At 66.6% G+C, this 53619-nt stretch carries 50 protein-coding genes and 1 pseudogene (1 of these 51 running past the window's edge); 29 read left to right on the forward strand and 22 right to left on the reverse strand.

Features of this window, described 5'->3' with window-relative positions; genetic code table 11:
* On the reverse strand, positions 1 to 773 hold the 5' portion of the coding sequence (locus tag AC1DN2_RS08485) for a LacI family DNA-binding transcriptional regulator (protein ID WP_243178260.1). 277 nt of this gene lie to the left of the window's left edge; only the first 773 of its 1050 coding nucleotides appear in the window; the start codon lies at positions 771 to 773; its stop codon lies off the left edge, out of view.
* Between the two features lie 166 nt (positions 774 to 939).
* On the opposite strand from AC1DN2_RS08485, the gene uriH reads away from it, so the two are divergent.
* The 4 genes from uriH to AC1DN2_RS08505 all read left to right on the forward strand — a co-directional run bounded on the left by uriH (position 940) and on the right by AC1DN2_RS08505 (position 5789).
* Positions 940 to 1953: a uridine-preferring nucleoside hydrolase UriH gene (gene uriH / locus AC1DN2_RS08490; RefSeq protein ID WP_243178259.1), complete on the forward strand. Its 1014-nt coding sequence runs from the start codon at positions 940 to 942 to the stop codon at positions 1951 to 1953.
* Positions 1950 to 3374, forward strand: a complete 1425-nt coding sequence (uriT, locus tag AC1DN2_RS08495; RefSeq protein WP_243178258.1) for a uridine transporter UriT — start codon at positions 1950 to 1952, stop codon at positions 3372 to 3374. The genes uriH and uriT overlap by 4 nt, the downstream gene beginning before the upstream one ends.
* The gene (locus AC1DN2_RS08500; RefSeq protein WP_476849966.1) at positions 3371 to 4327 is read left to right on the forward strand and encodes a ribokinase; all 957 of its coding nucleotides are present in this window, start codon (positions 3371 to 3373) and stop codon (positions 4325 to 4327) included. Before uriT ends, AC1DN2_RS08500 begins: the two co-directional genes overlap by 4 nt.
* A gap of 301 nt (positions 4328 to 4628) precedes the next feature.
* Positions 4629 to 5789 carry a M20/M25/M40 family metallo-hydrolase gene (locus AC1DN2_RS08505; RefSeq protein WP_476849967.1) on the forward strand — a complete coding sequence of 387 codons (1161 nt, stop codon included), beginning with the start codon at positions 4629 to 4631 and terminating at the stop codon, positions 5787 to 5789.
* A 113-nt stretch (positions 5790 to 5902) separates the two neighbouring features.
* Here the strand turns inward: AC1DN2_RS08505 and AC1DN2_RS08510 are convergent, their stop codons facing one another.
* A complete protein-coding gene (locus AC1DN2_RS08510) occupies positions 5903 to 6874 on the reverse strand; it encodes a polysaccharide deacetylase family protein (protein ID WP_476849968.1) in 972 nt (323 codons plus the stop codon).
* 15 nt (positions 6875 to 6889) lie between these two features.
* Complete coding sequence (locus tag AC1DN2_RS08515) at positions 6890 to 8419, reverse strand: purine-cytosine permease family protein (protein WP_476849969.1); 1530 nt, start codon at positions 8417 to 8419, stop codon at positions 6890 to 6892.
* Positions 8420 to 8526: 107 nt separating this feature from the next.
* On the opposite strand from AC1DN2_RS08515, the gene AC1DN2_RS08520 reads away from it, so the two are divergent.
* A complete protein-coding gene (locus tag AC1DN2_RS08520; protein WP_476849970.1) occupies positions 8527 to 10071 on the forward strand; it encodes a PucR family transcriptional regulator in 1545 nt (514 codons plus the stop codon).
* Positions 10072 to 10107: 36 nt separating this feature from the next.
* Here AC1DN2_RS08520 and AC1DN2_RS08525 read toward each other — a convergent pair whose 3' ends face one another.
* From AC1DN2_RS08525 to AC1DN2_RS08535, 3 genes are all read right to left on the reverse strand, one after another.
* A complete protein-coding gene (locus tag AC1DN2_RS08525; protein ID WP_476849971.1) occupies positions 10108 to 10917 on the reverse strand; it encodes an IclR family transcriptional regulator in 810 nt (269 codons plus the stop codon).
* 94 nt (positions 10918 to 11011) lie between these two features.
* Entirely contained in the window at positions 11012 to 12268 is a 1257-nt protein-coding gene (locus AC1DN2_RS08530) for an aminopeptidase P family protein (protein WP_476849972.1), read from the reverse strand.
* A 63-nt stretch (positions 12269 to 12331) separates the two neighbouring features.
* Entirely contained in the window at positions 12332 to 13741 is a 1410-nt protein-coding gene (locus tag AC1DN2_RS08535) for an MFS transporter (RefSeq protein ID WP_476849973.1), read from the reverse strand.
* A 342-nt stretch (positions 13742 to 14083) separates the two neighbouring features.
* Between AC1DN2_RS08535 and AC1DN2_RS08540 the strand changes: the two genes are divergently transcribed.
* Entirely contained in the window at positions 14084 to 14221 is a 138-nt protein-coding gene (locus AC1DN2_RS08540; protein ID WP_223914766.1) for a hypothetical protein, read from the forward strand.
* Positions 14222 to 14331: 110 nt separating this feature from the next.
* Here AC1DN2_RS08540 and AC1DN2_RS08545 read toward each other — a convergent pair.
* Positions 14332 to 14724: pseudogene (locus AC1DN2_RS08545) on the reverse strand (FCD domain-containing protein); the annotation flags it as partial.
* Between the two features lie 240 nt (positions 14725 to 14964).
* Entirely contained in the window at positions 14965 to 15636 is a 672-nt protein-coding gene (locus tag AC1DN2_RS08550) for a GntR family transcriptional regulator (RefSeq protein ID WP_223914767.1), read from the reverse strand.
* A gap of 143 nt (positions 15637 to 15779) precedes the next feature.
* Between AC1DN2_RS08550 and glyA the strand changes: the two genes are divergently transcribed.
* The 9 genes from glyA to AC1DN2_RS08595 all read left to right on the forward strand — a co-directional run bounded on the left by glyA (position 15780) and on the right by AC1DN2_RS08595 (position 26538).
* Positions 15780 to 17120, forward strand: coding sequence for a serine hydroxymethyltransferase (gene glyA / locus AC1DN2_RS08555; RefSeq protein WP_476849974.1), 1341 nt, complete (start codon positions 15780 to 15782; stop codon positions 17118 to 17120).
* Complete coding sequence (locus AC1DN2_RS08560; protein ID WP_026539064.1) at positions 17117 to 18337, forward strand: sarcosine oxidase subunit beta family protein; 1221 nt, start codon at positions 17117 to 17119, stop codon at positions 18335 to 18337. Before glyA ends, AC1DN2_RS08560 begins: the two co-directional genes overlap by 4 nt.
* A 14-nt stretch (positions 18338 to 18351) precedes the next feature.
* Positions 18352 to 18696, forward strand: a complete 345-nt coding sequence (locus AC1DN2_RS08565) for a sarcosine oxidase subunit delta (protein ID WP_223914768.1) — start codon at positions 18352 to 18354, stop codon at positions 18694 to 18696.
* The gene (locus tag AC1DN2_RS08570) at positions 18693 to 21647 is read left to right on the forward strand and encodes a sarcosine oxidase subunit alpha family protein (protein ID WP_476849975.1); all 2955 of its coding nucleotides are present in this window, start codon (positions 18693 to 18695) and stop codon (positions 21645 to 21647) included. Before AC1DN2_RS08565 ends, AC1DN2_RS08570 begins: the two co-directional genes overlap by 4 nt.
* Positions 21640 to 22275: a sarcosine oxidase subunit gamma gene (locus AC1DN2_RS08575; RefSeq protein WP_476849976.1), complete on the forward strand. Its 636-nt coding sequence runs from the start codon at positions 21640 to 21642 to the stop codon at positions 22273 to 22275. The genes AC1DN2_RS08570 and AC1DN2_RS08575 overlap by 8 nt, the downstream gene beginning before the upstream one ends.
* Positions 22275 to 23690 carry an L-serine ammonia-lyase gene (locus tag AC1DN2_RS08580; RefSeq protein ID WP_476849977.1) on the forward strand — a complete coding sequence of 472 codons (1416 nt, stop codon included), beginning with the start codon at positions 22275 to 22277 and terminating at the stop codon, positions 23688 to 23690. Before AC1DN2_RS08575 ends, AC1DN2_RS08580 begins: the two co-directional genes overlap by 1 nt.
* 2 nt (positions 23691 to 23692) lie before the next feature.
* Complete coding sequence (gene purU, locus AC1DN2_RS08585; protein ID WP_476850006.1) at positions 23693 to 24568, forward strand: formyltetrahydrofolate deformylase; 876 nt, start codon at positions 23693 to 23695, stop codon at positions 24566 to 24568.
* 10 nt (positions 24569 to 24578) lie between these two features.
* The gene (locus AC1DN2_RS08590) at positions 24579 to 25844 is read left to right on the forward strand and encodes an N-acetylglucosamine-6-phosphate deacetylase (protein ID WP_476849978.1); all 1266 of its coding nucleotides are present in this window, start codon (positions 24579 to 24581) and stop codon (positions 25842 to 25844) included.
* A 100-nt stretch (positions 25845 to 25944) separates the two neighbouring features.
* Entirely contained in the window at positions 25945 to 26538 is a 594-nt protein-coding gene (locus AC1DN2_RS08595; protein WP_476849979.1) for an NADPH-dependent FMN reductase, read from the forward strand.
* A 56-nt stretch (positions 26539 to 26594) separates the two neighbouring features.
* Here the strand turns inward: AC1DN2_RS08595 and AC1DN2_RS08600 are convergent, their stop codons facing one another.
* Positions 26595 to 27413 (reverse strand): GAF domain-containing protein, encoded by an 819-nt coding sequence (locus AC1DN2_RS08600; RefSeq protein WP_476849980.1) that lies wholly within the window; start codon positions 27411 to 27413, stop codon positions 26595 to 26597.
* Between the two features lie 501 nt (positions 27414 to 27914).
* Here AC1DN2_RS08600 and AC1DN2_RS08605 point away from each other — a divergent pair.
* On the forward strand, positions 27915 to 28376 hold the full coding sequence (locus AC1DN2_RS08605; RefSeq protein ID WP_476849981.1) for a hypothetical protein: 462 nt from the start codon (positions 27915 to 27917) through the stop codon (positions 28374 to 28376).
* A gap of 41 nt (positions 28377 to 28417) precedes the next feature.
* Here AC1DN2_RS08605 and AC1DN2_RS08610 read toward each other — a convergent pair whose 3' ends face one another.
* Positions 28418 to 29218: a glycoside hydrolase family 25 domain-containing protein gene (locus AC1DN2_RS08610; protein WP_476849982.1), complete on the reverse strand. Its 801-nt coding sequence runs from the start codon at positions 29216 to 29218 to the stop codon at positions 28418 to 28420.
* A 147-nt stretch (positions 29219 to 29365) separates the two neighbouring features.
* On the opposite strand from AC1DN2_RS08610, the gene AC1DN2_RS08615 reads away from it, so the two are divergent.
* Complete coding sequence (locus tag AC1DN2_RS08615; RefSeq protein ID WP_476849983.1) at positions 29366 to 30241, forward strand: PhzF family phenazine biosynthesis protein; 876 nt, start codon at positions 29366 to 29368, stop codon at positions 30239 to 30241.
* On the opposite strand, the gene AC1DN2_RS08620 is transcribed toward AC1DN2_RS08615, so the two are convergent.
* From AC1DN2_RS08620 to AC1DN2_RS08640, 5 genes are all read right to left on the reverse strand, one after another.
* A complete protein-coding gene (locus tag AC1DN2_RS08620) occupies positions 30242 to 31855 on the reverse strand; it encodes a glycoside hydrolase family 32 protein (RefSeq protein WP_476849984.1) in 1614 nt (537 codons plus the stop codon).
* Positions 31856 to 31994: 139 nt separating this feature from the next.
* Positions 31995 to 33593 (reverse strand): glycoside hydrolase family 68 protein, encoded by a 1599-nt coding sequence (locus AC1DN2_RS08625; RefSeq protein ID WP_476849985.1) that lies wholly within the window; start codon positions 33591 to 33593, stop codon positions 31995 to 31997.
* A 517-nt stretch (positions 33594 to 34110) separates the two neighbouring features.
* Positions 34111 to 34359, reverse strand: a complete 249-nt coding sequence (locus tag AC1DN2_RS08630; protein ID WP_476849986.1) for a CDGSH iron-sulfur domain-containing protein — start codon at positions 34357 to 34359, stop codon at positions 34111 to 34113.
* Positions 34360 to 34389: 30 nt separating this feature from the next.
* On the reverse strand, positions 34390 to 35454 hold the full coding sequence (locus AC1DN2_RS08635; RefSeq protein WP_476849987.1) for an iron-containing redox enzyme family protein: 1065 nt from the start codon (positions 35452 to 35454) through the stop codon (positions 34390 to 34392).
* 744 nt (positions 35455 to 36198) lie between these two features.
* Complete coding sequence (locus AC1DN2_RS08640) at positions 36199 to 36456, reverse strand: hypothetical protein (protein ID WP_230010808.1); 258 nt, start codon at positions 36454 to 36456, stop codon at positions 36199 to 36201.
* Positions 36457 to 36730: 274 nt separating this feature from the next.
* On the opposite strand from AC1DN2_RS08640, the gene AC1DN2_RS08645 reads away from it, so the two are divergent.
* A complete protein-coding gene (locus AC1DN2_RS08645; protein ID WP_476849988.1) occupies positions 36731 to 37444 on the forward strand; it encodes a TetR/AcrR family transcriptional regulator C-terminal domain-containing protein in 714 nt (237 codons plus the stop codon).
* A gap of 21 nt (positions 37445 to 37465) precedes the next feature.
* Here the strand turns inward: AC1DN2_RS08645 and AC1DN2_RS08650 are convergent, their stop codons facing one another.
* Positions 37466 to 37942 carry a DUF4188 domain-containing protein gene (locus tag AC1DN2_RS08650; RefSeq protein WP_476849989.1) on the reverse strand — a complete coding sequence of 159 codons (477 nt, stop codon included), beginning with the start codon at positions 37940 to 37942 and terminating at the stop codon, positions 37466 to 37468.
* A gap of 71 nt (positions 37943 to 38013) precedes the next feature.
* Between AC1DN2_RS08650 and AC1DN2_RS08655 the strand changes: the two genes are divergently transcribed.
* Positions 38014 to 38631, forward strand: a complete 618-nt coding sequence (locus AC1DN2_RS08655; protein ID WP_476849990.1) for a MerR family transcriptional regulator — start codon at positions 38014 to 38016, stop codon at positions 38629 to 38631.
* Here AC1DN2_RS08655 and AC1DN2_RS08660 read toward each other — a convergent pair.
* The 3 genes from AC1DN2_RS08660 to AC1DN2_RS08670 all read right to left on the reverse strand — a co-directional run bounded on the left by AC1DN2_RS08660 (position 38628) and on the right by AC1DN2_RS08670 (position 40355).
* Complete coding sequence (locus AC1DN2_RS08660; RefSeq protein WP_476849991.1) at positions 38628 to 39113, reverse strand: N-acetyltransferase family protein; 486 nt, start codon at positions 39111 to 39113, stop codon at positions 38628 to 38630. The genes AC1DN2_RS08655 and AC1DN2_RS08660 overlap by 4 nt on opposite strands.
* A 32-nt stretch (positions 39114 to 39145) precedes the next feature.
* The gene (locus AC1DN2_RS08665) at positions 39146 to 39496 is read right to left on the reverse strand and encodes an ArsR/SmtB family transcription factor (RefSeq protein WP_459383543.1); all 351 of its coding nucleotides are present in this window, start codon (positions 39494 to 39496) and stop codon (positions 39146 to 39148) included.
* Between the two features lie 118 nt (positions 39497 to 39614).
* Complete coding sequence (locus tag AC1DN2_RS08670) at positions 39615 to 40355, reverse strand: aquaporin (RefSeq protein ID WP_476849992.1); 741 nt, start codon at positions 40353 to 40355, stop codon at positions 39615 to 39617.
* Positions 40356 to 40400: 45 nt separating this feature from the next.
* On the opposite strand from AC1DN2_RS08670, the gene AC1DN2_RS08675 reads away from it, so the two are divergent.
* From AC1DN2_RS08675 to AC1DN2_RS08720, 10 genes are all read left to right on the forward strand, one after another.
* The gene (locus tag AC1DN2_RS08675; RefSeq protein ID WP_476849993.1) at positions 40401 to 41075 is read left to right on the forward strand and encodes an arsenate reductase/protein-tyrosine-phosphatase family protein; all 675 of its coding nucleotides are present in this window, start codon (positions 40401 to 40403) and stop codon (positions 41073 to 41075) included.
* Between the two features lie 163 nt (positions 41076 to 41238).
* Complete coding sequence (locus AC1DN2_RS08680) at positions 41239 to 41661, forward strand: arsenate reductase ArsC (RefSeq protein ID WP_476849994.1); 423 nt, start codon at positions 41239 to 41241, stop codon at positions 41659 to 41661.
* Between the two features lie 195 nt (positions 41662 to 41856).
* Positions 41857 to 43287 (forward strand): FAD-dependent oxidoreductase, encoded by a 1431-nt coding sequence (locus AC1DN2_RS08685; protein WP_476849995.1) that lies wholly within the window; start codon positions 41857 to 41859, stop codon positions 43285 to 43287.
* Positions 43284 to 43706, forward strand: a complete 423-nt coding sequence (locus tag AC1DN2_RS08690) for an arsenate-mycothiol transferase ArsC (protein ID WP_476849996.1) — start codon at positions 43284 to 43286, stop codon at positions 43704 to 43706. The genes AC1DN2_RS08685 and AC1DN2_RS08690 overlap by 4 nt, the downstream gene beginning before the upstream one ends.
* A 28-nt stretch (positions 43707 to 43734) precedes the next feature.
* Positions 43735 to 44277 (forward strand): DinB family protein, encoded by a 543-nt coding sequence (locus tag AC1DN2_RS08695; protein ID WP_476850007.1) that lies wholly within the window; start codon positions 43735 to 43737, stop codon positions 44275 to 44277.
* A gap of 69 nt (positions 44278 to 44346) precedes the next feature.
* Complete coding sequence (locus AC1DN2_RS08700) at positions 44347 to 44724, forward strand: ArsR/SmtB family transcription factor (protein ID WP_223914797.1); 378 nt, start codon at positions 44347 to 44349, stop codon at positions 44722 to 44724.
* Positions 44721 to 45797, forward strand: coding sequence for a cation diffusion facilitator family transporter (locus AC1DN2_RS08705; RefSeq protein ID WP_476849997.1), 1077 nt, complete (start codon positions 44721 to 44723; stop codon positions 45795 to 45797). Before AC1DN2_RS08700 ends, AC1DN2_RS08705 begins: the two co-directional genes overlap by 4 nt.
* A 114-nt stretch (positions 45798 to 45911) precedes the next feature.
* Positions 45912 to 46826 (forward strand): alpha/beta fold hydrolase, encoded by a 915-nt coding sequence (locus AC1DN2_RS08710; RefSeq protein WP_476849998.1) that lies wholly within the window; start codon positions 45912 to 45914, stop codon positions 46824 to 46826.
* A gap of 152 nt (positions 46827 to 46978) precedes the next feature.
* Complete coding sequence (locus AC1DN2_RS08715; protein WP_476849999.1) at positions 46979 to 47584, forward strand: PadR family transcriptional regulator; 606 nt, start codon at positions 46979 to 46981, stop codon at positions 47582 to 47584.
* Positions 47585 to 47821: 237 nt separating this feature from the next.
* The gene (locus tag AC1DN2_RS08720; RefSeq protein ID WP_223914801.1) at positions 47822 to 47998 is read left to right on the forward strand and encodes a CsbD family protein; all 177 of its coding nucleotides are present in this window, start codon (positions 47822 to 47824) and stop codon (positions 47996 to 47998) included.
* A gap of 80 nt (positions 47999 to 48078) precedes the next feature.
* On the opposite strand, the gene AC1DN2_RS08725 is transcribed toward AC1DN2_RS08720, so the two are convergent.
* From AC1DN2_RS08725 to AC1DN2_RS08735, 3 genes are all read right to left on the reverse strand, one after another.
* Positions 48079 to 49017, reverse strand: a complete 939-nt coding sequence (locus tag AC1DN2_RS08725) for a 5'-3' exonuclease (protein ID WP_230008465.1) — start codon at positions 49015 to 49017, stop codon at positions 48079 to 48081.
* A 172-nt stretch (positions 49018 to 49189) separates the two neighbouring features.
* Complete coding sequence (locus tag AC1DN2_RS08730) at positions 49190 to 50698, reverse strand: CYTH and CHAD domain-containing protein (RefSeq protein WP_476850000.1); 1509 nt, start codon at positions 50696 to 50698, stop codon at positions 49190 to 49192.
* 249 nt (positions 50699 to 50947) lie between these two features.
* Positions 50948 to 53619, reverse strand: a 2672-nt coding sequence (locus tag AC1DN2_RS08735; protein ID WP_476850001.1) for an RCC1 domain-containing protein, incomplete at its 5' end; no start/stop codon positions are given.

Consider the following 53619-nt stretch of genomic DNA (forward strand, 5'->3'; position numbering starts at 1 on the left):
CAGACGACGGCGGTGACACCGTCCCGCTGCCAATCCGGCCACGCCGCGGCGAACGCGCCGGCGGCGGCGCCGACGTCAATGGTGGTGCCGATGACATGGTCCGTGGCCACGGTGATGCCCAGCGCCGCGGACTCCTCTAGGAATGCCGCCCGCCGGATATCGAAGGTCGCCGTGCCGGTCACACTGTCCATGTACGCCGCTTGTTTGTGTCCGGCGTCCGCCAGGTGCCGGGCCAGCAGGCGGGCGCCGTGTCCGACGTCGAGATTCACCGAGGGGGCGAAGGACTCCAAGCCGGGGGCGTCCAGCAGAACGAGAGGCCCAGCGACGGAAAGATCCTCCAGGAACTCCGCGCTGGGCGCATCTACGAGCAGCCCGGCCGGCCGCAAAGCCAGGAGCCTGCGGACGTCGTCGACGCGCGGGAACTCCCCGGCGTCCGTGACGGAGAGCAGCAGCTGGTATTCGGCGCCGAGCGCGCCGCGGACACCTGCAATGACGTTGGCGAAGAAAGGGTTGGAGATGTCCGGCGCCACGAGAATGACGATCGAACTGATGCCCTTGGCTAGCGAACTGCCAATACTGTCCACCACATAGCCGAGTTCCGCAATGGCTTCCCGGACCCGCGAAATGTTGTCCTCCGAGACCCGCCCCTGGGTCTTTCCGTTGGCCACAAGGGAGACCGTTGCGGTGGAGACCCCGGCCCGCGCAGCCACCATCGCCGCAGTGACGCGCGGGGTGCGCCCCCGAAGCTCGTGTACTTGTTCGCCGGATTCCATACCTCGATCGTAGCCGGGAGTGACGCATCGCACCTGCCGCAAGACATCAAGCGCTTGACGTCACTTACGTTAAGCGCTTGACGCTTGACGCTTGACAGTGCCAAACTCACTCTGAACGCTTTATCGCACCGCCCCGGCGGACCCCCAACGACGTGGAGATATTTACGTGGATCCCATCACCCTGAAACCGGAACGCAGGAAGATCATCCTGGACTGCGACCCAGGCCATGACGACGCCGTGGCCATGCTGCTGGCTCACGGCAATCCGTACATTGAGCTGCTCGCGGTCACAACGGTCGTCGGCAACCAGACCCTCGAAAGGGTCACCCGCAACGCCCTGTCGGTGGGCACGATTGCCGGCATCACCGGCGTCCCCTTCGCCGCCGGCTGCGATCGGCCCTTGGTCCGCAGCATCGAAACCGCCCCCGACATCCACGGTGAGAGCGGCATGGACGGCCCCGCCCAGCCCGAATCCAGCATCGAACTGGACCCGCGCCACGCCGTCGACCTCATCATCGACACTGTTATGGCGCACGAGCCTGGCACTGTGACGCTGGTGCCCACGGCAGGACTGACCAACATTGCCATGGCGGCCCGCAAGGAGCCGCGCATCGTGGAGCGCGTGAAAGAAGTTGTGCTCATGGGCGGCGGGTACCACGTAGGCAACTGGAGCGCCGTTTCCGAATTCAACATCATCATCGACCCCGAGGCCGCACATATTGTGTTCAACGAGCCGTGGCCGGTGGTCATGGTGGGCTTGGACCTCACGCACCAGGCCCTCGCGACCCCCGAAGTCGTGGAAAAAATCGCCGCCGTGGGTACCAAGCCCGCCCAGTTCGTGCTGGAGCTGATGGAGTTCTTCACCAAGACGTACAAGGACGCCCAGGGCTTCGATTACCCGCCCGTCCACGACCCCTGCGCGGTGGCCTACGTCATCGATCCCACGGTGATGACCACCCGCAAAGTCCCCGTGAACATCGAACTGCAGGGCCAACTGACGCTCGGCATGACCGTCGCCGATTTCCGCGCCCCGGCACCGGAGGACTGCCACACGTCTGTTGCTGTGGACCTCGATCACGCGAAGTTCTGGAACCTCGTCACAGACGCCCTGGTGCGCATCGGCGACGTGGACCCGTCCGCCGCCGTCAGCATCGGCGCAGGAAACGGAGCCAACTCATGAGCACTCTGACTTACGAATCCAAGACAACGGGACGAAGCGTCGCTGCACTCACGGCGGCCCTGTTGACGGCCTGCATTGCCTTCCAGCTCAACGCATCGATGCTCAGCCCCGCCCTGGTCACGATGGGCAACGAACTCCACACCGATCAGGCCGTGATCGGCCTGTCCCAGACCTGGTTCTTCACCGCGGCAGCACTGTTTTCCCTCTTCCTGCCGCGCCTGAGCGACATTGTGGGGCGCAAGAAGATCCTGCTGGGCATGATGTTGATGATGGCTGTCGGCTCGGTGATCGCGGCCATGGCTCCCGATATCACCTGGCTCTTCGTCGGACGCATCATCCAGGGCGTCAGCGGCCCCACGGTCCCGCTGTGCCTGATCATGCTGCGCTCCGCCGTCAGTGACCCGCGGAAGTACGGTGCCCTCATGGGCCTCATCACCGCCGTCAACGGCGGGGTTGCCGGCGTCGACTCCTTTGTCGGCGGTTACTTCGCCGAGCATTACGGATTCCGCAGCATCTTCTGGCTCATGGTGGTGCTGGCCGTCGTGGCGGCGGGCCTGGTCGCCGTTCTGGCCGGTGAGAGCAAGCCGGCGGTGGGCACCAAGATGGACTGGCCCGGCGTCTTCTTCATCGTGATCGCGGTCGGCGCCCTGCTCACAGCCCTCAACGAGGCCTCCAAACTGGTCAGCGGATTCTCCCCCGGCACCCTCGCACTGGCGACTGCCCTCATCGCCGTTGCAGTGATCGCCTTCTTCGGGTTCTGGACGGTGGAAAAGCGCTCCCGGCAGCCCATGGTGGAGACCGCCCACCTGCGCCAGCGCTCCACTTGGGCGCCGTTGCTGACCACAATCCTGACCATGACCGGCGTCTTCGCGGTCATCAACGGGATCGTTCCCGCCTACGTGCAGGCCACGGCTCCCGGCTTCGGCGTGGGACCGACCGAAATGTCACTCATCATCCTGACTCCCTACGCCCTCCTGGGCTGGGTTGTCGGACCCATCAGCGGCCGTTTGGCCCCGGTTTTCGGCTACACCAAAGTTTTGCGGATCGGCATGGCCGGCAGCGTCGTGGCCCTGGCGATCATCGCCTTCTTCGGCCTCAGCAGCCTGCCCATGATGATTGCCGGAACAGCGTTGCTGGGCATCATGTACGCGGGTACGGTCAACATCATGCTGAACGGCCTTGGCGTTGTCCTCTCCCCAGCTGGCAACCCCGGCTTTCTCCCCGGCATGAACGCCGGCGCGTTCAACCTGGGCGCCGGCCTGAGCTTCCTGGTCCTGCCGGCAGCGCTGGTGGCCTCTTCTGCACTGGGCGATGCCCAGGCATCCTACTTGACCGCGATCACGGTGGGCCTGATCATCACCGTGGCGGCTTTCGCCGCCTCACTCCTGATTCCCAAGCCCTTGGAAGCTGAGGCGAAATGACCCGCCCGGACTCTGGCCGGATCGTCGTCGTCGGTTCACTGAATGCGGACCTGACCATCTACTGCGACAGGCTCCCCCTCCCCGGCGAAACGGTGCACGGGAATGGCTTTGCGGTCAATCCCGGCGGCAAGAGCGCCAACCAGGCGGTCGCGGCGGCCAAACTCGGAAGCCGGGTCGCGCTGATCGGTGCGGTGGGCGACGACACCAACGGGACCATGCTTCTGGCCTCCACCGCCGGGGCCGGGGTGGACATTTCCCGCGTCCGCCGCACGCCTGATGCTGCGACCGGCGTCGCCGTCATTTCCGTCGACGCCCACGGTGAGAACAACATCATCATCTCGGCCGGAGCCAACGGCACACTGGCGCCCGGGGATGTTGCCGCTTCCGCCGAATTGTTCGAGGGCGCGTCCGTGATGTGCCTGTGCCTCGAGGTCGGTCTGGACACCGTTGAGGCCGCGGCCCGCTTGGGCCACGACGCCGGGGCGACAGTTCTGCTCAACCTGTCGCCCTACGCCGAGATCCCGGCGAGCTTGGCCGCACTCTGCGACATCCTGCTGGTGAACGCGCATGAGGCGTCGCTGTTCCTGGGCGGCGCCGCCGTGCCCGACGCCGGGGCTGACACCGCGGCGTGGGCGCCGGTCCGGGACAAGTTCGCCGATCGCGGACTGCACCGCGTTGTGGTCACTTTGGGGGCGAACGGCTCCGTCGTCCTGGACTCCGGAGCCGGCGCCGAGGGCCGCATCACCCGCATTGAACCCACCAGGGTCGACGCCAAGGACACCACCGGTGCAGGCGATGCATTCACCGGGGCCGTGGCTGCGCGCCTTGCCGCCGGCGATTCACTTCCGGCCGCTGCCGCCTTCGCGTCCGTTGCCGCGGCCTTGGCAGCGACCAGGAAGGGGACGCAAACGGCGTACCCGAAAGCGGCGGATGTGGAGGGACTGCTCGCTTAACGGCCACCCCCGCCAGTTAGGGCCGCCACGGGAGGGGGCGCCGCAGAGCCTGTCTGCGGCGCCCCCTCCCGGTTAAGCGCCGGACCGGTCTGGTGGTCCTTGGTTGATGCAACCCAATTGCACAGCAGATTCACAGCGAGGCGCTATTGAAGTTACAGCCGCGGGGCCGACAATGGTTCGACCTGATAGGAGTATTTGCCGGGCGATGGTGGCCGCGACTTACTGGAGCGTCAGTGGCGAGCGTCCTGACCAATCGAGCCGGAGCAAGCGAACTTGTACCGACTAGTGATGGGCTCCCGGCATGATCACTCTCCGCAAGCACGTACTTCCCTCGCTCCTCGCCCTGGTCCTGCTCTCGACGTCGGCCTGTACCTCCGGTGTCGCGGCTGGCATCCCGTCGGCCGGCGTTCCGTCCGGTGGCACACCATCTGGCACACCCTCAGGTGGCACACCGAGCAAATCCGGCGGCGGGACGAGCCAATCCGCCGCACCCGCCGAGTCCGCCAGCCCGAGTGCTGCGGTCCCGCAGCTAACCCCGGCGAGCACGGTGGATGCGCGCACGGTGCTGGCGGCGTTCAAGTCCCGGGACATGGTGGGGCACCTGCAGGCGCTGCAGCGGGTGGCCGATGCCAACGGCGGGAACCGGGCCTCGGGCACCTCGGGGTATGAGGAGTCGGCCCGCTACGTCGAGGAACAGCTGCGCGCCGCCGGGTATGAACCGGTGCGGCAGAGCTTCACGTTCAAAGAGGACGGCCGCCGCGGCAAGACGGTGGAGTCCTTCAACATCCTCGCCGACACCGGGGGCAGTGCCGGGCACACCGTGGTGGTGGGCGCGCACCTGGACTCCGTGCAGGAGGGACCGGGCATTGATGACAACGGCAGCGGGGTCGCGGCCGTCCTGGAGACCGCGCGGTGGATGAAGGAGGCCGGGATCACCCCGGCCAACCGGGTCCGGTTCGCGTTCTGGGGCGGCGAGGAGGACGGGCTGTACGGGTCCCAGCACTACGTCGACGAACTGAGTGCGGCCGAGATCGGCCAGACCGCGGCGAACCTGAACGTGGACATGGTGGCCTCGCCCAACGGGGTCCGCTCGGTCCATGACGGGGACGGCACGGACTTTGGCCACGCCGGCCCGGCCGGGTCCAAGGCGATCGAGGACGTCTTCTTCCGCTACTTCCAGGAGAACGCGCTGCCGGCCGAGACCACGCCCTTTGACGGGGGCTCGGACTACGACGCCTTCCTCTCGGCCGGCATTCCCGGCGGCGGGCTGTTCACCGGGGATGAGAAGAGGAAGACCCAGGCCCAGGCGCAGGCCTATGGCGGGGTGGCGGGCAAGGACCTCGATCCCTGCTACCACGAGGCCTGCGACACGATCGCCAACACAAACCCGGAACTGCTCACCGAAATGTCCGGCGCCCTGGCCTACGGCACCGTGGCCTACGCGATGGCCAAGACCGGCTAAACACCAGCTTCGCCGCCGGCTCCGGGCCGCCCCGCAGGAAGGTCCCCGGCCCAGCCACCTTCTGACGAGGGGCCGTGCCGGGGACCTGTGCTTGCCAGGGCCGAATTTGTGCCCTAGATTCCGGCCCCGCGCCGCGCCGTGGCTCCTTGGGGCTGCCGCACGCCGGCCGGTGTGAACTGTGCGCCGGTGTCCGGGAATCCGGGCACGGCAATGCGCGCGTGGGTGTGGATCTCCTCGATGGAGTCGCGCGTGTGCTGCGCGATCTTCTCCATGGTGGTGACCCACATGCCGTCCATCGTCTTGACCCGGTCCATCAGCTGTTCCAGGGCCACGGCCTTGGACGGCCGGCCGGAAATGAAGGGGTGGTTGGTCAGGACGAAGCAGCTCCCGGCAGCGTGGTGGGCCTCGGCCTCCAGCGTCCACATTTCGAGGACCTTGGCCGGGCTTTCGATGACGCCGCTTCCGGTGACGCCCGGGTAGAAGGCATACTGCTCCCAGTCGTCCAAAGCCCAGTCGACAGGGATTTCCACGAGATCGCGGGGGTCTGCCTCGGCAACGCTGAAGCGGTACGGCGCGTCGCCGTCGAGCAGGCTTGAGTCATACAGGAACCCGCGGTCGGCAAGGAGGGCCGGGGAATGCCAGTTGAGCTCCCACCACGGTGCCCTGTAGCCGGTCGGCCGGACGCCGGCGGCCTTGGCCAGGGCATCCAGGCCCCGGTCCAGGTACCGCGCCTCCGTGGCGGCGTCGATGCCTTGCATGGGTTCGTGCAGGTACCCGTGGTGTGCAATCTCGTGGCCGCCGTCGGCTATCCGGCGGACCACGTCCGGGTAGCATTCGGCGGTGAAACCCGGGACGAAGAACGTCGCCTGGATCTGCTGGCGCTCGAGGATCTGCAGAATCCGCGGGACGGCGACCTTGGGCCCGTAGGACTGGTGCGTCATGAGGGACATGCGCCTGGTGCTCTGCGGGTCATGGGCGATGGTGCAGGATTCGGCGTCGACGTCGAAGGTGAAGGACGCCGCGGCACGATGACCTTCGGGCCAGGTAATGGGATGGGCGGTGTCGGCGAAAGCGGGGAAGTTCACGGGGTTGATCTCCTGCTAGAGGGCGGCGGGCGTGGTTGATGTGACCGCAAGGCCGGTAGCGTCAGGTGAATCTGCGGTCTGTTCGCTGGGGGTGGGGACATCCAGGAACTTCCTGTGGAACCGCGGACCGAGGACGGCGTAAGCCGCGGCACTGGCCAGTCCCCCGGCGAGCCAGGACAGGTCCCATCCGCCCAGGGCGACGGCGATGGGCCCCTGCATGGCCGGCACCAGTCCGTACATGAACAGCCAGGTGGCGAAGATGCCGATGAGCAGGGAAGCGACACCGGCCGGATTCACGCCCGGCAGGCGTTTGGTGCCGACGGCGTCAAAGAGCCGGGACGGGTCGCCGGGCCAGCGCTTCTCGATCCAGAAGTAATGGACCAGCATGACTCCGCCCCAGGCAGCCACCCAGGCGACCAGCCCAATCAGCCAGGCATCCAGCACGGAGGCGAAATCCTCCTGGAAGATGAAGAAGATCACGGCCGCGAGGGAGAAGACGCCGACGAACAGGTTCAACTTGCGCCGGCTGATGGAGATGTCCAGGGCCTGCGTGGCGACGGAAAAGGTGTAAATGTTCAAGATGTTGGTCGCGATCGGGCCGTGCAGGACCATGAGCAGCACCGGGAGGGCCAGCGCGCCGAAGTTCTGGACGATGAGTTTGCCGGGATCAATTTCACCCGTGTTGGTCGCCAGGCTGGCCCCCAGGATGCCCAGCCAGACGACCGGGATGAACTGGCCCAGCACCGAGGCGAGGTAGACCTTGCGCTTGGGCACCGAGGTGCTGACAAAGCGGGAGTAATCCGCGGCGTAGGTGAACCAGGTGATGCCCCAGCCGATGCCGATGGCCGTCATGACTGCGCTCATCGCGGCGATGCGTTCCGAGCCTTCCAGGATGTGCCCCGCCGGGCCGGCGTAGGTCCAGTTGATCTTCATGCCGAACCAGGCCACTGCCGACATCACGGTCAAGATGATGATGGTGGGCGGCACGGTCCACTTCTCGAAGGCGGCGATGGCTTTATAGCCGAACCAGGCGATGGCTACCTGTACAGCCATGATGAAGGTGGCGATGCCAATCTTCCAGGCGTAGTTCTTGGCCTCCGGGTCAACCCAGCCGAGCGTTCCGAACAAGGCCATGACCAGATCCAGGATGATCCAGGTGTTGACCGCACACCAGCCGATCACCAGGAGAGCCTGGATGCCGGCGGGCAGGTAGTTGCCGCGCCGGCCGAAGGCGGCGCGGGCCAGCACCATGCCGGTCGCTCCGGTCTTTTGGCCCAGCAGGACGAAGCAGCCGAAGAGCAGCATCCCGATCAGGTTTCCGAGGACAAGAACCGTGACGGTGTCCGCGAATCCCAGGCCAAGCTGGATGCCGAGCGCTCCGAGCACCCAGTTGATCGGGGCGAGATTGGCGCCGGCCCAGATCCAGAACTGGCCGGAGACCTTGCGGGTCCGTTGTGATTCGGGGATGGGCTGGAGCCACGCTTCGTGGTCTACGCTCGCTTCCGGCGCGGTGCCGGCAGGGGCCGCTGGGGATTTTTGACGCATGTGGAGCCTCCGAGGATGTGTGGGATTCCTCAAGATTATGTGTCGTGGGCCACATACGACTATATACAATGTGTCTAAATATACCCAGAGCAACGCGACGGAGTGTAATGTCCATCCTTCTTCAAGACGTCCTGAACCATCCGACCATGGCGGCCGCCGACCCCATTGTCCGCGCCGCGGCCAGGGCCGCCGCCCGGGCGCAGCTGCGGTGGATCCACTCCAGTGAAATCATTGATATCGCGCCCCTGCTGGCTGGCGGGGAACTTCTGCTGACGGGCGGAGAAGCCCTGGCCCTCGCCTCGGAGGAGCGGCAGGTCAACTACATCCGCCAACTGGCGGAGCGGGGCGTTGCCGCCGTAGCTATCGAAACCGGGGCTGCCCTTCCGTCCCTGCCATCGTCTATGGTGGCAGCCGCCGAGGCTGCCGGACTGCCCCTGATTGAACTTCGCGGGGTGGTGCCGTTCGTCGGAATCACGCAGGCCATCAATTCGATGCTGGTCAGCGACTCGGTGTCCCAATTGCGGCGGGCCGATGAGGCCAGTCACGCGATGGCTGTCGAACTGGCGCACGGCGGTGGCCTGGACCGGATCCTCGCCGTGCTGGCCGGCATCATCAATGCCGAGGTGACGCTGACGTCCATAGCCGGCGCGACCCTGGCCAGCGCAAGCCCGGGGCGGGCCGAGGCCGCCGACCCCGATGCCTCCACCGTTGGGCCGCAGGAGCAGGCACGCCTGATTCACATCGACGTGCCGATCCGCGGCATCCTTGCGGCTCAGCTGTTGCTACGGGTCCCGGCGGACGAGGACCAGAACCTGGCCCGGACGGCCGGAAATCGTTCTGTCGACATCCTGGCCCTGGCGTTGCTGCAGCGAATGTCCCCCGGGCTCAAGGAAGTCGCCGGGGCGGCCCTGCTTCGCGCGATTGATTCCGGCAGCCAGGCCTGGCGGCTCCAGCAATTGGCTTCCGCGGCCGGGATTCCGCCGGGTGCCACAATCGTGGCCATCATGGTCCGCTCCGGCATGCTCCAACACCTCCGCGCTTCTGTGGAGCAGCTCTTGGCCCGGCGGGCGCAGCCCAGCGCAACCTATGTCGATAATGCCGAGCTGCTGGCGGTGGTGGTCCTCCCGGGCGATAGTCCGCTGGACAGCAGGGACGCACTTCTGGTTGGCCTGCGGGCGCTACCGGCCCCATCAGACACGCTGGTTGCCGTCGGCCCCGTGGCCGTCGGGATTTCGGAAGCCCCCTGGTCCTTGTCGGAGGCCAGGCTGACCCTGGAATTGGCGGGCGCGCTGGGACGGTCACCGGCGGGGGCAACCGGACCGCACGGTCCCGTGATCGATTGCGAGGCATTCGCCGTCGAACGCCTCGCTGTTGGAAGCCTGGATACCGGGCAGCGGCGGAACTTCGTGCGCCAGCAGCTGGGGGCCCTCCTGGATTATGATGCGCAACGCAATTCCCGGCTGCTTGACACCCTGGCCATGTGGCTGGATTCCGGCTGCAACACGGCCCAGGCGGCGAGGGAACTGCACGTGGAGCGGCAATCGATGCATCAACGGCTGCAGCGGATCTTCGAGCTGTGCGGCGGCGACCCCCGGCGGACGGGCCGGCTCGCAGCGTTGCATTTGGCCGCGCGGCTGGCCCGGCTCAGCTGACGTGCGCTCGGCGCCTTAGTCCGGGCGCGCGCCGCGTCAGCCGTTGCTGGACGCGCGCCCGCCCAGCCGGCTGGTGATTTTATCGGCCGCAGCGGCGCACGCTTCGCCCAGGTTCTGCAGAGCCTCGCGTGAGACGCGGAACCGGGGCGCCGAGATCAGGACGGCCGCCACGATGTCGCCGCGGTGGTCGTGGACGGGAGCGGCGACGCCCACTTCATCGATGGAGGATTCGCCGTAGTTGATGGCCCAGCCCCGGGCCGTCACGTCCTTGAGCTTGATCTGGTAGCCATCCAGGCCCGCATCATCGAGTCCCGGGTAGCTGATCGCCCCGCTGCGCAGGAGCACACGGACGCGTTCGACGGGCGCTGCGGCCAGGAAGACCTGCACGGAGGCGCTCATGGCGTCGGTGTACCGGGCTCCCAGCGGGGTGGTGTGCTTGATCTGGTGGTGGCTGGCGATCTGCTCCACGCACGTTGACTCTGCGCCGTTCCACACCATGAGGGCGCTGGTTTCGCCGGTCTGTTCGGTGAGTTCACGCAGGACGGGATACGCCACCCGCCGTTCTTCCAGTTCGGCCAGCAACGGCCCGGCGACGGCGATCAGTCCCAGCCCCAGCCGGAAGCGGCGGGTTTCCGGATCGCGTTCCACCAGGTGTTCCTGCTCGAACGTGGCTAGGATCCGCGAAACCGTGCTCTTGTGCAGGCCCACCCGGTTGGCGATCTCGGTGACTCCGAGCAACGGTTCGTCCGCCGTGAAGGTTCGCAGCACGGCGATGGCGTTGACGATGACGGAGGTGCCCTTGGTGTCGCCGTTTCCGGTGGTCCCGGGAGATTCTGCTGGGGTCATGGTGTCTACCATCATTCCGCATGAGGGCCCAAAAGCGGCGCCACGGTGGACGTGGCGCCGCTTCTGGGTCCTGCCTTCAGGGGGTCTGGGCGCCTCAGGCTCCGATGATGTTGTATTCGGGGCCGAACGGGAACTTCGTGATGTTCTCGGCTCCGTCTTCGCCGACCACCAGGATGTCGTGCTCGCGGTAGCCGCCTGCGCCGGGCTGGCCGTCCAGGACGGTGATCATGGGTTCCATGGAGACCACCATGCCGGGCTCGAGCACCGTGTCGATGTCCTCGCGGAGTTCCAGTCCGGCTTCGCGGCCGTAGTAGTGGCTCAGGACGCCGAACGAGTGTCCGTAGCCGAAGGTCCGGTTGGCAAGCAGTCCGTGGCCCACGTAGATCTCGTTCAGCTCGGCGGCGATGTCCTTGCAGACAGCTCCGGGCTTGATGAGCTCGAGGCCGCGCTTGTGGACCTCGACGTTGATGTTCCACAGCTCCAGGGAGCGGGCGTCGGGTTCGCCGTAGAACAGAGTGCGCTCCAGCGCGGTGTAGTAGCCGGAGGTCATGGGGAAGCAGTTCAGGGACAGGATGTCGTGTTCCTGGATCTTGCGCGTGGTGGCCCAGTTGTGGGCGCCGTCGGTGTTGATGCCGGACTGGAACCACACCCAGGTGTCACGGATCTCCGAATCCGGGAACGTCCGCGCGATTTCGTGGACCATGGCTTCGGTGCCGATCAGGGCGACCTCGTATTCGGTGATACCGCCGGTGATGGCGTTGCGGATGGCTTCGCCGCCCAGGTCGCCAATGCGGGCCCCGTGCTTGATCACCTCGATCTCTTCGGCCGACTTGATCATCCGCTGGCGCATCGCCGCCTGTGCGACGTCCACCAGGGTGGCTCCTGCAAACGCCGCCTGGATCTTGTTCCGGTTATCCAGCGGGAGCGAATCGTCTTCGACGCCGAGCCGGCGGGGGTTGATGCCGCGGGTGCGCAGCGCCTCCTGGATGGCGAAGATGTAGTTGTCCCGGCGCCAGTCCGTGTACACCACATTGTCGCCGTAGCTGCGCCGCCACGGCATGCCGGCGTCGATGTTGGCCGTGACGGTCACGGTGTCGTCCTTGGTGACCACCATGGCGTAGGACCGGCCGAAGTAGGTGAAGAGGAAGTCGGAGTAGTACTTGATGGAGTGGTAGCTGGTCAGGACGACGGCGTCCAGGTCCTTCTCTGCCATGATGCGGCGCAGCCCGCCGAGCCGGCGCTCAAATTCGGCGTTGGAAAAGGTCAACTTTTCCTTCTGCCCGTTGTGCAGGACTTTCAGTCGCTCCAGTTCGGCGATGGACGAAGCGTTGTTGGACGTTGCGATGGTCATGATGGTGGTGCCTTTCTGCGGTGCTGTTCTTTGGAGGGGAAATTTGGGGGCGCCGGCGCGGGACTACTCGTGGCGCAGCGGTTCTTTGCTGGTTTCCCGGGAGAGCGCTACGGCGATCAGGGAGATGGCCGCGGCGCCGGCCAGGTACCAGGCAGGCGCCAGGTTATTGGCCGTCGTGGCGATCAGGAGGGTCGCCACGAACGGCGCCGTGCCGCCGAAGAGCGCGTTGGAGAGATTGAAGCTGACGGCGAAGCCGCTGTAGCGGACGCGGGTGGGGAACATCTCCGCCAGGAAGCTCGGGAGCGTGCCGTCGTTGAGCGTCAGCATGCCGCCCAGCAGGATCTGGACCAGGACGATCACCAGGAAGTTCCCGGTGCCCAGGAGGGCGAAGGCCGGCACGGTCAGCACGATGAAGCTCAAGGAGGCGGCGATCAGAACCTTTTTGCGGCCGTAGCGGTCCGAGAGCATACCGGTCAGGAAGATGAACCCGATGTACGTCACCAGGGCGATGGTGGTGGCCAGGAAGGATTCGGCCGCGCCGAGACCGAGCTCCGAGGACAGGTAGGTCGGCATGTAGCTCAGGATCACGTAGAACCCGACGGCGTTGAGCAGCACTGCTCCGACGGCCTTCAGCAGCAACCGCCAGTGGTTCCGGAAGAGGCTGGATACCGGGGCCTTGACGGCCTGGTCCTCCTCCGCCAGTTCGCGGAACACCGGGGTGTCTTCGAGCTTGGTGCGGATGTAGCGTCCGATCAGGCCCATCGGGGCGGCGAGCAGGAACGGCAGGCGCCACCCCCAGCTCTGCATCGCCTCGGCAGTGAGCAGGATGGTCAGCAGGCCCGCAAGCAGCGAGCCGAGCAGCAGGCCCGCCGCCGTGCTGGCCGGAACCACCGCCGCGTACAGGCCGCGCTTGTTGGCCGGGGCGTATTCCACCAGGAAGGCGGACGCGCCGGCGTATTCGCCCGAGGCGGAGAAGCCCTGGACGACGCGCACCGCCAGGAGCAGGATCGGCGCCCAGATGCCGATGGAGTTGTACCCCGGGATCAGGGCGATGCAGAAGGTCGCTCCGGACATGATCAGGATAGACAGGGAAAGGGCGGTCCGGCGCCCCACCCGGTCACCGATGTGCCCCCAGACGAAGCCGCCAAGCGGCCGCACCAGGAACGAGATGGCGAAGAGGGCGAAAGTCAGCAGAAGCGCGGTCTGGGGATTGGACTCGGGGAAGAAGACCGCGGCGATGGTTGCGGCCAGGTAGCCGTAGACGGCGTAGTCGAACCATTCGACGAAGTTTCCGATGAAGCTGGCGGCCACGACCCGCCGTCGGGTTTCCTTACTGACTGCGGGATCGTGGCCGCCAGGGGCCGCATGGCCGCTCAACGTGGTTTGTCCCGAGGACGTACTGCCATGCCCGCTATTCGACTCCGGGCTGGTCTGCCCCGCAAGAGTGGCGGGGGAGGAAGTTTCGTTACTCATGTGTCCACCAAAGTGTTTTGGAGTTGCAATCAGTGCAACGCTGTTGCACCAGAGTAGGCGTGACGCGTGACACAGTCAATGGCTTTTCGTTTCAGGCTTGTGGATTAAGTCGATGAAGATGCCCGGGCGCGCCAGCCCTGGGAGCGGCCCAGCTTGGAACTCAAGGTTGCATTCAACGAGACTGGGTTGCGACAAATGCGCCTCTGACCTGCTGCCTTGTGAAAAGCTTGGGCCGGGCAGCGGCGCGGTTCCCTCCGGGGCGCCGCGGTGCGAGACTTGGTGAACTATCGAGCGACTGGGGGGGCCAGGTCAGGAGATCGTCTTGGGCATTCTGGTACGCACGTGCACTTCCGGCCGCCGGACGGCGGGCGAGCCATGATGGCCGGGTGGGCCTATCTCATGGCCGGAATCATGACCGTCGACTCGCTCCTGCTGGGGCTGCTTCTGATGAACGTGAAGTGGCCGAAGCGCTGGAAGTGAACCGGCCAAACCGGACGCGCATTCCGTTCAGCGACGCGGGAAATACCTGCCGCGGCCCGCAATCGGGTGTCGCTGGTATTTCCCGCATGCCGGGCACAAAATGCGTCGGGTTAGCCCTCGGCCTGCGCGGCAAGCCGCGCCCTGATTCGGTCAGAGGCGTCCAGAAGTGATGCCGCATTGATTGAAGCGGCCGCGTCGGCGTCATTGCCCCGGGCGGCCGTGATCAGGTCCTGCTGATACCGCCACAGGGAGTCGTCCCCTGCAGTGTCCAACGAACCCTGGGCGCCGCCGATCTTGTACGCCCGGCAGTGCTGCCAGAGCGTGCGGATCGTTTGGACGAGAACGGGGTTCCCCGCAGCTTCGTAGAGGATCGTCAGCAGAGCCTCGTCATGATCCAGCAGCGCGATGACTTTGCGCTCGTCAATAGCTGCGCGCATCAGCTCATACTCCGCCTGCATCTTGTCGCAGTCCTGAGCCGTGACCCGCCGGCTTCCCAGCCGCGCCGCCTCGGTCTCTCAAAGCCGGCCGACGTCGTAGACATGGATCAGTTCCTCCAGCGTGAGGCTCTTTACGACGGCGCCCTTGTGCGGTTCCCGCTCGGCCAGCCCCGCTTCTTCAAGACGCCGGATCGCCTCGCGAAGGACGACTGCGGGAGCCTCCCGCCGTCGCCCACGTCGCCGGGAACGTGCGGGTTCGCCGGAAGCTTAAGGCGAGCCCGCACGCTTCCCGCGATTTCGCCGCGGCTAGAGGACCTTGCGGATGGTCTCCTCGAAGCTGGTGACGTGGTGCAGGGCAAGTTCGCCGGCCCTGTCCGCGTCGCCCTCGGCCACCGCCTTGAGCAGCTCCACGTGCTCGCTAATGTGGCCGCTGACCGAGGGGACCTTGTCCAGGACCAGGCACCAGATGCGCGTGGCCAGGTTGTCGTAGCGGATCAGCGTGTCTTCCAGATGCGGGTTGGCCGCGGCCCGGTAGATCAGGCGGTGCACCGTCAGGTCGTAGCGCATCAGCTCCCGGGACTCTGCTGGGCTCGGGGCCAGTTCCGCAATGGTCTTGGCGACATCCAGCAGCTCGCGGCGCATGGCGGCGTTGGCCCGCGTTGCCGCCCGCCGCGCCGCCAGGGGTTCCAGCAGTTCCCGGATTTCCGAGACGTCGGCCAGCTCCGTGAAGTCCACGGTGGTGGCAAAGGTTCCCCTTCGCGGGTAGGAAACCACCAGGTGGTCCACTTCCAGCCGCTTGATCGCCTCGCGCACGGGAGTACGGCCGAACCCGAGCTCGGCGGCGAGCTGCCCGTCATTGATGGGTTCGCCCGGCCGGATTTCGAGCATGATCAGCTTGTCGCGCAACTGCCTGTACGCGGCCTCCGCCTGGGAGATGGCTTCGTCCTCTGCGGGCGGCAGGACGGTGAGTGCATTCACAGCTCGGCTCCGTTTCTGGATTTCAACCCGAAGCCTGGTTCCACTTGGCTTCCGGCTATTGACTCTGGTGTGATCTCAATCATACCATTGTTCTCACACTGATATATCAGTCATAGCAATAGTGGTATTTCAAAGGAGCAACCGTGGTTGAGCAGTTGAACGAGCGACTTTCCGTAGTCGATCCCGAGGTCGAAGAGGCCGTGGCGCGCGAACTGAAGCGCCAGCAGTCCACCCTGGAAATGATTGCGTCCGAGAACTTCGCCCCCGCCGGGGTCATGGAGGCACAGGGTTCGGTGCTGACCAACAAGTACGCCGAGGGCTACCCGGGCAAGCGCTACTACGGCGGCTGCGAGCACGTTGACGTGATCGAACAGCTCGCGATCGACCGGGTCAAGGCCCTGTTCGGCGCCGAGTACGCCAACGTCCAGCCGCACTCCGGCGCGCAGGCCAACGCCGCCGCCATGTTCGCCCTCCTGGAACCGGGCGACACCATCATGGGACTGGCCCTGGCCCACGGCGGCCACCTCACCCACGGGATGAAGATCAATTTCTCCGGCAAGCTCTACAACGTGGTCCCGTACCACGTGAGCGAGCACAACCACCTGGTGGATATGGCCGAAGTGGAGGCCCTGGCCCGTGAGCACCGGCCCAAGATGATCGTGGCCGGCTGGTCCGCCTACTCCCGGCAGCTGGACTTCGTCGAGTTCCGGCGCATCGCCGACCTCGTGGGCGCCTACCTCATGGTGGACATGGCACACTTCGCCGGCCTCGTGGCCGCCGGGCTTCACCCGAACCCGGTCCCCTACGCCGACGTCGTCACCACCACCACGCACAAGACCCTAGGCGGACCGCGCGGCGGCGTGATCCTGGCCAAGGAGGAGTACGCACGCAAGATCAACAGCGCCGTGTTCCCCGGCCAGCAGGGCGGCCCGCTGGAACACGTGATCGCGGCCAAGGCCGTGGCCTTCAAGATCGCGGCGTCACCGGAGTTCAAGGAACGCCAGGAGCGCACGCTCGAAGGCGCCGGGATCCTCGCGTCCCGGCTCCTGAAGGACGACGTCGCGGCGGCCGGGATCTCCGTGGTCAACGGCGGCACCGATGTGCACCTGGTCCTGGTGGACCTGCGGGACTCGGAACTGGACGGGCAGCAGGCCGAAGACCGGCTCCACCGGATCGGCATCACCGTCAACCGCAACGCCGTCCCCTTCGATCCCCGCCCGCCCATGGTGTCCTCCGGGCTGCGGATCGGCACCCCCGCCCTGGCCACCCGCGGCTTCGGTGCCGCGGAGTTCACCGAGGTGGCGGACATCATCGCCTCCGCCCTCATCTCGCAGGCGCCCGGGGACGAACTCAGCGACCAAACCGCCGCTGAACTGCGTGGACGCGTCAGCGCCCTCGCGGACCGGTTCCCCCTTTACCCGCATCTCGGCACCGGCACGACGGCGACCGGGCTTGAGGCAGAACTGATTGGAGCAGCACAATGACCACCGAACACCTGCCGGAGCACCCGGACTTCCTCTGGCGCAACCCGGACCCCAAGTCCTCCTACGACGCCGTGATTGTGGGCGGCGGCGGACATGGACTGGCGACGGCGTATTACCTGGCCAAGAACCACGGGATGACCAACATCGCCATCCTGGAAAAAGGCTGGCTCGCCGGCGGCAACATGGCCCGGAACACCACCATCATCCGTTCCAACTACCTCTGGGACGAGAGTGCGGCGATCTACGAGCACGCCCTGAAGCTCTGGGAGATCCTGCCCGAAGAACTCGAATACGACTTCCTGTTCAGCCAGCGCGGGGTTATGAACCTGGCCCACACCCTGGGCGACGTCCGCGAAAGCGTCCGCCGCGTCGGGGCCAACAAACTCAACGGCGTCGACGCCGAGTGGCTGGACCCGCAGCAGGTCAAGGAACTCTGCCCCATCCTGAACATCAACGACAACATCCGCTACCCGGTCATGGGCGCCACCTACCAGCCGCGCGCCGGCATCGCCAAGCACGACCACGTCGCCTGGGCGTTCGCCCGCAAATGCGACGAGCTCGGCGTGGACATCATCCAGAACTGCGAGGTCACCGGCTTCATCAAGGACGGCAACCGCGTCACCGGGGTCAAGACCACCCGCGGCACCATCAACACCGAAAAGGTCGGACTCTGCGCCGCCGGGCACAGCTCGGTGCTTGCCGAAATGGCCGGATTCCGGCTCCCCATCCAGTCCCACCCCCTCCAGGCACTGGTGTCCGAGCTCCACGAGCCCGTCCACCCCACCGTCGTCATGTCCAACCACGTCCACGTCTACGTCTCCCAGGCGCACAAGGGCGAACTGGTCATGGGCGCCGGCGTGGACTCCTACAACGGCTACGGCCAGCGCGGATCCTTCCACGTGATCGAGCACCAGATGGCAGCCGCCGTCGAACTCTTCCCGATCTTCGCCAGGGCCCACGTGCTCCGGACGTGGGGCGGGATCGTGGACACCACCCTGGACGCCTCCCCGATCGTAGGCACCACCCCGGTGGAAAACATGTTCGTCAACTGCGGCTGGGGCACCGGCGGATTCAAGGGCACACCGGCGGCCGGGCTGACGTTCGCCCACACGATCGCCACCGGAGAACCGCACAAACTCAACAAGCCCTTTGCACTCGAGCGCTTCGAAACCGGCGCCCTGATCGACGAACACGGCGCCGCCGCCGTGGCCCACTAGAAAGAGGTAAGGACATGCTCCTGATTCCCTGCCCCAACTGCGGTCCCCGCGACGAGACCGAATTCCACTACGGCGGACAGGCCCACGTGGCCTACCCCGAAAACCCGGCAGAGCTCACGGACCGCGAATGGGCCGAATACCTGTTCTACCGCGACAACACCAAGGGCGCCTTCGCCGAACGCTGGCTGCACAGCACCGGCTGCCGGCAATGGTTCAACATGCTCCGCGACACCGTCACCTACGACATCCAGGCCGTATATCCGATGGGCCAGCCGCGCCCTGACAAGGAAAACGCAGCCACGGGCCCCACAGCCCCCACCGTCACCAGCCCCGTCTCCCCGGAAGGAGCAGTCAAATGACCGCTCAGCCGCAGCCCGCGCGTCTTAGCACCGGCGGACGCATCGACCGCAGCGTCACGTGGCGCTTCACCCTGGACGGCCGTGAGTACACTGGCCACCCCGGCGACACCCTCGCCTCCGCCCTGCTGGCCAACGGCCGGCTCCGCGCGGGTGACTCCCTGTATGAGGGCCGGCCCCGCGGCATTATGTCCGCCGGCGTCGAGGAATCCAACGCCCTGGTCAAGGTCGCGGCCCGGTTCCCGGGCCACGTGGCCGAATCCATGCTCCCGGCCACCACGGTGTCCCTCGTGGACGGCCTCAGCGCTGAACTGCTCAGCGGACTGGGCAAGCTGGACCCGGCCGAGGACCACGCCGAATACGACAAGAAGTATGTCCACACCGACGTCCTGGTGGTCGGTGGCGGCCCGGCAGGCCTGGCCGCGGCCCGCGAGGCCGTCCGCTCCGGCGCCCGGGTCATCCTTATCGACGACCAGCCCGAACTGGGCGGCTCGCTGTTGTCCGGCTCCACGGATCCGGCCCTCGTCGAGAGCATCGAAGGGCAGCCCGCCCTGGAATGGGTGGCCAATGTTGAAGCCGAACTGATCTCCGCGGCCGAGTGCACGGTACTGAACCGCACCACGGCCTTCGGCTCCTACGACTCCAACTACATCATCGCGGCCCAGAACCGGACCGACCACCTCCTCACCCCGGCCGCGCCCGGCGTGTCCCGCCAGCGGATCTGGCACATCCGCGCCGCCCAGGTCATCCTGGCCCCGGGCGCCCACGAACGCCCGCTCGTTTTCGAAAACAACGACCGCCCCGGCATCATGCTGGCCTCCGCGGTGCGCAGCTACCTCAACCGCTACGCCGTCGCCGCCGGTTCCCGGGTGGTCATCAGCACCACCAACGACAGCGCCTACGCCCTGGCCGCCGACCTCCGCGCCGCCGGCATCAAGGTCGAGGCCGTCGTGGACGCCCGCCCACAGCTGAGCGAAACCGCCGCGGTAGCTGCGGCCGCGGGAACGCGGGTGCTGATCGGCAGCGCCGTCGCAAACACCACCGCCGCTGTGTCCGGCGACGGTCGGCTCCTCGGCGTCACCGTCCGGAGCATCAACGACGCCGGCGAACTCACCTCGGGCATCGAACACCTCGCCTGCGACCTGCTGGCCGTCTCCGGCGGCTGGTCACCGGTGGTGCACCTGCACTCCCAGCGCCAGGGCAGGCTCCGCTGGGACGAAGACCTCGCCGCCTTCGTCCCCAACAGCGTGGTCCCCAACCAGCAGGTGGCCGGCTCCGGACGCGGCAGCTTCGACCTCGACGACTGCGTGGCCGAAGGCATCTCCGCCGGAGCCGCGGCGGTCATCGCCGCGGGCTTTGAGTCCGATGCTGGACCGTCTGCACCGACGCCGCCGCGCGCCGCCGCCCCCACCCGCCAGCTCTGGCTGGTACCCGGGCAGGACGGCGGCCCGGATGACTGGCACCACCACTTCGTGGATTTCCAGCGCGACCAGTCCGTGGCCGATGTCCTCCGCTCCACCGGTGCCGGCATGCGGTCCGTGGAGCACATCAAGCGCTACACCTCGATCAGCACCGCCAACGACCAGGGCAAGACCTCCGGGGTGAACGCGATCGGCGTCATCGCCGCCGCGCTCCGGACAGCCGGCGAAGCGTCCCGCGGGATCGGCGACATTGGCACCACCACCTACCGCGCCCCCTTCACGCCCGTGGCGTTTGCCGCCCTGGCCGGACGCCAGCGCGGCGAACTCTTCGACCCCGCACGCCTCACTTCCATCCACCCCTGGCATGTCGCCCAGGGAGCCCTCTTCGAGGACGTCGGCCAGTGGAAGCGCCCCTGGTACTACCCGCAGGACGGCGAGGACATGGACACCGCGGTGCTCCGTGAATGCGCCGCCGTCCGGGAATCCGTGGGTTTCATGGACGCCACCACCCTGGGCAAGATCGAGATCCGCGGCAAGGACGCCGGCGAGTTCCTGAACCGTATCTACACCAACGCGTTCAAGAAACTCGCTCCGGGTTCGGCCCGCTACGGCGTCATGTGCACCCCGGACGGAATGATCTTCGACGACGGCGTCACCCTGCGCCTGGACGAGGACCGGTTCTTCATGACCACCACCACCGGCGGCGCGGCCAAGGTGCTGGACTGGCTGGAGGAATGGCTGCAGACCGAATGGCCGGAACTGGATGTGCACTGCACCTCCGTCACGGAGCAGTGGTCCACCATCGCCGTCGTCGGTCCGAAATCCCGCGCCGTTCTCGCCAAAGTGGCTCCGGAACTGGCAGCCGACGGCGGCCTGGACGCCGAGGCCTTCCCGTTCATGACGTTCAAGGAAACCACCCTGGCATCCGGTGTCCAGGCCCGGGTCTGCCGGATCTCGTTCTCCGGCGAACTGGCCTACGAAATCAACATCCCGTCCTGGTACGGGCTGAGCACCTGGGAAGCCGTGGCGGCGGCCGGCGCGGAGTTCAACATCACCCCGTACGGTACCGAGACCATGCACGTGCTGCGTGCGGAGAAGGGGTATCCGATCGTCGGCCAGGACACTGACGGGACCGTGACACCGCAGGACGCCGGCATGGAATGGGTCGTGTCCAAGGTCAAGGACTTCATCGGCAAACGCTCCTACACCCGCAAGGACGCCGGCCGCACCGACCGGAAACACCTGGTCAGCGTCCTCCCCGTGGACGGCACCATCCGGCTCCCCGAAGGCACCCAACTGGTGGAACAGGGCATCACCGTCAACCCCGCCTACGGCCCCGTGCCCATGCAGGGATTCGTGACCTCGAGCTACCACAGTGCGGCGCTGGGCAGGTCGTTTGCCCTGGCCCTGATCAAGAACGGCCGCAACCGCATTGGCGAGACCCTGGTGGCCGCCGCCGGCGACCAACTCGTGGACGTAATCGTCGCAGAAACCGTACTATTTGACTCTGAAGGGGCCCGCAAAGATGGCTGACACCGCAGCACTCGAAAATTCCAAGAAGATCCAGACCCTCAGGAAGAGTCCGGCGTCACTCCTGAGAACGGCTTTTGAAGCGGGATCCGTTGCGGGCACCGTGGAGCTGCGCGAGGTGCCGTTTCTGACCATGGCAGGGCTCCGGGTCGATCCTGCCGGCGACGCAGGGAAGCGGCTGGGCGCCCTCACAGGTGGCCTGCCCTCCGCTTCCGGGGAAGTCCGCGGCAGCGGCGACACCGCAGTGCTGTGGCTGGGCCCGGCAGAATTCCTGCTCGTGGCCCCCGCCGAATCCCACGAAAGCCTGGGCGGTGAGCTCCCCCGGGCGCTCATCGCAGCACTGGGCGACGGCCAGGGCCAGGTGGTGGATCTCTCCGCCAACCGCACCACGCTCGAGCTCTCCGGACCCCGGGCCAGTGCTGTGCTGGAGAAGGGCTGCGCCCTGGACCTGCACCCCCGCGTCTTCCAGCCCGGAACGGCCCTGTCCACGGGAATCGGCGGCATCCCCGTCGTTCTGTGGAAGACCGGGGACGAGACCTACCGGATCTTCCCGCGGGCATCCTTCGCGGAGTTCCTCGGCCGCTGGCTCCTCGACGCCATGCGCGAATATGCCTCCACCGAGGTCCCCTGATGGCGCTCAGCGTCCTCGACCTGTTTTCTGTTGGCATCGGGCCGTCCTCCTCCCACACGGTCGGCCCGATGCGGGCGGCCAAGCGGTTCGCCGACGGGCTCAAGAGCGACGGGCAGCTGAGTTCCACGGCGAGGGTGCAGGCCGAGCTGTTCGGTTCCCTCGGCGCCACCGGCCGGGGCCACGGTTCGGACAAGGCCGTCGTCCTGGGCCTCCAGGGCCAGGACCCCGAGACAGTGGACACCGCTACGGCGGATGACCAGGTGGCAGCCGCTGCCCTGGATGCGGAACTGCAGCTCGCCGGCCATCACCGGGTGGATTTCAACTGGGATGAGGACGTGGTTCTGCACCGCCGCAAGTCGCTGCCCGCCCATCCGAACGGCATGACCTTCCGGGCCCTCGACCACGCCGGCGACGTCCTCAGCGAACGGAGCTTCTATTCGGTTGGGGGCGGCTTCGTCGTCGATGGCAATGCACAAGGCGCCGACCACGTGGTGGCCGACGACACGGTGCTGCCCTACCCGTTCACAACAGCTGACGAACTCCTTGAAATATGCCACCGAGAGAATATGTCCGTCTCCGACGTGATGCTGGCCAACGAACTCGTCTGGCGTACCGAAGCCGACCTCCGGGAGAAGCTCTTGGCCCTGTGGGCGGTCATGCGCCAGTGCGTGGACAACGGCTGCGCTGCCGAGGGCATCCTGCCCGGCGGGTTGAACGTCAAACGGCGCGCCCCGTCGTTGTTTCGGACGCTGGCAGCATCCGCCGTCAGCGCCGAGGCGGACGCCCGGAACCCATCGCCGGTCCAGGTCCCGGCCGACCCGCTGCTCGCCATGGAATGGGTGAACCTCTTCGCGCTGGCCGTCAACGAGGAAAACGCCGCGGGGGGCCGGATCGTCACCGCGCCCACCAACGGTGCCGCCGGCATTGTGCCGGCCGTGCTGCACTATTACGTCAAGTTCGTCCCCGGCGCCAACGACGACGGCGTCATCCGCTTCCTGCTGGCGGCGGCCGCCGTCGGGATCCTGTTCAAGATCAACGCTTCCATCTCCGGGGCAGAGGTCGGCTGCCAGGGCGAAGTCGGATCCGCCTGCTCCATGGCGGCGGCGGGACTCTGCGAAGTGCTGGGCGGGACCCCGGAGCAGGTGGAAAACGCCGCCGAAGTCGGGATCGAGCACAACCTCGGGCTGACCTGTGACCCCGTCGGCGGGCTCGTGCAGATCCCCTGCATCGAACGCAACGCGATCGCCAGCGTCAAAGCCATAAACGCCGCCCGCCTGTGCCTCCACGGCGACGGCAGCCACAAAGTCTCGCTGGACAAAGCAATCAAGACCATGCGCGAAACAGGAGCAGACATGAAAACCAAGTACAAGGAAACCTCCCGCGGGGGCCTCGCCGTGAACGTCGTGGAGTGCTGACCATGGTCCCGGACCAGACACCCGACACCGTTGAGCACGTCCTGACACTGGACTGCCCGGAAACGCGCGGGATAGTCCACGCCGTGTCCGGTTTCCTGCTGGACCAGGGCTGCGACATCCTGGAAAGCAAGCAGTTCGACTCACAGCTCGACGGCCACTTCTTCATGCGGGTCCATTTCGCGTCGGCCGGAGACCAAACCACCCTGGCTTTGCTGCGGGACGCATTTGTGCCGGTCGCCGAAAAATTCGGCATGCGCTGGGAGCTTCGGCGGCACGGGACCAAACGGCGCGTGCTGATCATGGTCTCGAAATTCGAGCACTGCCTCAACGATCTGCTGTACCGGGCACGCACCGGAGAACTGCCCATCGAGATCGTCGGCGTCGTCTCCAACCACCCCGACCACCGGCGGACCGTCGAGTGGCACGGAATCCCGTTCTTCCATGTGCCGATCACGCCGGACACCAAGCCCGCGGCCGAACAGCGGCTTCTGGAACTGATCGACCGGATGGACGTCGAACTGGTGGTCCTGGCCCGTTACATGCAGGTCCTCAGCGACAACCTCACCCGGCAGCTGGATGGCCGCGCCATCAACATCCACCACTCCTTCCTGCCCAGCTTCAAGGGCGCGAAGCCCTACCACCAGGCGCACGCCCGGGGCGTGAAGACGGTCGGCGCCACCGCCCACTATGTCAACGCGGAACTGGACGAAGGGCCCATCATTTCCCAGCAAGTGGTGGAGGTGGACCACACTTTCAGTCCGGACGATCTCGTGGCCGCCGGGCGCGATACCGAATGCAGGGCACTCTCCAATGCCGTCCGCTGGCACTGCGAGGGACGCGTCATCCTCCAGGGCAACAGGACCGTCGTGCTGCGCTAGGTTTGGCACCATGATCCTGCCCCTCGAGGACCGCGAAGCCGCCGCCCCTGCCTACATCCTGCGGGGTGCCCTCATCACGGACGGCGCCTGCACACCGGGCTGCGTGGTGGCGGTGAACGGCGGCCGGATCGCCTACGCGGGACCCGGCGACGGCTTTGACGCCGCACATTTCCCGGATGCGGAGGAGCTCCCGCTGCCGCCCGGTAGCTCCCTGCTTCCCGGGCTTGTCGACCTCCATTGCCACGGCGCCGCGGGCGGCGGATTCCCGGCCGGCAATGACCGGGGCTGCCGGGCGGCCGTGGACTTCCTGCACCGCAACGGGACCACCACCCTCCTGGCGAGCCTCGTCACCGCCCCGGAAGATGAGCTGGTGGGGTCGCTCGGCGTACTCAACGTCCTGGCGGCCGAGGGACTGATCGCCGGCGTGCACTCCGAGGGGCCCTTCCTCTCCGCCGCCCGGTGCGGCGCGCAGGACCCGCGCTGGCTCCGCGCCCCCGACCCTGCGCTGCTCCGGCGGCTGGTGGCGGCGGCCGGCGGAGCCCTGCGGACCATGACGTACGCCCCCGAACTGCCCGGCGCGAGTGAGCTCCTACGGATCCTCACGGACCACGGGGTGATCCCCTCACTGGGCCATACCGATGCCGCTGCCCCCGTTGCCGCGGCCTCACTGGCGGAAGCCGCGGACCTCATCCGCGGGGGCGCGGCTTCCGGGGTCTTCGGGCCGCGGGCCCGGCCCACGGTGACCCATCTGTTCAACGGCATGCCTCCCCTGCATCACCGGAGTCCCGGACCGGCGGCCGCGTGCCTGCGGCTGGCGGCCGCCGGCACGGTCGTGGTCGAGCTCGTCGGCGACGGCGTCCACCTCGACCCGGAGACGGTCCGGATGGTCTTTGACCTGGTCGGAGCCGGGGGCATCGCGCTGGTGACGGACTCCATGGCGGCAACCGGGCTGCCCGACGGCGACTACGAACTCGGCCCCGTGGAAGTGGTGGTGCACGACGGCGTGGCCACCCTGCGGAGCAACGGCGCCCTTGCCGGGGGCACGGCGACCCTGTTGGAGGTTGTCCGCATGGCCATCGCGGCGGGGGTGAGTCCGGCCGACGCTGTCGCGGCGGCCACCCTGGTCCCGGCCCGGGTCCTGGGCCTGGAGACGGAGATCGGCGCCCTCCGGGCTGGAATGCGCGCCGATATCATCGCCGTTGACCCGGGCTTCGACATCGTGGCCGTGCTGCGCGGCGGACGGATCCTGGCGGACCATCGACGTGCCGCGCGTTAGCCCCTGAACCCGCGGGGCCCACGGCGGTTGCGGAAGTTTCGAGCCCTTTGTTTTGTTGTTCTGAGTGTGGGCAAACATTACTTCCGGAAAGGAGCCCGCCATGATCCGCATCGCTATCGTGCTCGGGAGCACCCGGCCCGGTCGCCTCGGAAAGGCCGTCGCCGACTGGGTAAGTGCCCGGGCATCAGAACGCGGCGATGCCACCTTTGACGTCCTCGACGTCGCCGATTTTGATCTTCCGCTGCTGGACGAGCCGCTGCCACCCTCCTTCGGCCGGTACAGCCGGCCCTACACCAAGGCCTGGTCCGAAGCTGTCGACGGATTCGACGGCTACATCTTCGTCACGGGCGAGTACAACCACTCGATTCCCGGCGCACTGAAGAACGCTGTGGACTACCTCTACAAGGAGTGGAACAACAAGGCGGCCGGGTTTGTCAGCTACGGAAGCAGCGGCGGCATCCGCGCCGTCGAACACTTCCGCGGAGTGTCCGCGGAGCTGCAGATGGCCGACGTCCGGGCCCAGGTGGCGCTGCCCCTGGCCACGGAGTTCGCGAATTACCGCACATTCATCCCAACGGTGGCCGCGGAAAAGAGCCTGCAGATCCTGTTTGACCAGGTGATCGCGTGGGCCGGCGCGCTGAAGGTCCTCCGGCCGGGCCATGCCCACGGAGCAGAAGACGCCAGCGCGGCGTGACCGCTGCCCTGGCTGGGCCCGGTTTGCCGTCCCGCGGGCCGCGTGCCGGTGTCCGCCTACGCCGGAGTCCCCGTCCTGCGCCGCCGCCGCCGGACGGGGGGCGTGTCTCCGCCGTGTGGCGCCGCGGCATAGGGACTGGGCTGGGGCACGTTCTGGCCCGGAACGGAATCGGGCACCAGGACGTGGACCGTGGCGCCGGATGATTCCCGCGCGGCTCCGCCCGCGACGCTGCGCAGGTAGTCAAGCGCCCCTTCTTCGCTGAACCCGTACTCCCGCACCAGCGTCCGCAGCGCCAGCCCTGCCAGTGCCCGGGAGAGCTGCGCCGAGGAGAGATCTGCGCCGCCCCCGGACCTCAGCGCCAACTCCTGGACCAAACGCAGTGCACGGGAGATGTAGCGGGCCAGCCGAGCCGCTGCGATGATGTCTGCGCTGGTGAAGACGTGCGGCCACGCGGCGTACAGGTTCACGGCGGCATGGAAGACCGCTTGTGGTGCCAGTGGAACGGATACGAGGGACCGGACCCCGAAGGCTGCGGCAGCGCTGGCGTACCCGGGCCAGCGCCGCTCCAGGGAAGTGTCGCCCACGAACACATATTCGCCGGTTCGGACCGCCGTGCGGGCGGGCCCGTCATCGAAGGAACGCTGCGCCTCGTCGGCGGCCCGCGCCGGTGCGCTGCCCGCAGTCAGCGTGAGGGCCTCCGCGGACCCGACCAGTGTCACTGCCCAGCTGATCCCACGGCCGGGACCACCGATGTCGTCAACAAACTCGCTCACGGCTTCGCTGAGGAAGGCACCGACATCCGGGTCGTTGAAGTGCAGCTCCCAGAAGGAGGCATAACGATCCTGCCGGCCGTCTCCTGCAATTCCTTGGGTCATGTTCCACGCTCGAGATCAAAGCACGCAGCTCACTGCTGAACCGATGAAAACAGCATACGTCCGGGCGGACACCGCCGCGCCTCCCATTTGTCAGAGCCAGGGCCTCTGTCGTTTTGGTATGGTTCCGGGCTGTCCCGGCGACCTGTTTCGATGAACTGTTCCTCAGCTATTCCGGCAGCTGTTCCGCTGAGCTGTTCGCGTGACAGCGGGAAATCCGCTTTAGCGCCGCGGCGGCCCAGGGAGGCTTTTAACATCCGCCCTGGACCGCCCGCCCCGGCTTCAACACCAGTCGCGGAGGACCCGTCCCGCCGTGGCACAACCATTAATACCCGCGTTCTGCCGGTCCCAAAAGGGCCATTGGGCCCGTGCCGGCCTGCAGTGCACTACCGCCCATTTCACCCCCGGCGGATGAGGTCCGCACGCGCGCCCGGGCAGACGATGGATATGCCCTTCGATGCCCCACTGCTCGGGGGCGATTCCAGCTGGGAGAGGAGCCTCCAAATGTCAAGACCGCACGCAATCACCGTGGGATCCATCGCACTTGCGACCGCCGTCGTACTGCTCACCGGATGCAGCCCCACGAGTCCGCCGGCTGCCACCCCAAGCCCCACCGCGGCCATCTCGAGCCCGCCCGCGAGCGTGTCGGAAATCTGCGCTGCTGCCGATGCCCATGCCGCGGCCCTGGCGAATTTCAAGGCCACGCTCAAGCCGGACGCCACAATCGAGCAGGTGCGCTCGGCCCAAGACCAAGTCTCCAAGACCTACGAAGAGCTGGCCAAGGCAAGCGAGAACCTCGCCCAGCAACGGGCGGAGGCGGTTATGGCCGCCGAAGCCAAGTTCAATGCCGCAGTCGCCGCGGTGCCTGACAACGCCACGTTGACTCAAGCAGCTGATTCCCTCCGGGACGAAGCCTCCAACGTCGAGGCCGCGATCCGCGACCTCAGGACCGAGGTCAAGTGCTGACGGTCTGACATGTATTGTCCCAATCGGTGCCCTTTGGGCCCTCAGATGCAGGAATAGTCGTAGTCGAATCCTCCCGACACGTACTGGGCAATGGTGACTTTGCCGCCGGCCGTCAGTGGCGCCTCAGAGCATTTGCGTTTTGCCACGGCGAGTGACTTCGCCCCGGCCAGCCAGCTGGGCAGCGTGTAAAGGTTGCTTGAGGGCGGCACCGTTCCCACAATTTGGGTCCACTGCGTCTTGGTGGAGTAAAGGCCCGTGCGGGCTCCGACACTCGCGAAGTAGGCCGCCATCCCCTCCAGATCGGCACGGTTCGCCGCCGGGCGGGTTGACCAGCTGTTGCCGGTCTCGACATCGAGCCACCACGTGTAGGCCGCCGCGTTGCTTATCCCCCGGATGTTGGCATCGTCGTAGGCCTTGGCATAGCCGTACATGTAGGAGCAGGCTTCCTCGACTGAACCCACGGTGCACTGTCCGTAGGGGTTGGCGACGGTGGTTCCTCCGTAGTTGTTGCTGGTAGGCCACCAGGATCCTGAAGTACCGGGGTTGGCGGTGTTCACGTAGAGCGCGACCAGGGGCTGGCCAGTCCCGCCGGTGGACGTCCCGGCCCAGGACAGCTGCGTCGCCAGACACGGGTTGGTGGTGTTGGCCAGCCCATTGTTCACGCCGACGACGGCGAACGTCTGGCCCCGGGGCAGCGTTTTGCCGCATTGGGGCCACGACACATCGTTGCCCGGGCCCGCAGCCCCGGCTGCTTGGGCCGGCGTTCCGGCCAGCATCAGCGCGAAGCTTGCGGCGGCCGCAAGGATCACCCGGCAACGCGAGGAAAAGGGTGCAAGGGACATGGTGGGCCTTCCCGTCGATGCTGCTGAGCAGTTAGCACAGCATGGCCGCCGCAGGTTTGCCCGGTCAAGGCTTTCGGTAGTGAGTTCATGGGCCGGTCCGCCGGCGGCTCCCACAGACGCGGTGGCCCGGCATGGGAGGATCGGTGTATGGAAACCACCCCGGAGATCCTGCGCTATGCGGCCTTTTCCACGACGCCCAACGGCGGAAACCCTGCAGGCCTGGTCCTGGATGCCCGTGATCTGGATGATGCCGGGATGCTGGCGGTGGCGGCCGCCGTCGGGTACGCAGAGACGGCTTTCGTGACGGAGCCGGGCATCGACGGCGATCCGCGCCGGAGCCGGGTTCGGTACTTCTCGCCGATCGCCGAGGTGCCATTCTGCGGGCATGCGACGATTGCGCTGGCCGTTGCGCTGAGCGCACGCGACGGGGCGGGCGCCTTCACCTTCGAGACCCCCGTCGGCCCCGTCCGCATTGAAACGGCGGGGGACGGTGCCGAGATCACGGCATCGTTCACGGGCGTTGAACCACAGCTGGCCGCCTTCGACGACGACGTCCTGGCTGAACTTCTTGGATTGCTCGGTTTCAGTCTGGACGATCTCGATCCGGCCTATCCGCCGCGGATCGCGTATTCGGGGAACTGGCATCCGGTGCTGGTCGTCGCGGACCGCTATCTTTTCGACTCCTTTTCCTTCGATCCGGAGGCCGTGCGCCGGCTGATGGACGCACAGGGCTGGGCCGCGACGGTGACCGTCCTGCACCCGATTGCAGAGGGCGAATTCGAAGCCCGGAACCTGTTCCCGGTGGGTGCCATCACGGAGGACCCCGCAACCGGGGCGGCCGCGGCGGCCGTTGGCGCCTACCTGCGCATCCTGGGCCTGGTCGATCCCCCGTCGAGAGTCCTCATCCACCAGGGACGGCACGTCGGCCGTCCGGGCCTGCTCACCGTGGACATTCCCGCTGCCGGCGGAATAGTGGTCAGCGGCAGGGCCGTCCGGATCCCCGCCGCTGCGGGCAACAGCTGATCACTGGGTGGAGGCTAAGCGCCGGTAGCTGAAGGACTTCAGCGTCAGCGTGCCCCCTGCCGTGACGGCTTTGACCCCCGGCGTCCCCGCAGCGGGGAAAACGAGTGACGTCATGGTCTTTTCCCCGCCGTTGATGAAAACCTCCACCGAGCAATAGTCGACGAAAATCGTTAGCTCCACCGTCCCGTTCCGCGCTGGGCTGGCTGCGCGCCGCGATGCCCGATAGTCGGGGCTGAGTTCTGCCTTGCCGGTGGCGGCAACATCGGACTCCCGGGAGATGAATGCTGACTCGGTGGCGAAGTCGTATCCGACGGTGGCGAACGTGCCCCCGCCGCTTTCGAGTTCGATCCTGGCAACGGAACCGTCGTCCTGCGCTGTCCGCTCTAGAGTTACATCGAGCCGGTACGCCCCGCCTTCCGGGACCGGCAGTTGTCCTGCGCCATCCGGTGTCAGTCGACGTTCCCCGGTGGTTGCCGCCGGGCCTTCAAGGGACTTCATGGCAGTCGTGGGGCTCGACACCAGCGTTGGCTTTCCGGCGATTGTTTGCAGCCGTATGTCCCTCACTATGGAGTCGGCGCCGCCGTGCCAGTCCTGAGTGGGCAGCTGCCGGGCGTACTGCCAGTTGTTCATCCACCCGATGGCGTGCCGCGAGGACATCCGCTGGCTTTCGGTGAGCCTGGGATCATCCCACGTCACGGCGGCGTAGAAGTCGGAGCCGGCGTCGAGCCACTGGTGCGGCCCGTCAGACGGGGTGAATCGGGTTCCGTCCCATTCGCCAGTCCAGTAGGCAACGCCCGTGGTGAAGCCCTCTTCGCTCCCGTTGGCGCTGGCGGCCAGGACCCAGGTCCGTTTGGATGGATCACCGTCGAGATCCAACTGGAAAAGGTCCGGGCACTCTAGGACGCCCAGACCTTTGCGTTCGATGCCTGAGGCGTAGTGCCAGTCCAAGAGGTTCGACGACGTATACATGCCGATCTTGTCGCCTTCGGCCAGGGCCATCACCCATTGGCCGTGGGCCGCATCCCGGATGATTTTGGGATCCCGCCAGTCCGGTTCGCCCGGGTTTTCCATGACCGGGTTCTGCGCATAGGCGGTGAAGGAGTATCCGTGGTCAGTGGAATAGAACAGGGACTGCCGCTGGATTCCCTGGTCCTGCTGCGTCATGACCGCAATGACAGCCCCCTTGCCAAAGCCGGCCGAATTGTCCTGGTCCACCACGGCGCTTCCGGTTTCGATGTCGCCCAGCCCGTTTTTGTACTTGGTGATCGCCACTCCCTCCTCCTTCCAGTGCACAAGATCCGTGCTGGTCAGGTGGTACCACTCGGTGCCGTTCTCCTTCGGGTACCCGGCGTTGTAGAGGTAGTAGTAGTGCCACACGCCGTCGAGCAGGATGGGACGCTGCGGATCATTCATCCAGTTCTTCCCGGGCGTTATGTGATAGCTCGGCCGGAACTCGGATGCCCCCTCGGGCCGGTCGAAAGCTGGCTGCGCCTGCCCGGCGTGGCTCTGGGAACCCGGGCTTGATCCCGGCGAAGGGACCAGCGCCACCGCGATCAGAACGGCCGCGGCGGCGGCCACGGCGGCCACCATCCAGATCGTCCAATGGTTTTTCATGATTTAACATTCCTGGTCTTGGTGGAAGCCATCCCGCCCATCTATGGCCTGCCCATCTATGGCCCGTCGGTCTAGGGCCTGCAGTGGGACGGAAGCACCCGGAAATCCGGGTGCTTCCGTCTCATGACTGCCTACTGCACTACTTGTACAGCCCGGCACCGCCGACGTTGAGGTTCGTGGGGAGGTACCCGAACGGGCCCAAGCCGTTCTGGCCGAAGGTGCGGTCAACGGCCGAAACTCCGTTGCGGAAGTTGATCTTCACGGTGGGCGAGAGGGACCCGCCGCGGACGCCGTCCACGTTGTCGATAAAGGACTGCACCAGCCCGCCCGGCTGCACGTAGTGCGAGTAGGCCTGGAACTGGCGGCCGTTCTGGCGGGGATCCGGCCCTTCGGGCGCATTGGCTGGCATATTCAGGTCCGTGGGGGATGCCAGCGTCAGGCCGCTGTTGTTCATGGGCTGGTAGTCGGAACGGACGCCGTCGCCCACAAAGCCGTAAACTCCGTCGGGGCCGCGCATTCCATCCGCATAGGTGAACTGGTGGCTGATGGTGAACAGGTAGTACTTGTTCTTGCCGCCCTCGCTCTGGATGAAGATCTGCGGACGCTCGGTCTGGTCGTTGACGCAGTTGGCGGACAGGATCGGCGGCAGGAAGTGCCATTTGGTCAGGTCTTTGTTGTCCGCCACGGCCAGGCCCACGTTGGCCGTCTGGAACCATGCACCGGTGGTGGCGTTGACGGTGTTCGCGGATTCGGCGCGGGGGTCCCCGGGCTGGTAGCCCAGGTCCTGCTCCGTGCACTTGTAGTCGCCCCGCTGGCCGCCGGTGTTGCCTTCGAAGACCATGAAGGTCTTGCCCGGGTGCGCCGGGTCTACGAACGTGTAGGGGTCCCGGAAGGCGAACCCTGGGTTCTGGGCCTTGTTCTGGTACATGACGCCGTCCGGCTCAAGGAGTTTGGTGTGCTCGAAGCCGTCGAAGCTCACGCCGTTCTTGTCAGCGTGGATGTTGCCCAGTGCCTTGGCGATCACGGCATCCGGGGCGATTCCGCCGCCGCCGGCGTTGCGCTCGGCAACGTCGTAGAACGTCGTTGCGGTGTAGAAGACGTTGACGTGGTTCCCCTGCATGAGGCGGGTGGAACCGGACCATTCGGTGTTGCCGACGGAGGTGTTGTCCAGGAACAGGTGTCCGCCGTAGTTCCACTTGTCCTTGGCCGGATCGGCGTTGGTCTTGCGGAAGAAATAGCCGATCCGGGCGTTCCAGTGCCGCTGGTCGAAGCCGTAGCCGGCGTGGCGGTCGGCAACGAGTGAGAAGATCACGTCCCAGCCCTTGTAGCTGATCTGGTTTGCGTTCTCGTCGGTCAGGGACCACGTGTCCCAAACCCAGACGTCGTCGTTCATGGCCGGGAAGTCCTGGGGAATTTCCGGCATGGTGACGTTCGGGCTCATGGAGTTCTGGCCCGGGGTTACGCTTGTGCTGCTTTGGGCCATGATCTGCTTGGCATCGGCACGCGTCCATTTGGAGGTGAAGGCCGCGGCTGGATCGAACGCCTGCTGGGTGTGCTTCGTGGGCAGGGGGAAGCCGGGTGTCGGAGCCGGCATCTGCCCGCCGCTCGGCGGATCCGAGGGCATGTTTGCCTGGGCTGACGGAACGGCAAGGAAGACGGAGGCCGCCACGGCCGCCGCCAGTGCAGCGGCGACAGAACGCCACCGCAGCTTCCGGTGTGTATTGGGGTGCTCGTGCATTTTTGCTCTTCTCGCGGAGTTGAGACCATTCGTGGAAGACGGGCATATGCCCTCATTCCCCGAAACTCCGGCAGCCCCGATGACACCGCAGGCGTCATCGAGGACGCCATCGTGTCGAGGGGACGGGACCTCGGTAGGGCCCCGTCGGTGGCCCGGGAGGGTGCTGACCTCCTGGACGTTCATCACCGTAGACAGTGCCGGCGAGGATTCAAAACCACATTTCAGACACCAAAACGGCTCATACCCCGGTCGATGTAAGCGCTTACACAAACTCTCCGCGCGCGTGCCACGACTCAAAGAGTGAGTCAAATATTTCCTAAAAAATATGCTTTCTTTTTCAAGTCGCCCGCTGTTTACCTGTTCGTTGCGCCGCGGCCGCCCTCACCCAGCCCACACTGCGGAGCACGACGGCGGCGCCTTGAGTAAGGCGCCGGGCGCCAAAGCGTTCGTACTCCGGTCACCGGAGGCCACGAATCCGGCGATAAGTGCCACAAATCCCCAACCATTCCCGGGTGCCTCACGTCGCTTCTCTCGTCCCCGGGGTGGCAGGGAATTCGGTTCGAAACCCGATCAATTTGTGGGTGCCGTCGCAGTAGGGTTTGATCGCGGACGCGCCGCAGCGGCACAGGGCGACTGTTTTGCGCGACCGCGGCACTGCTCCCCCGGACGGGGTGACGATCTCAAACTCGCCGCGGACCAGGATCGGTCCATCGGGACAAATAACAATGGCGGCGTCGTTGGACGATTCCTGCGGATTCTGGTTCATAGATGCTCCCTGACTGGGTTCGTGCCCGGGTCAGACCCCGGCGGGGACAGGCGGCTTCAGCGACGACGTGCCGCTCTCCCACGCCCCCATGATGTGCGCGGTGAGTCGGGCGTCGATGGCGAGCACCGCCGTCGCGCCGAACAGGACGTCCGGAAAGAGATCCGGTTCTGCCTCCACGAGCCCTCCGGCGAGATCCCGGCCCGCGATCTGTTCGTGGACGGCGTCCGCTTCGACGTGCTCGTCGAAGTACGCGGTCACATCGGCCCCGAATCCGAGACGCCGGAAACCGTTGCCGTAGTGCTGGTTCGGCCGGGAGGAGGTCATCTCATATATCGCCAGATGCCCTGCGATGGCTCCCCGCAGTCTGCGGTTCAGGCCGAAAAGGGACATCATGTTGACCGCGGCGAGGGAGATGGCCGGGACGGCGTCCACATAGCCGCCGTAGACATCGTCCAGCCCCAGCCCTCGCATGGTCCGGGCGAAAAGTGCGCTGTGCATGCGGTCCGGGCGGCCTCCGCCGTACTCGTCAGCCTGGATCTCCACCAGCGCAGCCTTGGCCCGCCCGGTCAGCCTCGGGATCGCCCAGGTGTGCGGATCGGCTTCCTTGAGCTGATAGATCGATTTGTGGACCAGGAATTCACGGAGCTGCCCGAGGGTGGCCTTCTTCGCCACATGGCGGGACATGTCCGGTCCACCGTCCCGGCCCGCGAGCCCGAACAGAATGTCCGCCACCGCGTCGCTGTCCAGGCCGGCGGCAGGAGCAGGCTGGACTGATCCGGCGGACACGCGGGCCGCGGAACGCAGCGCCAGCTCGAACGGTCCCTCCAGCAGCTGCCGGAGTGCGATCAGCCCGGGGTTCCATTCCCAGCGGTCGTCCACCCCATCCAAGCCGCCGTAATGCAGCTCGTAGAGGCAGAACAGGGTCAATTGCACATCGCCGTCGTCGATGATGTCATCGGCGAGTGCCAGCTGCCCGCTGATGAGTTCGGTGAGATCGCGCAGCGTGCCCTGGGCTGCGGAATCATCTCCGGTCCCGTCGGCCAGAAGCCGGAAAAGGCCACGGCTTATGGGTCCGCGCGCGTCAGGGATCTTCATGTTTTCTCCTACGTGGGCCTCAGCGGTTTTGGCTGCGGCCGGTGAAAGTGCGTCGAAGTGAGCCCGCCCCGGGGTTACGGCCGGAGGGCCCCCAAGGGTGCGGCGCCTTAGCTGTTGCCGGTGTAGACGAGGCTGTCCGGGTCGACTTCGTTCGCCGGGGCATCCGCGAGTCCCTGCGGGGACAGATCCATGTCCATCAGCGCGGGTCGTTGATAGTGGGCGGCGGAGGCTCCGGTGGTGGCAGTGCTGTGGTTGGAAACGGTGTGCCCCTAATTCTTTGTTGGTTACAGACCCCGGAGGGTGCTGCCTGTCACGGGCGGGGTATTTCCATCTGGAACCCGCACCGGCACCGGAGAACACGCGTCCGGAGATAGTCGCCCAGAACATCCGGGCTCCCGGCGTGTGTGGAAACCGCCCGGTGGGCACTTCGCCGCTCGGGGTCCACTGCGGACATCGGCTCCTGGCAGTGGCGGTAGGCGTCCTCCCGGTGCATGGCACCGCCGCTGTTCCCGTTCCGCGCCGGGATGATTGCGAGAAACGCCGCAGTCGTAGCTACCACGTGCGAGCTGCCGCAGTTGGTGCAGCTGATGGCGGCCGCGAGGGTTTCCTGCTGCGGATTCAAGGTGGCGACAGAGTCCAGGAGCAGGTGCCGGTCGGTCTCACATGTCGCACACCAAGGCCGGCGCCCTCGGGGCTGGTGGGCATCCCGTGGCAAGTACGTGCTTGACGTGATTGTCATCCGGGTCAGACCAGGCCCGGGTAGCTGGCCAGGATGTAGTCCGCCGCGGCTGGTCCTTTCATGCGGAGGCCGTTGCGCTTGGGATGGATCTGCTTTTCTTTCATGGCCGCCCAGAAGGCATCTTCAGGGCGGGGCGCGGTCTGGCTCAGGAAGCACCAGCTGGTGTAGAGCCCGTAGAGGCAGTCCCGGCCCAGGGCGTGGTCGGATGCAGGGTCCCGGGTTGTGGCTTCCTGCAGGAATTGGTCGTATTGGGAAGTTGCCATGAGTGGCTCGTTTCTTCGCGGTGCATTGTGTGCCGCCGTGTGGCTACAGCAGCTGAGCGTCAAGGCCATGCACGGGGCGATGAAGCAAGATCCCGCACTGCTGCGTCACCGCAGATCCGGGAATAGAGCGTTACTGGGCTGGCGGTCCACATCCTGCGGAAACCAGCCAATGCAACTTCTCTACGATGTAGACTTTAGGCGTAGACTACACATTAAGCAACCGGCTTTTCATCCCGGAACTGTAACCACTCTGTATCGACCCGAACGGAAAACCATGTCGCCCGAAGAGCACCCGGCGCCCCCTGCGGCTCCCGGCAAGAAGGCTCGCCTCAGCCGGGAGATTGTCCTGTCGACGGCACTGGCACTGGTGGACGCCGAGGGACTCGACGCCCTCACCATGCGCAGGCTCGGGCAGGAACTCGGGCGGGATCCCATGAGCCTGTACCGCTACGCCGCCAACCGCGCAGCCCTGCTGGACGGCGTCTCAGAACTCGTGCTGAATGAACTGGCCATCATTCCCGATGATCCCGACTGGCAGTCGCAGCTCCGGCGCATTGCCCACGACCTGCGGCTCCTGGCGCTCCGGCACCCCAACGTCGTGCCCCTCCTCGTGACCCGCCCCCTGTCAACACCCCTGGGCCTGCGGCCGCTGGGAACATTGCGTCCGCTGGAGCAGATCCTGTCCCTGCTGATCGACGCCGGATTCGCCCCCGTTGACGCATTGCACGTCTACCGCGCCTACTACGGATACCTCTACGGGCACATCCTCAACGAACTGCAGGAATTCGTCGTCGACCCCGAGGAAAATGAGGCCCTTCTCCGGCTGGGGCTGCACCGCCTGCCACCGAAGGAATTCCCCCGCCTCCGCGCCCTCGCCCCGGTCCTCGCCGACTACGACGGGATGGCCGAACTGGATGAGGGAATCACCATCCTGCTCTCGGGGCTCGCGGCCCGCTGCCGGATGCCGGATTCCCCGACCAAACCATGATCCGGAAAGGCATCGGTCATCTCAGCCCGGGTTGGACAGCCGGTCCTTCGCCTGCTGGCTTCCGGGCCCCACGGGCAGAAGCTCTGTGGCCTGCGCGAGACCCTCGGTAGGCATAGAGACATACATGCTCTCGGCCCTGCTTACCTGGAAGGTCTCATGCCAGATGCCGACAGCTTTTGGGACCTTCCTTGCCTGGCGGTTGAAGGCAGCCCACGCGGGCCTGTGCTCGGATTGGGGCGCACTTGCGTAGGCATACAGCTTGTCCACCGAGTCCCAGTACTGCACAATGACCGGCCCGCCGGCTCCGAGGGCAACCCGGCAACCAAGGAGGCCGGACCCCGGCTCCCGGAAGAGTTCGGTCAGCATCCGGGGCATCGCAAGGAACACCGGCAGCCAGAGATCCGGACGCCAGGGACTGTTGATGCGCATGCCGATGAGGAAGACCACCAAATCACCGGAATGGCGGTGAGTGAAACGTCCAGCATTGATGCGTGCCATACTTTTCTCCTAACTGGATACCACTACTCCCCAATATTGGCGAGTGCGACTATCCAAGTCAAGGAGAATCTTTGCGCATCTCACAGCTGGCCGCCGCTACTGAGATTCCGGTGGCCACCATCAAGTACTACCTTCGGGAGAAATTGCTTCACGAGGGCGTGCTGACGTCCGCGACGCAGGCCCGCTACGACGACTCGCATGTTCGGCGGCTGAAGCTCATCCGGGCACTCATTGGGACCGCCGGGCTCAGCATCAGCGCCACCCGCCAGGTGCTGCTTGGCCTGGAGAGCCCGCCGGAGTCAGGCCACGATCTGCTCGGAATTGCGCACCACGCGGTCACCCGGACCGCACCGGACGACGTCGACCTTTCCTCGGCACAGCGGCTCCTGGACCGCTGGGGATGGGGCGCGGAGACATGCGACCGCGATACGCAGGCCGCCCTGGTGGAGGCCCTGCGCGGGCTCTCAGATGCCGGGTTCGATGCGCCGGCTGCGCTCTTGGACCGCTACGCCGCGGCAATGCGGGACATCGCCGCGGCCGACCTCGAAAGTGTCCCCACCGATTCGGCCGAGGCCGCAATGAGGCACGTGGTTCTTGGGACACTGCTGATGGAACCGGTACTCCTGGCCATGCGCCGGCTTGCCCAGCAAAGCGCATCCTTCCAGCGGTTCGGCGGGGCGGGGTCCTAGACGACCGGGGAGCGCCGCTCGATCAGCACCGCGTCCCGCCATTGCCCTTCGCTGGGGCCGTAGCTCATGCGGGCAATGCGGTTCCGCCGGCCGACGACGGCAAATCCGTTCGCGAGGTGGAGCTTCAGGCTTGCTTCGTTTTCGGGGAAGACACTGGCCTGGATCGTCCAGATCCCGCATCGTTCGGTCGATGCGGCCAAGGCCTGAAGCAGCGCGGCCCCGACTCCCTTGCCGCGGGCTTCCGCGGCGACGTAGACGGAGTGTTCGACCACGCCGGCATAAACGGGCCGCGCTGACACCGCGGCGACAGCCGCCCAGCCAAGGATCCCGCCCTCGGGAGCCTCGGCGACGAGGCGGTGCGCGGGAAGCCGGGAACTGGTGAAGCGTTCCCAGTCCGGCACTTCCGCCTCAAAGGTGGCGTGGCCGGTGGCGATTCCTTCGCGGTAGATTCCCCGGACGGCCGCCCAATCGTCCTCGTGCATGGAGCGGATCGTCACCGCGGACTGTTGCGCGGTCACAGCGTCGCCAGGAGCCCGGCCGTCTGCTCGAGCGCGCCGGGCACCAAGGAGTAGTAGGCCCAGGTGCCGCGCTTTTCACGGTGCAGCAGCCCGGCCTCGACCAGGACCTTCAGGTGGTGGGAGACCGTGGGCTGGCCCAGGTCCAGCGGCTCGGTGAGGTCGCAGACGCATGCCTCCCCTGACTCGCCAGCTTTGACGATGGAGAGCAGCCGGAGCCGGTTCGGGTCGGCCAGCGCCTTGAAAACCAGGGCCCTCTGCTGGGCTTCCTCGGCACCCAGGGCAGGGGGCCCTGCCGGGGTGCAGCAGGATTCATCCGTGGCCGGCTCGAGTACAGGCAACAACTTCATGTACCCATTATGCCCTGATATTGACAATCATCAATGTATGGGCGCGGGAGCTCGGGTCGGTCGACCCGGCGCAGATCCGCTTTGGGTGGGGGCGGCATTGTTCGGCCGCCGGCCAAGGCTAGGAGCGGGCGGTTTCGGCACTGTGCGCCAGGACGACGCCGTCCGCGATGCGGGCCGCGGCCGGGAACAGGATGAGGAGAAGGCCAATTCCTATTGCTGCGCCGATCAGCTGCGCCAGAACGTAGCCTGGAACTGAGGCCGGTGCGATGCCGGCGAAGGTGTCGCTGAAGATGCGGCCCACCGTCACTGCCGGATTCGCGAACGAGGTCGAGGACGTGAACCAGTACGCGGCTCCGATGTAGGCGCCCACCGCCGGCGCGGCAAGGACGCCGCGGGAGGTGGCAGCCAAGGCGAAGATCAGCAGGACCAGTCCCGCAGTGGCGACAACTTCACCCAGGAGATGCCCCGGTGTTGCGCGCTCCTTGGACGAGATGGAGGTGCCCACCTCAAACATGGCGTTCGCGACCATACTGCCGCTGACCGCACCCACGGTCTGGGCAACCACATAGGTGCCCAGCTCCGGCAGGGTCAGGCCGGTACCGGCGCGGCGGCCCAGGATCCAGTCGGCGAGGGAGACCACGGGGTTGAAATGCGCGCCGCTCACAGGCCCGAGCACCAGGATCAGCACCGTCAGGCCCAGCACTGTGGCGGTGCTGTTCTGCAGCAGCTGCAGGCCAACGTCACTGGGTGAGAGCTGCTGCGCGGCGATCCCGGAGCCGACGACGATGGCCACGAGCAGGCTGGTACCGAGCAGTTCGGCGATGGCGCGGCGCCACAGCGGCGGCTGGTTGGAAATCATGGCAACAGCTTGACCGAAAGAATTAGCTCAGTCAAAATTGAACCAATGAATATTGAGGCAGCAGAGGGCTTTCGGGCGCGGGCAGCCAGGCACGCAGCCCTCGGCGATCCTGCGCGGCTGCGCATCGTTGATCTGCTGACCCTCGGGGACTTCTCCCCGACGGAGCTGCAGGCGGAGCTGGGGATGCCGTCGAATCTGCTGTCCCACCATTTGCGCACGCTGGAAGATGCCGGACTGGCCACCCGCCACCGCTCCGAAGCCGACAGGCGCCGCAGCTATATCCGGCTTGCTGCCGGCGCCCTGCAGGGCCTGGTGCCGGGGGCCGAACACGGGGCGCGCCGCGTCCTGTTTGTCTGCACACGAAACAGCGCCAGGTCCCAACTGGCCGTTGCTCTCTGGCAGCAGGTCAGTGAAATTCCCTCGACGTCGGCGGGAACGCATCCCGCAGACCGCATCGCCCAAGGCGCTATCGACGTCGCCCGCCGTCATGGCCTGGACCTCCCAGAGCTTCCTCCGCGCAGGCTGGAGCAGGTGGCAGACGAGGGCGACTTCATCGTGACCGTCTGCGACAAGGCCCACGAGGAACTGTCCGGATTGGCTGGAATCCACTGGTCGGTGCCGGACCCGCTGCGCCCGGGCACCAAAGAAGCTTTCGACATGGCGTTCAACGACATCACCCGCCGCATCAATGACCTTGCACCCCGCGTAACCGCCGCCTAGGTCCGTCGCAGAAATCCGCCGAAAACAAATATTGACATTCATCAATCTATAGCCCGATACTCTCTATATCGATCATCATCAATGTTCGGTTGAGAGTTTCAAACCGGGCGCAAGACTCCAGACTGTATCGCCCACTCACCTCATTGATTCCAGGAGAAACCCCGTGAGCACAGAAACCGCCAAGAAGCCCTCCGTCCTCTTCGTCTGCGTCCACAACGCCGGCCGCTCCCAGATGGCCGCCGCCTTCCTCACCACCCTCGGGGAGGGCCGGATCGAGGTCCGCTCCGCCGGATCCCAGCCCGCGGACAAGGTCAACCCGGCAGCCGTGGAGGCCATGGCGGAGCTCGGCATCGACATGTCCGCCGAAATCCCGAAGATCCTCACCACGGAGGCCGTGAAGGAATCCGACGTCGTGATCACGATGGGCTGCGGCGACGAATGCCCCTACTTCCCCGGCAAGCGCTACGAGGACTGGGTCCTGGAGGATCCGGCAGGCCAGGGCGTGGAAGCCGTACGCCCGATCCGCGACGAGATCAAGACCCGCATCGAGGACCTGATCGAGTCCCTGACCCCTGCCGCCAAGTAAGGGCCAGCACCACACGTCTGACAGAGGACGGAGAGGGGGTGAGCTGAATGAACACCGGATGCTGCAGCGACGGATGCTGCGACGACGAGGATCAGGACTGCTGCTAACCCAACACCGGCGCCTGCCGGCCCAACCCCGGCCGGCAGGGCCAACCGAAAACAACCGCAACACCACAACGGATGAAAGAGGACACCCATGGATTTGACGAAGAACCTTCCCGTTGCCGTGATCGGCGCCGGCCCCGTGGGACTGGCCGCCGCGGCCCACCTGATCGAACGCGGACTCGAACCGCTGATCTTCGAAGCCGGCCCCTCCGCCGGCGCCGCGATCGAGCAGTGGCGCCACATCCGGCTGTTCTCACCGTGGCGGTTCAACATCGATGCCGCCGCCGTTCGCCTGCTCGAAGCCGCTGGCTGGGAGGCGCCCCGGCCCACCGCGCTGCCCTACGGCGGGGAACTCATCGATCGGTACCTGGCCCCGCTGGCCGCGCTCCCGGCCATCAGCTCCCGGCTGCAGACCGGCGCCAGAGTCATCGCCGTCACCCGCACAGGCATGGACAAGACCCACACCCGTAACCGCGAGATCACACCGTTCGTCGTCCGCGTCCAGCACCAGGACGGGGGAACCCGCGACCACACCGTGGCCGGGGTCATTGACGCCTCGGGCACCTGGTCCACCCGCAACCCGCTGGGGACCTCCGGGCTTACCGCCATCGGCGAGGACTCCGCCGCGGACCGGATCTCCTCGCCGCTCCCTGACGTGACGGGCCGTGACCGTGGCGCTTTCGCCGGACGCCGTGTCCTGGTCGTCGGCGCCGGCCACTCCGCCGCCAACACCCTGATCAGCCTCGCGGACCTGGCCAAGGACGAACCGGGCACCCGGATCCTCTGGGCGGTCCGCGGCGCGTCCGCCGAGAAAGTCTACGGCGGCGGCGACGCTGACGGGCTGCCCGCCCGCGGCCAGCTCGGTGCCCGCCTGCGCCGCCTCGTCGAGGCCGGGACCATCGAACTGCACAGCGGTTTCGGCATTGCTTCCCTCAAAGCCCTGGATTCCGGCGTGACCGTGGAATCCGTTGACGGACGCACCCTCGAGGCCGACGTCGTCGTCCCCTGCACCGGCTTCCGCCCGGACCTGGACATCCTGCGCGAACTCCGCCTGAACCTCGACCCGGCCGTCGAAGCACCCGTGGAGCTCGGCCCGCTCATCGATCCGGAGTTCCACTCCTGCGGCACTGTTGCACCGCACGGCGCCAGGCTCCTGGCCCACCCGGACAAGGACTTCTACATCGTCGGCATGAAGTCCTACGGCCGTGCGCCAACATTCCTGCTCGCCACCGGCTACGAACAGGTCCGCTCCGTCGCCGCGGCCCTGGCCGGCGACCGCGAGGCCGCGGACACCGTCCAGCTCGAACTCCCCGAAACCGGCGTCTGCTCCTCCGACGCCGGCACCAGCTGCGACGTTCCGGCGGCCGCCGCCACCGCATCAGAGTCCTCGTGCTGCGCCGCTCCCGAGCCGGTGCTCGTCGGCTTCCCCACCGGACTGTCCCACGGACGCTCCGGCGAAGACCGACCGGCCGCATCACTGCTCCACGAACCCAGCTCAGAGAAGGAAGAATCAAACGCATGACCGAGACCACGAAAACGCCCACCGTCCTGTTCGTTTGCAGCAAGAACGGCGGAAAGTCCCAGCTCGCCGCAGGTTTGATGAACCATCTGGCCGATGGGAGCGTCACGGTGCACTCCGCCGGGACCAAGCCCGGTCAGTCGCTGAACCCCCAGGCCGTGGAGTCTCTGGCAGAACTCGGCATCGGCATCACCGGCGAATACCCCAAGCCCGTCACCGACGAAATACGGGACGCGGCCGACGTCGTCATCGTCTTGGGCAACCAGGCTAAGGTCGAGCCCCGCGAGGGCCAGCGGCTCGAGTTCTGGGATACGGACGAGCCCTCCGAACGCGGCATCGAAGGCATGGAGCGCATGCGCCTGGTCCGGGACGACATCATGGCCCGGGTCCGGAAACTGCATGCGGAGCTGGCTGGAAACTGACCGGGCCCGCGACACCGGAGTGCACATCGTGGACCCGACGAAGGAAGAGATCCTGGCCGGGTACAGCCGCGCCCGCCGCCACCTCGACGCCCTGCTGCAGGACCCAGCGCCCAAGGACCTCGGCCGCAAAAGTACGGGCACCCGCTGGACCAACGAGGAACTGCTCTTCCACATGGTCTTCGGCTACATGGTGGTCCGCGCCTTGCTTCCGCTGGTCCACGTCGTCAGCCGGCTCCCCCGCCCGGCGGGCCGGGCATTCGCTGCTGTCCTCAACGCGGGCACCGGTCCTTTTGATGTGGTGAACTACTGGGGCTCCCGGGCCGCCGCCCTCGTCTACAACAGGCGCAGGATGAGCCGGAAACTGGATAAAACCATCGCCGCGCTCTCCCGCCGGCTCGAACATGAGAACCCGCAGTCCCTCGCCAGGTCGATGCCGTTCCCCGACAGGTGGGACCCCTTCTTCACGCCGCAGATGACGCTCAACGATGTTTACGCCTACCCCACGCTTCATTTCGACTTCCACGCCAAGCAGTTGAGCCTTCGGCATCCGGACGCGCCGGAATCGTCCTGATGGCCACTAACGGTATCCCGTTGATTCGATCGTCTTGAGTGGAGCGGGGTTATATGTAAGTATCTGCGTATGAATGCAGATAATAAGGCTTGCGCGCTCACCGCGGACAGCCAGTACGTCGAGCTGGCCGTGGAGGTGTTTGCCATGCTGGCCGACGCCACCCGGGTCAGGCTCATCCTGGCCCTGCGCCACGGTGAACTGCCCGTCAACGTGCTGGCCGAAAAGGCCGGGAAATCGGCGGCTGCGGTCTCCCAGCATCTGGCCAAGATGCGGCTGGCGCGCATGGTCGCCACCCGCCAGGAAGGCACCAAGGTCTACTACCGCCTGCAGGACGGGCACGCCTGGCAGCTCGTGGCCGACGCCATCCACCAGGCCGAACACACCCTCGGCACGGCCCCGCATCACAGCACAGCCCCGCACAGCCCCACAAGGGAGGCCGGCGCATGAACCGGCCCCCGCACCCCGGCCACGATGTCCACCCGCACGCGCACGGACATGCCCACGACGACGGCCATCACCACGACCACGGCCCGCACGGCCATGTCCACGCGACCGGTTTCAAGGGGTGGCTGCAGGAGCTCTTCGTGCCCCACTCCCATGACTCGGCCGACTCGATCGACTCCGTCCTGGAGACAAGTTCCCAGGGCATTCGCGCCGTCAAGGTCTCCCTGCTCGGACTGGGGGCCACGTCGCTGTTCCAGCTGGTCATCGTCCTCATCAGTGGCTCCGTGGCGTTGCTGGCGGACACGGTCCACAATTTTTCCGATGCCCTGACCGCCGTTCCGCTGTGGATCGCCTTTCTGCTCGGACGCCGCCGCGCGACCCGGACGTACACCTACGGTTTCGGCCGCGCCGAGGACCTCGCAGGGCTGTTCATTGTGGCGATGATCGCGCTCTCCGCCGTGGTGGCCGCCGTCGAATCCATCCGGCGCTTCTTCGAACCCCACCCCGTCCAGAACCTGGGCTGGGTGCTCGCCGCCGGCCTCGTGGGCTTTGCCGGCAACGAACTGGTCGCGATCTACAGGATCCGCGTGGGACGGCGGATCGGGTCCGCCGCGCTCGTCGCCGATGGCATTCATGCCCGCACCGACGGCTTCACCTCGCTGGCCGTCGTCGCCGGAGTCATCGGCATATGGCTCGGATTTCCGCTTGCAGATCCGATCGTGGGCCTGCTCATCTCCGCAGCCATCGCCGTGCTCCTCTGGGGAACCATTCGCGACATCGGGCGCAGGCTCATGGACGGCGTGGACCCGAACCTTACGGAACGCCTGGCGGCGGTTGTCACTGCCCACGCCCCCGCGGGCGCAACATCCCGGCTGCGCTGGTCCGGCCACCGGCTTCACGTCGAGGTCTCCATCCCCCTGACCACGATCACCGACCTGGGCGAACTTGCCACAATCCACGACGAAATCGAGCACGCCACCCGCCACGCACTCCCGAACGTGGGATCCGTGACAACGGTCCCCACGTTCGGCCAGGCCGCGACGGCCGGACCACCGCCTCCCCCGAGCCACGGATAACGGCGGCCTCGGAGGCCCTGATCCGCACCGGCCTCCACCGCCTCGAGCCTCGCGTCCGGTCCTGCACCCCCGCCGCTCCGAATCACCTTCAAAGACCACGACCAGAAGGTGACCATGGGTGTTCAGCAGGAAACCGCAAGTACGGGGGCTGCCACGCTGCGGCGGCGCACCCTTGCCACGGAGCTGGGCCCCTGCACGGTGCATGTCCAGGAAGGCACCGGAGGCCCGCACGCCGTATCCGGGACGGCGGATGTCTACCTCCACGGCGCCGCGGGCTCCTGGACGTCCTTCCGGGAGCTTCTTCACCCGGCAGCGGCACATGACCGGGTGCTGATAGACCTGCCGGGCTGGGGCGAGTCCACGCAGGACGCCCGGATGGCGAATTTGAGCATCGAAGCGATGGCACGCGCCGTCACCGGTACTTTGACCTCGCTCGGCTACCGGCGGTGGAACCTGGTGGGCCACTCCATGGGAGGCTTCCTGGCATTGCACATCGCCGCGGCGTGGCCCGGGCGGACCGCCAGCGTGACCGCGATTTCGGCGACCACGTTCGGCGTGTCCGAAGCGGCCGGCAAGCCACTGCGCAGCCTGTTCCGGTTCCCGATGTTTCTGGGCATGCTGCTGGCCATGCGCGCCGCAGCAGCCCTCGGCCCGGCAGGGCCCGCGCTGGTCCGTGCAATCGGGTCTACCGCCGTGATGCGGCCGCTGTTGTCCCCGTTTTTCGCAGAACCCGCATCCATCTCCGCGGGGGTGCTTCGAGGGCTTGGCGAGGACGCCCGGCCGGCATGTTTCTCCGCGGCAGCCCGGGCCGCGGCGCACTACGATTTTGGCCAGTGGCGGGGCATTTTGTGTCCAGTGCTGGCGATCCGCGGGGACAGCGATGTGTTCACTCCACCCTCCGACCTGCTCCGGCTGGCCGCGATAATCCCACGCGTCCAGATGGTGACACTCCCGCATTGCGGCCACTTCGCGAACATCGAACGGCCCGAGCATGTGCAACGGCTGCTCGATGACCTGCTGTATCCGTGACCTGTACGGCAGCGGCTGGCAGCGTCCGTGAGTCAGCGGACGCCGGGGTGAATCGACTCTTGACCGCCGATACTCACCGATATATCGTTAATTATCGCCGAACAATCGGCGACCATTATTGATTTCAACTGATTGGGAAGGTCGATGCCGCTATGAAAGGCATGCATGACGAAAAATTCACGGACGGCGGACCCGCCCAGGCACGCTTCGGGCGCGGCAGGAGCCGCCGCGGCCCCCACGGACACGGTGGTTTCGGACCGGGCCGCGGGTTTGGACCGGGTTTCGGACCGGGCTTCGGACCGGGTTTTGGCCCCGGCGGGTCGCGGCGGGCCAGCAGGGGCGATGTTCGTTCGGCGATTCTGTCCCTCTTGGCCGAATCACCGTCCAACGGCTACGGGCTGATCAAGACCATTGCGGAAAAAACCTCGGGCGCCTGGCGTCCGAGCCCGGGGTCCGTCTACCCGACGCTCCAGCAGCTCGTCGATGAAGAGCTCATTGCGCCCGTAGGCGATGGCCGCCGCACCGAGTTCACCCTCACCGATGCGGGCAAGGCCTACGTGGCCGATCACGCCGAGGAGCTGGGGAACGCCTGGAACACCGACCCGGAGGGATCCGGGCCGGCGTTTCACCAAAGCGTCGGAAAACTCATGGGAGTCATCCACCAATTCCGCTTCTCGGCAACCGAGGAACAACGCAGTGCCGCAATGACGGTAATCGATGACACCCGCCGCGCGCTCTACCGCATTCTTGCCGACTAACACCGCCGCTTCTGCCGGCGCACTGCCACCGCTGCCAATGGTCCGTGCCCGAATAACTCCGGATGGCGGCATTTGTATTCTGGAACCGTGATCGCCTGACCTGGATTGTTGTCCCGACGCCGGGAATGGCCCGGACCAACCCAAATGGCCCCCGCTTTCCACGGTTCCGTCCCTACAATTAAGTGTGGCCTCCATGGCATTCACGTCGCGGGGGCGACATAAATAAGGAGGTTCATCATGGGCCTGAGTGACAAGATCCACAATGCCGCCGAGAAACTCCACGGCAAAGGCAAAGAGGCGGCCGGCAAAGCCACCGGCGACGACAAGATGAAGGCCGAGGGCAAGAGCCATCAGGTCAAAGCAGACCTGAAGCAGGCCGGCGAAAAGGTCAAGGACGCTTTCAAGAAACACTGAAAACAGGCCGCCGGAGGGCGGAGGTGCGGTCCGGATCGCGCCTTCGCCCCGGCATTTGCCCACACACCCCAGGGACTTCCCTAGCGACGCAGGTCGAATGCCTCAAGGAGCCGGCTGACCGAACCGCCGAGGTTCCATTCTGTGGCGAGACGCTCAAGCTCGGCCCGCGAACCGCCGGAGACAGGGCGCAACTGCGCGCCTGCCTCCTCAAGCGTCGGCAGTTCCAGGTCTCGCACGATCTTCACGACGGTGGGCGCGACCGTGAGGTAGTCCGCCGCCGCGGCGAGTTTGGACCGCACTGCGGTGGACAGCCCGCTCCCTGCGTCCGCGGCAGCCGCGAGCAGCCCGTCGAGCGTGCCGTACTCGCCGAGCAGCGACGCGGCGGTCTTCTCCCCGATGCCGGCGACGCCTGGCAGCCCGTCGGAGGTGTCGCCGCGCAGGGTCGCGTAGTCGGCATACTGCACGGGCAGCACACGGTACTTGCCGACGACGTCGGCGTCGGTCAGGACTTCGAGGTTCTTCATGCCGCGCGCGGTGTAGACCACCCGCACCTGACGGGCGTCGTCGACGATCTGGAAGAGGTCGCGGTCGCCCGTCACCACGTCGACCGGAAGCTCGGCGTGGCTGGCGTAGGTGCCGATGACGTCGTCGGCCTCGTGGTCGGCAGCCCCGACGACGGCGATGCCGGCGAGCTCGAGCACGCGGCGGATCATCGGAATCTGCGCCTCGAGCGCGTCCGGCACCACCTCCACATCGGGGGCGCCTGCCACCTCCTCGGCGACCCGATGCGCCTTGTAGCTCGGGATGAGGTCTACCCGCCACTGCGGGCGCCAATCGTCGTCCCAGCACGCGACGAGATGCGTCGCACCGTAGTCGGTGGTGAGCCGTGCGATCATGTCGAGCAGCCCGCGAACAGCGTTTACCGGGGTGCCGTCGGCGCGGCGGATCGTGTCGGGCACGCCGTAGAACGCGCGAAAGTACAGCGACGCGGTGTCGAGGAGCATCAGGCGGTCGGTCATGACTGATCCTGACACGGATGCGCCCGCTGGCGGTGGAACGTCACGGTCCATCTTCGGAGGGCACAAAGTAATGCTGGCGTCGCTGAGGTCCCCCAGGCACTGGGCATGAACGAACACGGCCGCGAGGTCCTCAGCTTCATCGACGGCGATGCAGCACTCGACGCGTCCAGGATCAGGGTCGCAGCCGCAAGCGGCGAAGCTTCTTCCCTGCCTTGCGGGCTTTGTTCTCCGTCTTCCGGGCAATGCGTTCTTCCATCTCCAGCAAACCCTCGAAGCCGAGGTCGGTATCGGCGGGCCGGTCCGGGGTGGCCGCGAGTCTGCGCAGGAGGGCGGTCGCCATGACGCTGTCCTGATGGTCGCCGAGCACTGTCTGGAGCCGTCCGGCCGCTTTGGTGAGTTTGGCGGCGCGCTTGCCGTGGATCTCCAAGACCGACTCACCCGCGTGGCGGAGGCGCTTGGCGTCTTTTCGGACCTCATGCAGCGCTGTGTCGCGCGCGGCCGTGTCGGCCGAGCCTTTGACGGCCTTCCGGGCACGCTCCACCCGCTTTGCGGCCTTGTTGACCAGCTTGGCCGTCACCTTGCGCGCGGGCCGGAAGGCGCGTGGCTTGGCAGGCGGGTGGTCCCGGAAGTCCTCCAGGGAGCCCAGGAGACGGAAGTAGCGGCCGGTCCGGAGGGTCTCCAGGACGTTTCTGTAGCCTGCGTCGTGGGCTGCGACCAGCTCCTGATCGATCATCTGGGCCAAGAGGCCGGACCTCTGTTCTTCCGGGAGTTCCAGGATGTGCTGGCGAAGCCGCTCCAGCATGACTTCGGCATCGCGGGCCGGACCCAGGATCTGGCCCAGCCACTTCAGTTCAGCCTGGAGTTCCCGCACCGCTGAGCGTTTGAAGAGTTTGCGGTAGGTGGCCAGGGCGGAGCGCGCCCGGCGGGTCGCGGACCGCATCTTGTGGACGGAATCCGGTGTGCCCATCCGCACACCCGGATCATTGGCGATGAAGTCGCCAATCCGCGCGTCTAAATAGGCGGTCACGACGTCGACCGCCGGTCCCTTCTTCCGGGGCTTTGGAGTCCGGGGACTGAACTCGGCCGGCCAGGCATCGCCCAGGGCACGGGCGATCTTGGAAGGATAAGCGGAGTGGCTGGCTCCGGTAGACGTCAGAGTTGCGGCGGCAGCCTCAAAGAGCCCCGCTGTACCGTGGACGAGTTCGAGCTCCCATTCACGCCAGTCGACGGCCGGCCCCGGCGGCCGCAGGGCCTCGGCGTGAACGTGGTCGTCGGCGAAGTCGGCCAAATGCTCACCGCCCGGCCCGTAAAGCCGGTAGGTGGTGCGCCGCGTACTCAGCCGGGCGACGGGCACGAGTTCGTCGCCCCGAATGAGGACCTGCAGATGGTCGGACAGTTCTTCCGGAACGGTCTCCGGCTGCCCCAGCGGCGCATGGATCTCCTCCCGCTGGTCCGCCCCGGCGGGAAGCTTGAGGTGCCAGCCCTCGTCCGCCCCGCCCGTGCGGCGCCGCAGGGTAATGCGCCGTGCCGCGAGGACCAGGGCCGGAGTATCGAAGTACACAGCCTCTAGCTGATCCGTCACAGGCTCCGCGACGTGGTCCACACCCTCGATTTCCTGCAGATCCGGCAGCGCCGCAGAGGTCCCGGCGTCGTACTTTTGTTCCGTTTCAAGTTTTCCCATGGTGTCCATGGCGGTCAGGACTCCCCGCGGGACGCGCGTTCCCGCGGCAGCGAACTGATGGTCCTGTTGATGACTGCCATGGCGGGCCTCCCCTATCGGCACCGCTGGAACATGGACGTGATCTCCGGCGGGCGTGTCCGGCCGGTGCCTTGGCCCGGTGCGCCTAGCCCGATTCTAGGCTCTGCGCGAATCGGCGACCAGACCGCCTATGGCGTGCCGGCCGTTGACAACGTCCGTCGCGGGCTTCACCTAGGGCCAGAGGCTCGTGACACCAGCGAGACCGGGGACCTCGACGGGGGTGCTCGTGCCGGCAGTGGTGCCGTTGCCGAGCTGCCCATGGGGGCCGGCACCCCAGGCCCGGACCGATTTGTCGCTCATCAAAGCGAATATTGCGCGTCCGTTGACCGTGATGGATGTGACGCCCGTAAGTCCTTTGACCTGGACGGGGGCACCGGTGTAGCCGGTGGTGCCGTCACCGAGCTCGCCGAGCCTATTGTTGCCCCAGGCGCGGACGGTGCCGTCGCGCAGCAGCGCGTAGGCGGCGGACTCTCCTGCCGCGATGGAGGTGGCCCCAATAATGCCCTTGACCGGGATGGGCGTGCCGGCGTCGTCGTTGGTGCCGTTGCCGAGCTGGCCGTACCCGCCGCTGCCCCAGACGCGGACCGTTCCGTCCTTCAGCAGTGCGTAGGCGGTGCCTTTGCCCGTCGCGATGGAGGCCACGCCGGCGAGGCCGGTGACCTGGACCGGCACTGTGCTGTCGGTCGTTGTGCCGTTGCCGAGCTCACCGGAAGTGCCGTTACCCCAGGCGCGGACGGTGCCGTCGCCCAGCACCGCATAGACCACCACATACTCTGACAGGCTGACCTTCAACGACGTCACCCCGCTGAGACCCTTGGCCTGGACGGGGATGCTGCGGCGCTCCGTCGTGCCGTCGCCGAGCTGGCCGAATTGATTGCCGCCCCACGCGCGGACGGTTCCGTCCAACAGCCGCGCGTAGGCGCTGCCGTTGCTCGCCGTGATGGAGCTGACGCCGGCCAGGCCCTGGACCGGGACGGGCGTGCTGCTGTCGGTCGTTGTGCCGTTGCCGAGCTGGCCCCTGGAGTTCTCTCCCCACGCCAGGACGGTCCCGTCCGCCAGCAGCGCATAGGCAGTGCCGCCGTCCGCCATGACCGACACGGCTCCCGTGATGCCCCGGACCCGGACCGGAACGCTCGAGTCGTAGATGGCCATGCCGCTGCCGAGCTGGCCGTACGAGTTGCTGCCCCACGCCCAGACTGTGCCGTCAGCCAGCAGTGCATATTTGGTAGCGGCGCCCTGTGCGGCCATGGCCACACCCGACAACCCCGAAATGCCCACAGGCAAGCTGCTAAACGGCGCTGTGCCACTGACGCCGAGCTGCCGGTCGTAGTTGTCGCCCCAGGCACGGACAGTCCCGTCCGCGAGCAGAGTGAAGACCGAGAACGCAGTGGCGGTGATGGAGGTGGCGCCGGAGATCGTCTTGACCGGGCCGGGGATGTTGCGGTCGGCGTGGGTGCCGTTGCCGAGCTGGCCGACTCGGTTACCGCCCCAGGCGCGGATTGTCCCGTCGTTTAGCAGCGCGTATGCGGTGCCGATGGCGGCAGTGACGGCGCTAACGCCGGTGAGCCCGTCGACCTCGACTGGCACGTTGCTGTCGCCGGTGGTGCCGTTGCCGAGCTGGCTGTACCAGTTGCCGCCCCAGGCACGGACCGTCCCGTCCAACAGCCGCGCGTAGGCAGTACCTCCTCCGGCCGTGATGGAAGCGACCGCGTTGAGTCCTTTGACTTGGACGGGAACGTTGCTGTTGCCGGTGGTGCCGTTGCCGAGCTGGCCGCTCGAGCCATAGCCCCAGGCACGGACGGTCCCGTCTTTCAGCAGCGCGTAGGTGACTCCACCGTCAGCCGTGAGCGTCGTGACCCCGGTGAGGCCCTGGACCTGGACCGGAGTGCGGCCGTCGTCTGCGCCGCCGCCGTTGCCGAGCTGGCCCCCGTTGTCGAACCCCCAGGCGCGAACGGTTCCGTCGTTCAGCAGCGCGTAGGCCGTGGACGACCCGACAGCGATGGACCTTACACCGGTGAGCCCTTTGACCTGGACGGGCACGTAGCTGTTGGCGGTGGTGCCGTTGCCGAGCTGGCCGCCCCAGTTGTAGCCCCAGGACCGGACGGTCCCGTCCTTTAGCAGCGCGTAGGCGGCGCCGGAGCCTGCGGTGAGGGCGGTAACGCCGGTGAGGCCCTTGACCTGGACGGGACTGCTGCTCGCGTAGACCGAGCCGTTGCCGAGCTCGCCACTCGTGTTGGAACCCCAGGATCGAACGGTCCCGTCCTTCAGAAGCGCATAGGCCGTGGACCAGTCGGCGGCGATGGACGTTACGCCGGTGAGGCCGCTGACCTGGACAGGCGTTGTGCTGCTGCTGGTGGTGCCGTTGCCGAGCTGGCCGTACTCGTTCGAGCCCCACGCACGCAGGGTCCCGTCGGACAGCAGCGCGTAACTCGTACCCCCGGCCCCTGCAAGGGCTTTGACTCCCCTCAGCCCGCTCACGGCAGCCGGGGTGGAACGGTAGGGCGTCGTGCCGTTGCCGAGCTGGCTGAAGCGGTTGTCGCCCCAGGTGAGAGCCGAGTTTCTGGATGCCCCGGGCAGGTAATAGCCGGAGACGTCGGCAATGAGATGCGTGGTGCCGTAAGAGCGGTTGAACAAGGTGACCTTGCCGTCGGCGCCGACCGGTACGGTGACGGAGTTCGCGACTGTCTGGCCGGGGAGGAAGTTCACGTTGGACGAACCGGGCCGCTGTGTCCCGGAGGCGTAGGCGGTGATAAACCCGATCAACCGTGGCTCGGTGACGGTGAGGTTGAAGGTCACGGCGGAAACCTTCGCCGGAATCCCGTGGGCCCCGCCGGCCTGGAAGG

The organism is Arthrobacter sp. 01L42, assembly GCF_056400005.1.

Coding starts and splice junctions, on each gene's coding strand:
- uriT (WP_243178258.1), top strand. CDS start 1,950: ATGAGCACTCTGACTTACGAATCCAAGACAACGGGACGAAGCGTCGCT.
- AC1DN2_RS08500 (WP_476849966.1), top strand. CDS start 3,371: ATGACCCGCCCGGACTCTGGCCGGATCGTCGTCGTCGGTTCACTGAAT.
- AC1DN2_RS08505 (WP_476849967.1), top strand. CDS start 4,629: ATGATCACTCTCCGCAAGCACGTACTTCCCTCGCTCCTCGCCCTGGTC.
- AC1DN2_RS08515 (WP_476849969.1), bottom strand. CDS start 8,419: ATGCGTCAAAAATCCCCAGCGGCCCCTGCCGGCACCGCGCCGGAAGCG.
- AC1DN2_RS08520 (WP_476849970.1), top strand. CDS start 8,527: ATGTCCATCCTTCTTCAAGACGTCCTGAACCATCCGACCATGGCGGCC.
- AC1DN2_RS08525 (WP_476849971.1), bottom strand. CDS start 10,917: ATGACCCCAGCAGAATCTCCCGGGACCACCGGAAACGGCGACACCAAG.
- AC1DN2_RS08530 (WP_476849972.1), bottom strand. CDS start 12,268: ATGACCATCGCAACGTCCAACAACGCTTCGTCCATCGCCGAACTGGAG.
- AC1DN2_RS08535 (WP_476849973.1), bottom strand. CDS start 13,741: ATGAGTAACGAAACTTCCTCCCCCGCCACTCTTGCGGGGCAGACCAGC.
- AC1DN2_RS08560 (WP_026539064.1), top strand. CDS start 17,117: ATGACCACCGAACACCTGCCGGAGCACCCGGACTTCCTCTGGCGCAAC.
- AC1DN2_RS08565 (WP_223914768.1), top strand. CDS start 18,352: ATGCTCCTGATTCCCTGCCCCAACTGCGGTCCCCGCGACGAGACCGAA.
- AC1DN2_RS08570 (WP_476849975.1), top strand. CDS start 18,693: ATGACCGCTCAGCCGCAGCCCGCGCGTCTTAGCACCGGCGGACGCATC.
- AC1DN2_RS08575 (WP_476849976.1), top strand. CDS start 21,640: ATGGCTGACACCGCAGCACTCGAAAATTCCAAGAAGATCCAGACCCTC.
- AC1DN2_RS08580 (WP_476849977.1), top strand. CDS start 22,275: ATGGCGCTCAGCGTCCTCGACCTGTTTTCTGTTGGCATCGGGCCGTCC.
- purU (WP_476850006.1), top strand. CDS start 23,693: ATGGTCCCGGACCAGACACCCGACACCGTTGAGCACGTCCTGACACTG.
- AC1DN2_RS08590 (WP_476849978.1), top strand. CDS start 24,579: ATGATCCTGCCCCTCGAGGACCGCGAAGCCGCCGCCCCTGCCTACATC.
- AC1DN2_RS08595 (WP_476849979.1), top strand. CDS start 25,945: ATGATCCGCATCGCTATCGTGCTCGGGAGCACCCGGCCCGGTCGCCTC.
- AC1DN2_RS08600 (WP_476849980.1), bottom strand. CDS start 27,413: ATGACCCAAGGAATTGCAGGAGACGGCCGGCAGGATCGTTATGCCTCC.
- AC1DN2_RS08605 (WP_476849981.1), top strand. CDS start 27,915: ATGTCAAGACCGCACGCAATCACCGTGGGATCCATCGCACTTGCGACC.
- AC1DN2_RS08610 (WP_476849982.1), bottom strand. CDS start 29,218: ATGTCCCTTGCACCCTTTTCCTCGCGTTGCCGGGTGATCCTTGCGGCC.
- AC1DN2_RS08615 (WP_476849983.1), top strand. CDS start 29,366: ATGGAAACCACCCCGGAGATCCTGCGCTATGCGGCCTTTTCCACGACG.
- AC1DN2_RS08620 (WP_476849984.1), bottom strand. CDS start 31,855: ATGAAAAACCATTGGACGATCTGGATGGTGGCCGCCGTGGCCGCCGCC.
- AC1DN2_RS08625 (WP_476849985.1), bottom strand. CDS start 33,593: ATGCACGAGCACCCCAATACACACCGGAAGCTGCGGTGGCGTTCTGTC.
- AC1DN2_RS08630 (WP_476849986.1), bottom strand. CDS start 34,359: ATGAACCAGAATCCGCAGGAATCGTCCAACGACGCCGCCATTGTTATT.
- AC1DN2_RS08635 (WP_476849987.1), bottom strand. CDS start 35,454: ATGAAGATCCCTGACGCGCGCGGACCCATAAGCCGTGGCCTTTTCCGG.
- AC1DN2_RS08640 (WP_230010808.1), bottom strand. CDS start 36,456: ATGGCAACTTCCCAATACGACCAATTCCTGCAGGAAGCCACAACCCGG.
- AC1DN2_RS08645 (WP_476849988.1), top strand. CDS start 36,731: ATGTCGCCCGAAGAGCACCCGGCGCCCCCTGCGGCTCCCGGCAAGAAG.
- AC1DN2_RS08650 (WP_476849989.1), bottom strand. CDS start 37,942: ATGGCACGCATCAATGCTGGACGTTTCACTCACCGCCATTCCGGTGAT.
- AC1DN2_RS08660 (WP_476849991.1), bottom strand. CDS start 39,113: ATGCACGAGGACGATTGGGCGGCCGTCCGGGGAATCTACCGCGAAGGA.
- AC1DN2_RS08665 (WP_459383543.1), bottom strand. CDS start 39,496: ATGAAGTTGTTGCCTGTACTCGAGCCGGCCACGGATGAATCCTGCTGC.
- AC1DN2_RS08670 (WP_476849992.1), bottom strand. CDS start 40,355: ATGATTTCCAACCAGCCGCCGCTGTGGCGCCGCGCCATCGCCGAACTG.
- AC1DN2_RS08675 (WP_476849993.1), top strand. CDS start 40,401: ATGAATATTGAGGCAGCAGAGGGCTTTCGGGCGCGGGCAGCCAGGCAC.
- AC1DN2_RS08685 (WP_476849995.1), top strand. CDS start 41,857: ATGGATTTGACGAAGAACCTTCCCGTTGCCGTGATCGGCGCCGGCCCC.
- AC1DN2_RS08690 (WP_476849996.1), top strand. CDS start 43,284: ATGACCGAGACCACGAAAACGCCCACCGTCCTGTTCGTTTGCAGCAAG.
- AC1DN2_RS08700 (WP_223914797.1), top strand. CDS start 44,347: ATGAATGCAGATAATAAGGCTTGCGCGCTCACCGCGGACAGCCAGTAC.
- AC1DN2_RS08705 (WP_476849997.1), top strand. CDS start 44,721: ATGAACCGGCCCCCGCACCCCGGCCACGATGTCCACCCGCACGCGCAC.
- AC1DN2_RS08710 (WP_476849998.1), top strand. CDS start 45,912: ATGGGTGTTCAGCAGGAAACCGCAAGTACGGGGGCTGCCACGCTGCGG.
- AC1DN2_RS08715 (WP_476849999.1), top strand. CDS start 46,979: ATGAAAGGCATGCATGACGAAAAATTCACGGACGGCGGACCCGCCCAG.
- AC1DN2_RS08720 (WP_223914801.1), top strand. CDS start 47,822: ATGGGCCTGAGTGACAAGATCCACAATGCCGCCGAGAAACTCCACGGC.
- AC1DN2_RS08725 (WP_230008465.1), bottom strand. CDS start 49,017: ATGACCGACCGCCTGATGCTCCTCGACACCGCGTCGCTGTACTTTCGC.
- AC1DN2_RS08730 (WP_476850000.1), bottom strand. CDS start 50,698: ATGGGAAAACTTGAAACGGAACAAAAGTACGACGCCGGGACCTCTGCG.